Here is a 57671-nt window from a genome sequence, read left to right as displayed (position 1 = left end):
GCCTGGGCGATCAGGTCACGGCCCTGGAGGATCACGGGCAGACCGAGGGCCTGGATGGGCGTTGTCTCCCGGTAGCCGAGGGCCTCGAGGTTGGCCTGCATGGCGGCGGACAGGGGAAGACTGCTGAAGGGTAGGGTGCTCACGGAGGGGGCCTGGTGGGTCATCTGGGCGCGCAGTTTAGCAGGATGAAGAGTCATCACCGCCGGCCGTTGGCGACCGGCGGCGGGGTTTCAGTGGCCGCCGTCGTCCACCGGGCGGACGACGCGGCCACTGTCGGCGGGCAACTGCAGGAAGATCGCCGCCGCCATCAGGGTCAGCACGCCGACGCACAGGTAGGTGGCCTGGAAGGCTTCCAGCACGCTCTGGGCGTCGGGCTTGCCGAAGCCGCCGAGCAATGCGGCGGCCACGGCAACGCCGAGGCCCATGGACAGTTGCATCACCACCGAGAGCAGGCTGTTGCCGCTGCTGGCCTGCTGGTCGTCGAGGTCCAGCAGGGTCACGGTGTTCATGGCGGTGAACTGCATCGAGTTGACTGCACCGAGGGCAGCGAGCTGGGCCAGCAGCAGCGGGTAGGGCGTGCTGGCGTCTACCAGGGCCAGGCTGGCGATCAGGCCGCCAAGCAGGGCGGTGTTGCCCAGCAGCAGGCGGCGGTAGCCGAGGCGGTCCAGCAGTGGCTTGGCCAGGGGTTTGGCGAGCATGGCCGAGAGCGCCAGGGGGATCAGCGTCATGCCCGCCTGGGCCGGGCCGAAGCCCAGCGCCACCTGCAGCAGTAGCGGGGTGAGGAACGGCAGGGCGCCGCTGCCCAGGCGCGAGAACAGGTTGCCGAGGATGCCGGCGGCGAAGGTGCGGGTGCGGAACAGCGAGGGTGGGAACAGCGGCTGCTCGATCTGCATGGCGTGCAGCCAGTAGGCCGCCAGGCAGGCGATGCCGGCGAACAGCAGGAGCATCACCCGCACGTGGGGCAGGTGCAGTTCGCCCAGGCCTTCCAGGGCGATGGTGATCAGCACCATCGCCGTGCCGAACAGCAGGAAGCCGCGCAGGTCCAGGCGCACCGGGCCGCTGCTGCGCAGGTCCGGCAGAAAGCGCCCGGCGGCGTAGGCGCCGAGCAGGCCCACCGGCAGGTTGATGAGGAAGATCCAGTGCCAGGTGGCGTATTCCACCAGCCAGCCGCCAAGGGTCGGGCCGATCAGTGGGCCGAGCAGGCCGGGCAGGGTGACGAAGCTCATGATCCGCACCAGCTCGGTGCGGGGGTAGCTGCGCAGCACCATCAGCCGGCCCACGGGCATCATCAGGGCGCCGCCCAGGCCTTGCACCACCCGCGCCACCACCAGTTGGCCGAGGGTGTTGGAGAGGGCGCAGGACAACGAGCCGAGGGTGAACAGCAGCACCGCCCCGAGGAACACCCGACGGGTGCCGAAGCGGTCCGCCAGCCAGCCGGAGGCGGGGATCAGCAGGGCCACGGTGAGCATGTAGGCGATCACCACCGACTGCATGCGCAGCGGGTCTTCGGCGAGGTCGCGGGCCATGGTGGGCAGGGCGGTGTTGAGGATGGTGCCGTCCAGGGCCTGCATGAAGAAGGCGATGGCCACGAGCCAGGGCAGCAGGCGGGCGGTGCGGGAATCGAGCGGTGGTGAGGCGGGCATGGGAATCCTCGAGAGGATGACCCGGGGACTTTAGGCTGGCAGGAGGGCGCTGTCATCCGTTGCCCGCCACGGCTGCGCCGTGGCGGGCGTCGGGTCAGCTCGCCTTGCGCTGCGGCTCGGTGCGCACGGGGGCGTCACCGGCCACGTAGTACGCAGCGGTGCTGCGTGGCAGCGGTTGGCGGCCACGGATTTTGTCGGCGATCTTCTCGGCCATCATGATGGTGGTGGCGTTGAGGTTGCCGGTGATGATCTCCGGCATGATCGACGCGTCCACCACCCTCAGGCCTTCCATACCGTGTACGCGGCCCTGGCCATCCACCACCGCCATGTCGTCGGTGCCCATCTTGCAGGAGCAGGAGGGGTGGAACGCGGTTTCGGCGTGGTTGCGGATGAATTCGTCCAGCTCGGCATCGGTCTGCTTGTCCGCGCCCGGGCTCAGCTCGCGACCGCGATAGGGGTCGAGGGCCGGCTGGGCCATGATTTCGCGGGTGATGCGGATGCCGTCGCGGAACTCCTGCCAGTCCTGCTCGTGGGACATGTAGTTGAACAGGATGCTCGGGTGCTGGCGCGGGTCGCGGGACTTCACGTGGATACGGCCGCGGCTCGGCGAGCGCATGGAGCCCATGTGCGCCTGGAAGCCGTGCTCCTGCACGCCCTTGCTGCCGTTGTAGTTAATCGCCACCGGCAGGAAGTGGTACTGGATGTTGGGCCAGGCGAACTCGGGGCGGGTGCGGATGAAGCCACCGGCCTCGAACTGGTTGCTGGCGCCCAGGCCCTTGCCGAGGAACAGCCACTCGGCACCGATGGCCGGCTGGTTCCACCACTTGGTGGCCGGGTAGATGGAGACCGGCTCCTTGCAGGCGTACTGCAGGTACAGCTCGAGGTGGTCCTGCAGGTTGGCGCCGACGCCGGGCAGGTCGTGGACAACCGGGATGTCGAGGCTGCGCAGCAGGTCGCTGGGGCCGACGCCGGAGCGTTGCAGCAGTTGCGGCGAGGCGATGGCACCGCTGCAGACGATCACTTCACGGCGGGCGTGGGCGGTGATGCGCTGGTCGCTGTCGCCCTTGAGGTAGTCAACGCCGATGGCGCGCTTGCCGCTGAACAGCACGCGGTCGGTCAGGGCGTGGGTGACGATGGTCAGGTTCGGGCGGTTGCGCGCCTGGTCCAGGTAGCCACGGCCGGTGGCGGCACGGCGACCTTTCGGGGTGACGGTGCGGTCCATGGGGCCGAAGCCTTCCTGCTGGTAGCCGTTGAGGTCATCGGTACGCGGGTAGCCGGCCTGTACGCCGGCCTCGACCATGGCGTGGAACAGCGGGTTGTTGCCGTTCTTCGGCGTGGTGACGCTCACCGGGCCGTCGCCGCCGTGGTAGTCGTTGGGGCCGATGTCGCGGGTCTCGGCCTTGCGGAAGTAGGGCAGGCAGTCGAGGTAGGTCCAGTCTTCCAGGCCCGGGGCCTTGGCCCAGGTGTCGAAATCCAGGGCGTTGCCGCGGATGTAGCACATGCCGTTGATCAGCGAGGAGCCACCCAGGCCCTTGCCGCGCCCGCATTCCATGCGGCGGTTGTTCATGTAGGGCTCGGGGTCGGTCTCGTAGGCCCAGTTGTAGCGGCGGCCCTGCAGCGGGTAGGCGAGGGCGGCGGGCATCTGGGTGCGGAAGTCGAAGCGGTAGTCGGGGCCACCGGCTTCCAGCAGCAGGACGCTGACGTCGGCGTCTTCGGTCAGGCGGGTAGCCAGTACGTTACCGGCCGAGCCGGCACCGACGATGATGTAGTCGAATTCCATGGGTCATCCTCCGGATGGGCTGCGGGCTGCAAGCGCCAGGCCGCACCGTGTGCGGCGCGCGGGCTTGCAGCCGAGTCGCTTGAGGCTTGCGGGGGCTGGGCTCAGAACACCGAGGCGTAGTCGCCGAGCTCCACCTGCACGGACTTGATGCGGGTGTAGTGGGCCAGGGTGGTGATGCCGTTCTCGCGGCCGACGCCGGATTGCTTGTAGCCACCCACCGGCATCTCGGCGGGGGATTCGCCCCAGGTGTTGATCCAGCAGATGCCGGCTTCCAGCTTGTGGATCACACGGTGGGCGCGGGCCAGGTCGCGGGTGACGACGCCGGCGGCCAGGCCGTAGTCGGTGTCGTTGGCGCGGCGGATCACTTCGTCTTCGGTTTCGTAGGTGAGGATGCTCATCACCGGGCCGAAGATTTCCTCGCGGACGATGGTCATGTCGTCGGTGCAGTCGGCGAACACGGTGGCGGCCACATAGGCGCCCTTGGCGAACTCGCCTTCGGTCACACGCTCACCGCCGATCACCAGGCGTGCGCCTTCCTTGCGGCCGGCCTCGATGTAGCCGAGCACGCTTTCCATGTGGGCGAAGCTGGTCAGCGGGCCGAAGTTGGTGCTGGCCTGCTCCGGGTTGCCCAGGCGGATGCGCTTGACGCGCTCGACCACCTTGGCTTCGAAGGCTGCAGCCAGGGATTTGGGCACGAACACGCGGGTGCCGTTGGTGCAGACCTGGCCGGAGCTGAAGAAGTTGGCCATGACGGCGATGTCGGCGGCGCGGTCAAGGTCGGCGTCGTCGAAGATGATCAGCGGCGACTTGCCGCCCAGTTCCATGGTCACTTCCTTCAGCGAGGAGCTGGAGGCGCTGGCCATGACCTTCTTGCCGGTGGAGGTGCCGCCGGTGAAGGAAATCTTCTCGATCAGCGGGTGCTCGGTCAGCCACTGGCCGACTTCACGGCCGCTGCCGGTGAGGACGTTGAACACGCCATCCGGCACCCCGGCTTCGGTGTAGATCTCGGCCAGCTTGAGGGCGGTCAGCGGGGTGACTTCGCTGGGCTTGAAGATCATGGCGTTGCCGGCGGCCAGGGCCGGGGCGGATTTCCACATGGCGATCTGGATCGGGTAGTTCCAGGCGCCGATGCCGGCGACCACGCCGAGCGGCTCGCGGCGGGTGTAGACGAAGCTGGTTTCGCGCAGGGGGATCTGCTCGCCTTCCAGGGCGGGGATCAGGCCGGCGTAGTACTCGATCACGTCGGCGCCGGTGACGATGTCCACTGCCTGGGTCTCGGCCAGTGGCTTGCCGGTGTCGAGGGTTTCCAGCGCGGCCAGCTCATCGTTGCGCTCGCGCAGGATGTCCACGGCACGGCGCAGGATGCGCGAACGCTGCATGGCGGTCATGGCGGCCCAGACCTTCTGGCCCTCGACGGCACTGGCGACGGCGCGCTCGACGTCGTCCTTGCTGGCGCGCTGGACGTTGGCCAGGACTTCGCCATTGGCGGGGTTGATGGTTTCGAAGGTGGCGCCGCTGGTGGCTTCGACGTAGCGACCGCCGATGTAGAGCTTCTGTTCTTCGAATCGGGCCATGGGGATCGTCCTCTCAGGTCTCGTTACGCAAGGCGGGGTGCCTTTGTGCACCCCTTTCTCGTGATTCCAGGACGGCAAAGGGCCGCCCGATCAGGGTGAAAACGAGCCTACTTTATTTTTATTGAACGTTCAAACAACAAAGAATAAGCTGCGCGGCATGGACCGATGTGCGGCAGTTCGCCGCACCCTGTCCAGGCCGCAATGCAGAGGCTTCGCCGGGGTTCATGAGCGGGTCGGGCAGGGCGGCGCGGGTCTGTGGTTGCGCCGACAGGCGCGTGCCTTAACTGCCTTGGAGCTCTGCTGTCCATGAGTACCGCCTCTTCCCACCCCGGCCACGGTGTGCAGCCGCGGCTGAATCCCGTGGTGTTCTTCGGATCGACGGTGTCGATCCTGCTGCTCACCCTCGTGCTGATTCTCTTCCCCGAACAGGCCGGCCTGTGGCTCGGCAAGGCCCAGGCCTGGCTGTCCCGCAGCTTCGGCTGGTACTACATGCTGGCGATCGGTGCCTACCTGTTCTTCGTGCTCTACGTGGCCTTCTCCCGCTACGGCAACCTGCGCCTGGGGGCGGACGGCGAGCGTCCCGACTTCAGCTACGGCGCCTGGGCGGGGATGCTGTTCTCCTCGGGCATCGGCATCTCGCTGCTGTACTTCGCGGCGTCCGAACCGCTGGACCACCTCTACAACCCGCCGGAAGGCGAGGCGGGCACCCAGCACGCCGCGCGCCAGGCGTTGCAACTGACCTTCCTCCACTGGGGCGTGCACGGTTGGGCGATCTATGCGCTGGTGGGCCTGGCGGTCGGCTACTTCGCCTACCGCCACAACCAGCCGCTGGCGTTGCGCTCGGCACTCTACCCGCTGTTCGGCGAACGCCTGATGAAGGGTTCGGTGGGCAATGCGGTGGACTGCTTCGGCATCTTCGTCACCCTGCTGGGCCTGGTGACCAACCTGGGCATCGGCTCGCTGCAGGTTTCCTCCGGCCTGGAGTACCTGTTCGGCTACCCCCACAGCCAGACCGCGCTGCTGGCGGTGATCCTGGTGATGAGCCTGGTGGCGACCCTGGCCGCCGTGTCGGGCATCGAGAAGGGCATCCGCCGGCTGTCCAACCTGAACATCATCCTGTTCAGCGGCCTGCTGCTGTTCGTGCTGCTGGCGGGCAATACCCTGCACCTGCTCAACAGCCTGGTGCAGAACCTGGGCGACTACCTCAACGGCCTAGTGCTGAAGACCTTCGACCTCTATGTCTACACCGGCCAGAGCGGCAAGAGCGAAGCCTGGATGGGCCTGTGGACCCTGTTCTACTGGGCCTGGTGGATTTCCTGGGCGCCCTTCGTCGGCATGTTCATCGCCCGTATCTCCCGTGGGCGTACTGCCCGTGAGCTGGTGTGCGGCGTAATGCTGATCCCGCTGGGCTTCACCCTGGCCTGGCTGTCGGTGTTCGGCAACAGCGCGCTGGACCTGGTGATGCAGCAGAACGCCGTGGAGCTGGGCAAGGCCGCGCTGGAGCAGCCGTCCATGTCCATCTACCTGCTGCTGGAGCATTACCCGATGGCCAAGGTGGTGATCGGCCTGTCCATCTGCGTGGGCTTCGTGCTGTTCCTCACCCCGGCCGACTCCGGCTCGGTGATGCTGGCCAACCTGTCCCGCAAGGGTGGCGAGCTGGACGAGGACGCGCCGAACTGGCTGCGCATCTTCTGGTCCGTGGTGATCACCCTGGTGACCATCGGCCTGCTGTTCGCCGGCAACTTCACCGCCATGCAGACGGTGGTGGTGCTGGCGGGGCTGCCGTTCTCGGTGGTGCTGCTGCTGTACATGTTCGCCTTGCTCAAGGCGATGCGCGCCGACCTTGACGGCGAGTCGCTGGAACGCCGCTCGCCGGTATCGGTGCCCGGCCCGGTCTGATCGGCCTGCCATGCAAAACGCCCTGGGGGAAACCCCGGGGCGTTTTCGTTTCAGGCGGGTGGCGTGTCGATGGGGGACGGAGCACCACGGATCAGCGAGCGGCCTTGGCCAGTTGCTGGTCCAGGTAGTCGTAGGCGATGTGCAGGGACTGCCGGGTGTCGGCTTCGCCGGAGAGGGCACTGCGCAGCCACAGTCCGTCGATCAGTGCTGCCAGGCCGCGGGCGGCCGCGCGAGCGGTCTGGACGTCCAGCACCCTGCGCAGCTCGCAGCAGAGGTTGGAGTAGAGGCGGTGATCGTTGACCCGCTGCAGGCGGCGCAGGGAGGGGTGGTGCATGCTGGCGGCCCAGAAGGCCAGCCAGGTCTTCATGGCCGGGCCGTTGACCTGGCTGTCGTCGAAGTTGCCTTCGATGATGGCCCGCAGGTGGGCGCGTGGGCTGCCGTCCACCAGGGCGGCGCGGCGCTCGCGCACGGCGGTGCTGAGCGCCTGCATCAGGTGGCGCATGGTGGCCTCGAGCAGGCCGTTCTTGTCCTTGAAGTAGTGGCTGATGATGCCGTTGGAGACGCCGGCGAGGCGCGCGATGTAGGCGATGCTGGCGTCGGCCATGCCGACCTTGTCGACGGCCTCGAGGGTGGCATGGATCAGTTGCGAGCGGCGGATCGGCTGCATTCCGACCTTGGGCATCGGGGATTTCCACCATTTTGTGTGGGTATCGGGAAGGCGGAGTCTAGGGCGTAATTAATTGATTGATCAATCAGCGTTGTCGTCGCAGGCGGGTAGGGGCCGAGGTGCCCGGTGATGGGGCGGTTTTGCCCTGCAGGGCATCCAGGCGCTGGGGCACGGCCCATGAAAAAGCCCCCGACGGCAGGGCCGGCGGGGGCTTGGGCGAGCGTGGCGCGGCTTACTTCAGCCACTCCTCCACGCGCTGCGGGTTCTTGGCGATCCAGGCCTTGGCGGCGTCTTCCGGTTTGGCGCCTTCGCGGATGGCCAGCATCACGGCACCGACTTCCTCGCCGCTCCAGGAGAATTTCTTCAGGAAGGCGGTGGCATCGGCCGCCTTGGCTTCCAGGCCCGGGTTGGCCACGGTGTCGACGTGCTCGTCATCGCCGAAGACTTTCTTCGGGTCTTCCAGGAAACGCAGTTTCCACTTGGCGAACATCCAGTGGGGAATCCAGCCGGTCACCACGATGGGCTTCTGCGCCTTCTCGGCGCGGGTCAGGGCGGTGGCCATGGCCGGGCCGGAGCTGGGCATCAGCTTGATGTCCAGGTTGTATTGCTTGATCGCGTCTTCGGTGCGGCGCATCACGCCGGCACCGGCGTCGATCCCGGTGATCTTGCCGTCGAAATCGGCCTTGTAGGTGTTCAGGTCTTCGATGGATCTGGCCTGGACGTAGTCCGGCACGATCAGGCCGATCTTGGCCCCTTTGTAGTTGGAACCGAGGACGACCACCTTGTCCTTGAGCTTCTCGTAGTACTCGCCGTGTGTGGCCGGCAGCCAGGCCGAGAGGGTGGCGTCCAGGTCACCCCGGGCCACGCCCTGCCACATGATGGCGGGCTCGACCGGTTTGAGGTCGACGCTGTAGCCGAGCCGCTCCTTGAGGATCTCGCCGGCAACATGGGTGGCGGCGACGCTGTCGTCCCAGCCGTTGACATAGCCGATCTTCAGGGTGGGTTTGTCAGCGGCATGGGCCGTGCCGAGGCCAAGGGCCAGGGCGGCGATGCCGACGGATTGCAGACACAGGGACTTCAGCTTTCGCATACGTATTGCTCCATCAGGTGGGATTGGCAGCAGTGCTACGTTGGAGGCCTGAACCCGTTCTTGGGCGGGCTTGGCGAGTCCGCGCACCGTGGCCGGGCAGCCACGGTGGCGGAAAGGGAAGTCAGAGACCGAGGTGCTTCTTGACGGCGGCGGCGCCGTCCTGACCGTCGAAGGTGGTGACGCCGTCGAGCCACTTGTCGAGCGCGGCGGGGTTGGCTTTGAGCCAGGTGGTGGCGACCTTCATCGGGTCTTCCTTCTTCAGGATGTTCTCCATCAGCTGGCTTTCCATCTCGACGGTGAACTGCAGGTTGTTCAGCAGCTTGCCGACGTTGCTGCAGCGCGCCTCGTAGTCCGGCGGTACCACGGTGTAGACCTTGGCTGCGCCGTAGTCGGGGCCGAACACGTCATCGCCACCGGAGAGGTAGGTGATGTCGAACTGGGTGTTCATCGGGTGCGGGGCCCAGCCGAGGAAGACCACCGGCTCCTTCTTCTTGATGGCGCGTTGTACCTGCACCAGCATGCCCGCCTCGGAGGACTCGACCATGCGGAAGCCGCCCAGCTCGAACTGGTTGCTCTTGATCATCCTGTCGATCAGCAGGTTGCCGTCGTTGCCCGGCTCGATGCCGTAGATCTTGCCCCCCAGCTGGTCTTTGAACTTGGCGATGTCCTGGAAGCTCTTCAGGCCGGCCTCGGCCGCGTAGGTGGGTACGGCCAGGGTGTACTTGGCGCCTTCGAGGTTGGCGGTCGGCAGCACCTTCACGCCGTTGTCCTTGGTGAAAGGCTCGATCACCGCATCCATCGACGGGGCCCAGTAGCCCAGGAACGCATCGATCTGCTTGTTCTTCACGCCGGTGAAGGCGATCGGCACCGAGGCCATGATCTTGCGCGGGTTGTAGCCCAGGCCCTCGGTCAGCACCATGGCTACGCCGGTGGTGGCGGAGATGTCCGCCCAGCCGATTTCCGCGAAACGTACCTGTTTGCAGCTTTCCGGTTCGCCGGCCCAGGCGCCTTGCATCAGCGCACAGGTCAGCAGGCCGATGCCCGCCATCTTCTTCATGTTCTTCATCAGCAACTCCCCTGGTACTCGTTGATTGGCGTTTCTTAGGACGGCTTCACCTGGCGCTGCAGTCGTGCCCGAGCGCTGAGCCAGCCGAACAGGCTGGTGCGGCCCTGGGCGCGCGGGGTGCCGAAACTCTCGGTGATGCGGTCGAGGATGATCGCCAGCAGTACCACGGCCATGCCGCTCTCGAAGCCCAGGCCGATGTCCAGGCGCTGGATGCTGGCGAGAACGTCGTTGCCCAGGCCGCCGGCACCGACCATCGAGGCGATGATCACCATCGACAGCGCCATCATGATGGTCTGGTTGACCCCGGCCATGATCGACGGCATCGCGTTGGGAAGCTGCACCTTGTATAGCAGTTGCCAGCTGGTGCAGCCGAAGGATTGGCCTGCTTCGACGATTTCCTTGTTCACCTGGCGGATGCCGAGGCTGGTCAGGCGCACTGCCGGGGGCATGGCGAAGATCACCGTGGCGATGATCCCCGGCACGCGGCCGAGGCCGAAGAGCATGGCGGCGGGAATCAGGTAGACGAACGCCGGCATGGTCTGCATGAAGTCGAGGATCGGCCGGATGATGATGGCCACGCGCTCGCTCTTGGCAGCCCAGATGCCCAGCGGGATGCCCAGCAGCAGGCTGATCAGGGTGGAGGAGAAGGTCAGGCCGAGGGTGACCACGGTCTGTTCCCAGAAGCCGGTGAGCACGATCAGCACCAGCGAGGCGGCGGTGAACAGCGCAAACTTCACACCGATGCGCCAGAGTCCGAGGCCGACGAACACGGCGATCAGCAGCCAGGCCGGGGGCCACATCAGGAAGCGCTCGATCAGCTCGGAGAAGCCGCTGACCACCGCGCCCAGGTTCTCGAAGGCGCCGCCGTAGTTTTCCAGCAGGTGCTGGACGACGTCGTTGACCCAACTGCCCAGATCCAGTTTCTCGCTCATCTCACACCCCCTGCAGCCGGCTCAGCAGGCGACCCTTGCTGATCGCCCCGGCATAGTGGCCCGCCTGGTCGATGACCGGGATGGGGCCTTCGTTGTCTACCAGGCGCTCGATCACCTGCTCCAGTGGCAGGTCCTCGGGCACCGGCACGATCTGCTTGAGCAGGTCCGGTTCGAGGCTGCGGGAGCGACCGTCCTCCACCAGCAGGGCGATCTTCTCCAGGCTGATGGAGCCGCGGAAGCGGTTGTCCTCGTCGACGATGAAGGCGTAGTGCTTGTCCATCGCCTGCAGTTCGCGGCACACCTGCAACGCATCGGGTGCCTTGCCGTTGTGCACGTAGAGCGGGACGCTGTCGGCCTTGAGCTGGCCGGCGGTGAGGTAGCGGCTGGTGTCGACGGTGTCGAAGAAATTGCGCACGTAGTCGTTGGCGGGCTTCTCGATCAGTTCCTGCGGGGTGCCGACCTGGATCAGCTTGCCGCCTTCCATGATGCCGATGCGCGAACCGATGCGCATGGCTTCCTCGATGTCGTGGGAGACGAAGATGATGGTGCGGCGGTGGGTCTTCTGCAGCTCCAGCAGCACGTCCTGCATCTCGCGGCGCTTGAGCGGGTCGAGGGCCGAGAAGGCCTCGTCCATGATGATCATCGACGGGTCCACCGCCAGGGCGCGGGCGAGGCCCACGCGCTGCTGCATGCCGCCGGAGAGTTCGTGGGGGTACTTGTGGGCGAAGGGCGCCAGGCCCACCTGCTCCAGCACTTCCATGGCGCGACGCTCGCGCTCCTTCTTGCTCTTGCCGGCCACTTCCAGGCCGAAGGCGGCGTTGTCCAGCACGGTGCGCGAGGGCATCAGGGCGAAGGACTGGAACACCATGCTCATGTCGCGGCGACGCAGGTCGATCAATTGCGCCTTGGGTAGCTTGGCCACGTTCTGGCCGTCGATGAAGACGTCGCCCGCGGTCGGTTCGATCAGACGGTTGATGAGGCGGATCAGGGTGGACTTGCCGGAGCCCGACAGGCCCATGAGGACGAAGATCTCGCCCTCTTCGACGCTGAACGAGACGTCGCTGACGCCGATCACCGCGCCACGTTCAGCGAGAATCCGTTCCTTGCTCCAGCCTTGCTTGAGCAGGTCGATGGCTTCTTGTGGCTGCTGGCCGAAAACCTTGTAGAGGTTCTGGACCACGATTTTTCCAGACTGCATGGGATCATTCCCCTTCGGTAGGCATCCTTGTCGGACACACGGGCTCGCGGGCTCCCATCCAGGGCGCGGCGCCAGGTGCTGTCGACTGTTCTTGCCTGTGTGGGTTTACTGGTTCCAGGGCCTGGCAGGGAGGCTGTGCGACGTCTAGCCGACGACCGGGTGCCCACGGACTCAGACAGCCACCCTCACCCCGCAGGGCATGGACGCCTGATCGATTCCTCGAGTTCCTGTCCTTCGTTGCGCTGAGTTGCAAACCGCTTTCCACACCCTCTGGCAGTGCTACGTGACCCGATCCCTGGGTCATTCCACACCTCGACCGGAGGTGCGCGTACATCCGAAATTTCTTGTAGGGCCGCATCCCGTCAGGAGGGCGTGGCCGCTTTGTGTTCTTCGGTCCGGGGCGGAGGGCCCCGGTCTGCCGCACCTCCCTGGGAGCGTGGCAGCGACGAAATCGGCTGTCTCAACGATATAGCCTCGGCATACCGGCAATTGTCGGTTTACGACCCTGACGTGTTGGGCGACGACATCCGCCAATGGCGAAAAACCTTAACAGAAAGTTTTTGCCCCGCGCGACCGCTGGAACCCGCGCGGTGCCTGGCCTGCAGCCCTTGTGTGGGCTGCAGGCCAGGGCCGCCGGGGGCTGCGGTGGAATGGAAGGCGCGCCGACAATCAGGGTTCGGCGGCCAGGTGGAGGGTGGGGTCTGCCGGTTTTCCGTCGCGGGTGGTGACGCCTTCGAGCCAGCGCGCCAGGTCGGCGGGGTTCTCCTTCAGCCAGGCCTTGGCCTCGCGGCGACGGTTGGTGCTCTGGTTGAGCACCGCGCCCATCAGGTGGTTCTCCATGGCCAGGGAGAAGCGCAGGTTCTTCAGCAGGCGCCCGAGGTTCGGGCACTCCCTGGCCAGCCCCGCGCGGGTGTTGGTGTAGACGGTGGCACCGCCGAAGTTGGGGCCGAAGTAAGCGTCGCCGCCGGCCAGGTACTGCATCTCGAAGGCGTTGTTCATCGGGTGCGGCTCCCAGCCGAGGAACACCACCCACTGCTTGAGGTGCTCGGCGCGCTTCACCTGGGCCAGCATGCTGCTCTCGCTGGATTCCACCAGTTGGAAGTCACCGATGCCGAAGGCGTTCTCGCTGATCATGCGGCCGATCAGCTTGTTGCCGTCGTTGCCCGGCTCGATGCCGTAGATCTTGCCGCCCAGCTCCTTGCGAAAGCGCGCCAGGTCGGAAAAGTCCTTCAATCCGCCGTCCCACGCCGCCTTGTTCACCGCCAGGGTGTACTTGGCACCTTCCAGGTTGGCACCCAGGGTGTCGACGCTGCCTTTCTCGCGGTAGGGGGCGATGTCGTTCTCCATGCTCGGCATCCAGTTGCCGAGGAACACATCGATCTTCCTGTCCGCCATGGCCTTGTAGGTGTCGGGCACGGACAGGCGCTTGACCTGGGTGTTGTAGCCCAGCTCGGTGAGCACGTAGCGGGTCACGGCGGTGGTGACGGTGATGTCGGTCCAGCCGACATCGGCGAAGCGAACGGTGGAGCAGGACTCCGGATCGGCGGCCTGGGCCAGCAGCGGAAAGCACAGCGCTGCGGCCAGGCCCCAGGTTTTTCTAGGGCTCATGGTCTTATCCACAGGGTGTTTCGGATGGGAAACCCGCGTGGCGAACGATGCGCTGCTGGCCGCTGCGGGGGCCTGGATCATGGCGCCGCAGACGCGCCGCTTTCTACGAAGCAGGTCGCAAGCAGGACGTCGCTGTCGTTTTTCGCTCGACCGACCGGTCGGCCCGGCGGCGCATTCGGACACGAGCAAGTCGGTGTGGGACGTTCGCCGCTCACGGAAATGCCGATGATGTGCGCGATGCAACCCAGTCAGCGGAGAGTCCCGTGGCCATCAGCGTGTTCGACCTGTTCAAGATCGGTATCGGCCCTTCCAGTTCCCACACCGTCGGGCCCATGCGCGCGGCCGCGCTGTTCGTCGGCGCCCTGCGCGAGCGCCACCTGCTGGAGCGTGTGCGCCGCCTGGAGGTGAACCTCTACGGCTCGCTGTCCGCCACCGGCGTCGGGCACGGCACCGACCGCGCGGTGATCATGGGGCTGATGGGGGAATGGCCCGACCAGATCGACCCGCAGCTCATCGCCCCGCGCATCGCTACGCTGATGGAACGCAACGAACTGCTGCTGGACGGTCGCCTGCCGGTGCCTTTCGTCTGGTCGCGGGACATGCGCCTGCTGGACGAGAACCTGCCCTACCACCCCAATGCCATGACCCTGGTGGCCCTCGACGAACACAGCGAGCTGCACCGTGACACCTATTACTCCGTCGGGGGTGGCTTCGTGGTGGACGCCGAGCAGGCCGCCTCCGGCCGCCTCGACCAGGACACCACCGCGCTGCCCTATGACTTCTCCAGCGGCGCCGAACTGCTGCAGCTCTGTCAGCGCCACGGCCTGCGCGTGTCCGAGCTGATGATGGCCAACGAGCGCGCCTGGCGCGGCGACGAGGCGATCCGCAGCGGACTGCTGCGCCTCTGGGCGGCCATGCGTGAGTGCGTGGAGAACGGCCTGCGCCACGAGGGCGTGCTGCCCGGCGGCCTCAACGTGCGCCGCCGGGCCGCGCGCCTGCACCGCAGCCTGCTGGACCTGGGCAAGCCCAATGTCATCGGCTCCACCATGAGCGCCATGGAGTGGGTCAACCTTTACGCCCTGGCGGTGAACGAAGAGAACGCCGCCGGTGGGCGCATGGTCACCGCGCCCACCAACGGTGCCGCCGGCATCGTCCCCGCCGTGCTGCACTACTACATGCGCTTCAACCCCGAGGCCTCCGATGACGACGTGGTGGCGTACTTCCTGGGTGCCGCCGCCGTCGGCATCCTCTGCAAGAAGAACGCCTCCATCTCCGGTGCCGAAGTGGGTTGCCAGGGCGAGGTCGGCTCCGCCTGTGCCATGGCCGCCGCCGGCCTGGCCGAAGTGCTCGGGGCCACGCCGGGGCAGTTGGAGAACGCTGCCGAAATCGCCCTGGAGCACAACCTCGGCCTCACCTGCGACCCGGTCGGCGGCCTGGTGCAGGTGCCCTGCATCGAACGCAACGCCATCGCCGCGGTGAAGGCCATCAACGCCGCGCAGATGGCCCTGCGTGGCGATGGCGAGCACTTCATCTCCCTCGACCGGGTGATCCGCACCATGCGCGACACCGGCGCCGACATGCACGACAAGTACAAGGAAACCTCCCGCGGCGGCCTGGCCGTCAGCGCCATCGAGTGCTGATTCGCCCGCGCCCCGGTCCCGGGCGTGCCGCTACCTTTTGGTGCGTCGCGCCCGAGAGGTGTTGTACGGGTTTCTGACTGATTGGTCATATTTTGCGTCGTTTGTCTGTTACGGCTCACATTCCCGGATGTAGCGGGGGTGACAGCAACCCTCCCATGCAGTGCTACCGAACACCCCAGGCACCAGGAACCACGCGGCCTGGCGGTCGCTATCAGAATGTTTCTGTCGCTCTCGCCTAGCCCCGCTGGCATGGGGTTTGGATGGGGCTGGGCGTTTTTATTGAATGGCCGAACAATTTAGGCATGACCTTTGCGTTCAATCGGCTGCAGTCATCTGGGTCAGTCGCGTACCAGAACCAATAAAAAGAGAACCTCGCAATGAAGGTTCAGAGCGTGTTTTAGCGTGAGGGTTTCGCAGATGTCACAGTCCACCACCGGCTCCCAGCCACAGAACCGCGTCCCCCAAACCATCGGCTTCCTGCTGCTGGACAACTTCACCCTGATCTCCCTGGCCTCGGCGGTTGAGCCGCTGCGCATGGCCAACCAGCTTTCCGGCAAGGAGCTGTACCGCTGGTACACCCTCAGCCAGGACGGCAAGCCGGTCAGCGCCAGCGACGGCCTGCAGATCACCCCCGACGCCAGCCTGGAGAACGCCCCGGCGCTGGATGCGGTGATCGTCTGTGGCGGGGTGGACATCCAGCACAGCGTGACCCGTGAACACCTGCACTGGCTGCAGGTGCAGTCCCGCCAGGGCCGCCAATTGGGCGCCGTGTGCACCGGTAGCTGGGCGCTGGCCAAGGCCGGGCTGCTGGACGGGTTCGACTGCAGCGTGCACTGGGAATGCCTGGCGGCCATGCAGGAAGCCTTCCCCCGTGCCGCCGTGACCACCCGCCTGTTCTCCATCGACCGCAACCGCAACACCTCATCCGGCGGCACCGCGCCGATGGACATGATGCTGCACCTCATCGGTCGCGAGCACGGCCGCGAGCTGGCGGCGGCGATCTCCGAGATGTTCATCTACGAGCGCATCCGCAACGAGCAGGACCACCAGCGCGTGCCCCTCAAGCACATGCTCGGCACCAACCAGCCGAAGCTGCAGGAAATCGTCGCACTGATGGAGGCCAACCTCGAAGAGCCCATCGACCTGGACGAACTGGCCTGCTACGTCGACGTCTCTCGTCGCCAGCTCGAGCGCCTGTTCCAGAAGTACCTGCACTGCTCGCCGTCGCGCTACTACCTCAAGCTGCGTCTGATCCGTGCGCGTCAGCTGCTGAAGCAGACCGCCATGTCCATCATCGAAGTGGCCTCGGTGTGCGGCTTCGTCTCCACCCCGCACTTCTCCAAGTGCTACCGCGAGTACTTCGGCATCCCGCCGCGTGACGAGCGCGCCGGCCAGAACGCCAACGTCGTCGCCCTGGTTCCGCTGCCGGAAGACCTGCGCCGCCCCTCCACCGCCGGCGTCGCCCTCAGCCGCGCGCAGAGCGAATCCACCTTCGCCAGCGTTCGCCTGTAACCCACCCGGGGCCGCCCAGCGGCCCCGTTCCCCAAAACGTCTCCGTAGTCCTCGTAGCCCGGGCTTCAGCCCGGGAATTTCTCCGGCGAGCACCTGCCCTCAGGAGCGAGCTCTGCTCGCGAAGGCTCTTCCCCTGCGCACCCTGCTCACTCCCGGACTGAAGTCCGGGCTACGTGGGTTTGCCTGGGGTTTGGGTGCCGGACCTTTCGCGGTTGAAACCGCTCCCACGGGCTGGTGCCGGCTTGTGGGCGCGGTGGGATTCGATGCGGTTCGCCGAGCTCACCGCATCCTACGGTCACATGCGATGGGGTGGCAGAGACGTAGGGTGGACCGCGCTTCATCGGTCCACCATGGGGGTGCCGGCGAACGCCATTGGTGGATGGAAAAAGCGCCATCCCCCCTACGGCCTGAAACCCGCCCGTAGGAGCGAGCTCTGCTCGCGAAGGCTCCTCACCGGGGCACCCTGTCCAGCCCCGGACTGAAGTCCGGGCTACGTGGGTTTGCCTGGGGTTTGGGTGCCGGACCTTTCGCGGTTGAAACCGCTCCCACGGGCTGGCGCCGGCTTGTGGGCGCGGTGGGATTTGACGCGGTTCGCCAAGCTCACCGCATCCTACGGTCGCATGCGATGGAGGTGGCGGAGGCGGACGTAGGATGGGCTGAGCTGTGCGAAGCCCATCGATGCCAGGCGGACGATGCCGATGCCCCATCACTCCGTAGCCCCGTGCCGGCGGGCGACGGTTTTGCTTGGGCATGAAAAAGGGCGCCAGCGGCGCCCTTCGTCGTTACGGGGCAATCAGCGCGGCACCAGGGCCGGGAGCAGTGTGCGGGAGATGGCTTCGCGCACCTGGGGCAGCAGGGTGGCGTTGCCGCCCAGCAGTTCCTCCACCAGCCGCCGCAGGGCAGTGGCGCGTTCCGGGCTGAGGCCGCTGACGGCGTGTTCGCACGCCTGTTCGGCGCTCACCCCCGGCGGAATGCTGAGGCCCAGTGCAACCAGCCGGTCGCGGAAGTCATCCTGGTCGATCAGATCGGCATGCATCATGTCGGTATCTCCTCCTGGTGCTGCGTCAGCGCAGCACGCCCTCTTCCTGCAGCAGTTTGAAGATAGCCTCGGCACCCGCTTCTGGCGAAAGATCCTTGAGGACCTGGCCGCCGCCACCGGAGGCCTTGGCCGTCGCCGCCTTCATGCGCTCGGCACCGGTCTTGGCCTTGATCACCTTGAGGCGCTTGGGGCGCGGGCGGGCGGGTTGCAGCTGGCTGTCGGCGAACAGCTCGTCTTCTACCACGTCCACGTCTTCGGCACTTAGCTGTCCGCGACGCGCCGGGCCGTAGGCGCTCTGCCGTGCGGTCGGGGCGGCGTTGTCGACGCTGGCGAGGAACGGCAGGCGCACCTTCAGCCGGCGCCGCTGGCCACGGGGCAGGGCTTGCAGCACCTGGGCGACGCCGTTGTCCACCTGCTCCACTTCGGCCAGGCCCACCACCAGCGGCCAGCCGAGGCGTTCGGCCAGCAGGTAGGGGAGCATGCCCGAGCCTTCGCCGGTTTCCGCCTGGCTGCCGGTGAGCACCAGTTGCGCGCCGCTGTGCTGGATGAAGTCGCCGAGGGTCGGCAGGGCGTCGTCACGCGGGCCCTGCTCCAGCACCACCAGCTCCGTCAGGCCCATGCCCAGGTAGCTGCGCAGGGCGTCTTCCCGGGGGTCGCCAGCGTGCACCACCCGCAACTGCGGGCCGGCCAGGCGCAGGCCCAGTTCCACCGCGCGGGCGTCCTGGTCGGCGCGGCGCGGACGGCCGGAGGTCGGGTGGGCGCCGACCGAGACGAGGCTGACGATCTTCAGTGCGTCATGCGGCATCGCGTGCCCCTCCCTGACGGTATTGCCGTACCCGCTCGATGAGCGCGGCGAGGATGGCGCCGGAGTCGCCGATCACCGAGAGATCGGCGCGTTTGATCATGTCGCAGCCCGGGTCCATGTTCACCGCCACCACCTTGTCGCAGGCGCCGATGCCCTGCAGGTGCTGGATGGCCCCGGAGATGCCCACCGCCAGGTAGACCCGCGCGGTGACCCAGGTGCCGGTGGCGCCGACCTGGCGGTTGCGCGGCATGTGGCCGTCGTCCACCGCCACGCGGGAGGCGCCTTCGGTGGCCCCCAGCTCGCGGGCAGCCTGGTGGAACAGGTCCCAGTCCTTCACGCCGTTGCCGCCGGAGAGGATGAACTCCGCTTCGGCCATGGGGATCTGCGCCGGGTCCACGGCCACCGGGCCGAGGTCTTCGAGGCGCGGCAGGCTGTGGGCGATGGCGTGGGTGAGTTCCAGGGCGCGGGCCTCGTGGCGGGTCTCGCTGACCGGCTCGGCGCATTCGGCGGCAGCCAGCACCAGGCGCGGCAGGCGCCGCACCAGGTCTTCACGGCCGGCACCGGCCCGGCCCGTGGCCTGCTGGTCGGCCACCTGCCAGACGCGGGTGGCGGGGCGCTCGCCGAGCTTGGCGGCCAGGCGCCGGCCCAGCTCGCCGCCACCGGTGCGGCTGTCGGGCAGCAGCCAGTGGCGCGGCGCCAACTGGCTTTCCACGGCGCTCAGGGCCAGCACCCGCGCTTCCGGCGAGTAGCCGTCGAAGGCTTCACCGGGGATGCGCAGCAGGCGGTCGACGCCAGCGGTGTCGAAGGCGTTTTCCTTGTCCTCGCCGAACACCACGGCCACCACGGCGCCGTCACTGCCGGCCAGCTTGCGGGCCAGGCCGAGCAGGTCCTTGTCGTGGCTGGATAGGCGGCCGCCGACCATGTCGGGCACCACGCAGACGTGGAAGGCCGGTTGTTCGATGACCAACAGCGGCAGTTGCACCACCTCGGGCGCGCTGCTGCGCTTGCCGGCGGTGCCCTGCTGGGCGCCGCTGCGGTCGATGCGCTTGACGCCGTTGGGGCCGATGAAGCCGGCGGCGGCCACATGGGGGTTCTTGCGCAGCACGCCGTTGGGGCCCATCCAGCTGGCCTGGCCCTGGGTCTGCAGCAGGCCGTGCAGCGGGTGCAGGCGGTTGCGGGCGATCCACTCGGCGCGTGGGTCGCGGCGGATGATGTCGCTCATGCTCGGGTCTCCAGGCGGGGGAGGCGGTCGATGGCCATCACGCCACCTCCATGGACGCTTTGGCGGCGGCCGGTTTCTTCACCTCGGCCGGGGCCTCGATGAGCACGTCGGCCACCAGTTCGGCGATGTCCTTGATCTCCGGGCGCGGGGCGACCACGCCTTCGAGCATCGCGGTGCACTGCGGGCAACCGACGGCCACCAGTTCGGCGCCGGTTTCCTTTATGTCCACCATGCGCATGTCGGGAATCCGCTGCTTGCCGGGGATGTCGGTGATCGGCGCGCCGCCGCCGCCGCCGCAGCAGCGGGAGCGGAAGCCGGAGCGTTGCATTTCCTTCACCTCGATGCCGATGGCCTTGAGCACGGCACGCGGCGCTTCGTACTCGCCGTTGTAGCGGCCGAGGTAGCAGGGGTCGTGGTAGGTCACGCTGCCGGCCTTGCTCTGGCCGAGGTTCAGCGCGCCGGCACGCACCAGCTCGTCGATGAAGGTGCTGTGGTGCAGGACGTCGTAATGACCGCCGAGGGCGCCGTACTCGTTCTTCAGCACGTGGAAGCTGTGGGGGTCGCAGCTGACGATGCGCTTGAAGCGGTACTTGGCCAGGGTGGCGATGTTGCGCCTGGCGAGGGTCTGGAAGGTGGCCTCGTCACCCAGGCGCCGGGCCACGTCGCCGCTGTCGCGCTCTTCCAGGCCGAGCACGGCGAAGTCAACGTTGGCGGCCTTGAGCACTTTCACGAAGGCGCGCAGGGTGCGCTGGTTGCGCATGTCGAAGGCACCGTCGCCGACCCAGAACAGCACGTCCGCCTGCTGCCTGTCGCTCATCAGCGGCAGGTTCAGGTCGGCCGCCCAGTTGAGCCGCCCGCCGGGGGCGAAGCCGCCGGGGTTGTCGGTGGCGATGAGGTTTTCCAGCACCTCGGCACCCTTGTTCGGGGTGGCGCCCTTCTCCAGGGTCAGGTGGCGGCGCATGTCGACGATGGCGTCGACGTGCTCGATCATCATCGGGCACTCCTCGACGCAGGCGCGGCAGGTGGTGCAGGACCACAGCGTATCGGCATCCACCAGGGCCTTGCCTTCCAGGGACACGATGGGCTGGTGCGGGCCGCCGCTGTGCTCACCCAGGGCCTTGCCAGGGTATGGGCTGCCGGCGAAGGAGGCGTCGTTGCCGCCGGCCAGGCCGATGACCATGTCCTGGATCAGCTTCTTCGGGTTCAGCGGCTGGCCGGCGGCGAAGGCCGGGCACATGGCTTCGCACTTTCCGCACTGCACGCAGGCGTCGAAACCGAGCAACTGGTTCCAGGTGAAGTCGGTGGGTTTCTCCACGCCCAGCGGGGCGCTCGGGTCGGTCAGGTCCAGGGCCTTGAGACCGGTGGAGCGGCCGCCACCGAAGCGTTCGGCGCGGCGGTGCCAGGCCAGGTGCAGGGCCCCGGCGAAGGCGTGCTTCATCGGCCCGCCCCAGGTCATGCCGAAGAACAGCTCGGACACGCCCCAGGCCACGCCCACGGCGAGGATGGCCGCGAGGAACCAGCCGCCGAAGCCGGCCGGGAGGATGCCGGCCACCGGCAGGGTGGCGATGAAGAAGCTCGCGGCGAACATCAGCAGGCTTTTCGGCAGGCGCATCCATGGGCCCTTGGACAGCCGCGCCGGCGGGTTGCGCCGGCGCCTGGCGACGAACAGGGCGCCGACGAACATCAGCGCCGTGGCCGCCAGCAGGGCGAAGCCGAGGATGCGGCTGTGCAGGCCGAAGCCATGCACCAGGATCGCCAGCAGCGCCGCCAGGACGAAGCCACCGGCGGTGGCGACGTGGGTCCTGGACATGTATTTGTCGCGCTCGACCACATGGTGCAGGTCCACCAGGTAGCGGCGCGGCATCTTCATCAGCCCGACGAGCCAGTCGACCTGCGACGGGCGGCCCCGGCGCCACATGAGGAAGCGCTTCGCGGCGCCGAGCACGGCCAGGCCGAGGGCGGTGAAGAGCAGGAGGGGAAGAATCGTGTTCAGCATTGCTGGTCTCCCTACGGGACCGGGTGAACGCGGGGAGGATGCGCGGGAGGGGATTCGCGTCGCTCACCCCATCCCGCGTCTACCTGGCGGCGTCAGAAGTCCTTGCACAGGCGCAGGGCGTCGTAGATCGCCGCGTGCACGTTGCGTGGGGCGCCGCAGTCGCCGATGCGGAACAGCAGGTAGCCGTCACCGGGCTCGCTGAGGCAGGGTTGCGGCTGGATGGCGAACAGGGCGTCGACGTCGATCTGGCCCTTGTTGCGTGAGCCTTGCTTGAGTGCGTAGTACAGCGTCTCGTCCGGGCGCACGCCGTTCTCGATGACGATCTGGTCCACCACGCGCTCTTCGCGGGCGCCGGTGTACTCGTTCTCCAGCACGGCCACCACCTTGTCGCCCTCGCGGTAGACCTTCTCCAGCACCAGGTCGCCGGTCATGATCACTTCCTTCGGGTACAGGCTGCGGTAGTAGGTCGGGAAGGTTGTGCCACCCATGGCGACGCCGGGCTTGATGTCGTCGGTGACGATCTCCACCTGGGCGCCCTTCTCGGACAGGTAGTCCGCCGCGGACATGCCGCCGAACTCGCAGATGGTGTCGTAGACCAGCACGTTCTTGCCGGGCTCCACCTTGCCTTCGAGGATGTCCCAGGCGCTCACCACCAGCCCTTCGGCGGCACCCCAGTGCTCGTTCTGCTCGATGAACGGATGGCCGCCGTTGGCCAGCACCACGATGTCGGGCTTGAGGTCGAGGAGGGTGGCCGGATCGGCGGCGGTGCCCAGGCGCAGGTCGACGCCGAGGCGGGCGATCTCCAGCTGGTACCAGCGGGTGATGCCGGCGATCTGGTCGCGCTGCGGGGCCTTGGCGGCGAGGGTGATCTGGCCGCCGAGCTGGTCCTTCTTCTCGAACAGGGTCACGTCGTGGCCGCGCTCGGCCGCCACGCGGGCCGCTTCCATGCCGGCGGGGCCGCCGCCGACGATGACCACCTTGCGCTTCTTGCCGGTGGTCTTCTCGATGATGTGCGGAACACCCATGTACTCGCGGGTGGTGGCGGCGTTCTGGATGCACAGCACGTCCAGGCCCTGGTACTGGCGGTCGATGCAGTAGTTGGCGCCGACGCACTGCTTGATCTGGTCCACCTGGCCCATCTTGATCTTGGCGATCAGGTGCGGGTCGGCGATGTGGGCGCGGGTCATGCCGACCATGTCCACGTAGCCGCCTTCGAGGATGCGGGTGGCCTGGTTCGGGTCCTTGATGTTCTGCGCGTGCAGCACCGGGACGTTGACCACTTCCTTGATGCCGGCCGCCAGGTGCAGGAAGGGCTCCGGCGGGAAGCTCATGTTGGGGATGACGTTGGCCAGGGTGTTGTGGGTGTCGGCGCCGGAGCCGACCACGCCGATGAAGTCGAGCATCCCGGAGTCGCTGTAGTACTTGGCGATCTGCTTCATGTCCTCGTGGGACAGGCCGTCGGGGTGGAACTCGTCACCGGAGATGCGCATGCCGACGCAGAAATCCGGGCCGACTTCTTCGCGCACGGCCTTGAGCACTTCCAGGCCGAACTTCATGCGGCCTTCGAAGGTGCCGCCCCATTCATCGGTGCGCTTGTTGACACGCGGGCTCCAGAACTGGTCGATCATGTGCTGGTGCACGGCGGACAGCTCGACGCCATCCAGTCCGCCGGCCTTGGCGCGGCGCGCGGCCTGGGCGAAGTCACCGATGACGCGCCAGATCTCTTCCACCTCGATGGTCTTGCAGGTGGCGCGGTGCACGGGTTCGCGGATGCCCGACGGGGACATCAGGGTCGGCCAGTTGTAGCCGTCCCAGCGCGAGCGCCGGCCCATGTGGGTTATCTGGATCATGATCTTGGCGCCGTGCTTGTGCATGGCGTCGGCGAGGTTCTGGAAGTGCGGGATGATGCGGTCGGTGGACAGGTTCACCGAACTCCACCACTGCTGCGGGCTGTCGGTGGACACCACCGACGAGCCGCCGCAAATGGCCAGGCCGATGCCGCCTTTGGCCTTCTCCTCGTAGTACTTCACGTAGCGCTCGGTGGTCATGCCGCCGTCGGTGGCGATCACCTCGGCGTGAGCGGTGGAAAGCACGCGGTTGCGGATGGTCAGCTTGCCGATCTGGATCGGCTGGAACATTGCTTCGAAGGCCATGGTGCGTGCTCCGGCTTACAGGGGTTTGACGATGAACAGGCCGTCGTCGTGGCCTTCTTCCGAGCCGCTGTAGACCTGCTCGGCGACGGTACGAAGGCTGCTGCCACGGGCGGCGAGGATCTGGTCCATGGCGCCGGCGAACCAGCCGGTGAACATGTAGTCCACCTTGCGGCCGACCTTGCCGTAGACGTAGACGAAGGCGGAGTGCTTGAGCTTGACGCTGGCGGTGCCCTTGTCGAGGTCGATGTCCTGGATCTGGAACAGGCCCCAGCCGCGCTGGGACAGGCGCTTCATGTAGTGCTCGAACACCGCCACGCCTTCCAGGCCGTGACATTCGGCCTCCTTCTCGCACCAGTGCCAGGCGGACTTGTAGCCGGCCTTGTAGAGGATCTCGGCGTAGCGCGCAGGACCCAGTTCGGCCTCGATGCCCATGTGGTTGTTGACGAAGAAGTGGCGCGGCACATAGAGCATCGGCAGGGCGTCGGTGGTCCAGACGCCGGTCTCGCTGTCGACTTCGATGGGCAGTTCAGGGGCGTGTTTGGCCATGTGGATAACTCCGAATTCAGGTCAGGTATCGGGCGGATGGCGCTTCAGTCATCCGCCGCAGAGATGAGCCACCGCGCGGTGGGCTGGTGGATGAAAAGAGCGTCATCCACCCTACGTTCGTGTTCGGTTCGGTCCGGCGTCATTCGCCCCAGACGTCGCGCAGGACGTTGACCCAGTTCTCGCCCATGATCTTGCGCACCACCCGTTCGCTGTGGCCGCGCCCCAGCAGGGTCTCGGTGAGGTTGGGGAACTCGCCCACGGTGCGGATGCCCAGGGGGTTCACGATCTTGCCGAAGTTGGTCAGGCGGCGGGCGTAGCCCTTGTCGTGGGTCAGGTACTCGAAGAAGTCCTGGCCGTGGCCCTGGGTGAAGTCGGTGCCGATGCCGATGGCGTCCTCGCCGACGATGTTCATCACGTACTCGATGGCTTCGGCGTAGTCGTCGATGGTGGAATCGATGCCCTTGGCCAGGAACGGCGCGAACATGGTCACGCCGACGAAACCGCCGTGGTCGGCAATGAACTTCAGCTCTTCATCGGACTTGTTGCGCGGGTGTTGCTTCAGGCCGGAAGGCAGACAGTGGGAGTAGCAGACGGGCTTCTTCGATTCGAGGATGACCTCTTCGGAGGTCTTGGAACCGACGTGGGAGAGGTCGCACATGATGCCGACGCGGTTCATTTCGGCGACTATCTCGCGACCGAAGCCGGAGAGGCCGCCGTCGCGCTCGTAGCAGCCGGTGCCCACGAGGTTCTGGGTGTTGTAGCACAGCTGCACGATGCCCACGCCGAGCTGCTTGAACACCTCCACGTAGCCGATCTGGTCCTCGAACGCATGGGCGTTCTGGAAGCCGTAGAGGATGCCGGTCTTGCCCTGTTCCTTGGCCTTGCGGATGTCGGCGGTGGTGCGCACCGGGATGACCAGGTCGCTGTTCTCGCGGATCAGGTTGTTGCTGGCGACGATGTTGTTCACCGTGGCCTGGAAGCCTTCCCAGACGGAGACGGTGCAGTTGGCAGCGGTCAGGCCGCCCTTGCGCATGTCTTCGAAGAGTTCGCGGTTCCACTTGGCGATGATCAGGCCATCGATGACGATGCTGTCGGCGTGCAGTTCGGCTGGGCTCATCAGGCTGTCCCCTTTGATTCTTGGTGCGCCGAATCTTCTGCCGGCGCTTTGAAGGGAGCATATCCCCGGGGCTTTGGGCGCTATCGTGCAAAAGCGACCGGGGTATTGCCGAAAGCGTCAAGCCGGTCGCGGATAGGCATGCAGGGCTCGGCGGCGCGGCGGCTCGTGGCGGGCCGCGCGTCCGGCAACCACCGATGGGGCCGCCGGGCATCTATATAAGAAGGTGGCGGCACACCACCCGGCGTCGGTTTCAGCATGCACAGGGTCGCTGAGGTGCAATTTCCCAGGCGCAGGGATGGCAAGCTCGCGTAATGCCCCGGACCCGTGCGCGCAGACGCGCGGTCCCGGCAACAGGGTGGCAACCGGCCCGCGTACCGTGGCGGTCGGCGCTGCCGCAGCCGAAACCTCCAGGCCCAGGCGCCCAGCGCCCGGCCTGCGGAGCCGAGGAACGCTGTATGCCTGATGAGACGCTTCACCTGCCTCTGATTCAGCGCGTGCTGGCGCGGGAGAAGGACACCCCCGGTGCCCTGCTGCCGATCCTGCACGCCATCCAGCAGGGCGCCGGCTACATTCCCGCCCTTGCCATCCCCGAGATCGCCCGCGCCCTCAACCTCAGCCAGGCCGAGGTCCATGGGGTGATCAGCTTCTACCACGACTTCCGCACCGCCCCGTCGGCGCGCCACACCGTGCGCCTGTGCCGCGCCGAGTCCTGCCAGAGCCGGGGCGCCGAAGCCCTGGCGGCGCAACTGCGTGAGCAACTGCAACTGGACGACCACGGCACCCTCGCCGATGGCCGCGTCAGCCTGCGCCCGGTCTATTGCCTGGGCGCCTGCGCCTGCTCCCCGGCGGTCGAGGTGGACGGCAAGGTCCACGCCCGGCTGACCCCTGAACGCCTGCACGCGCTGGTGCAGGGTTGCCTGGAGGACGGCTCATGCTGAGGCTGTGCATCCCCTGTGATTCCGTCGCCCGCGCGGTGGGCGCCGATGCCGTGGCCGACGCCCTGGTGGCCGAGGCCGCGCGCCGGCAACTGCCGCTGGAGGTGCACCGCACCAGTTCCCGTGGCCTCTACTGGCTGGAGCCGCTGGTGGAACTGGAGGGGGCCGAGGGCCGCCTGGGCTTCGGCCCGGTGAGCGAAACCGACGTGCCCGGCCTGCTCGACGCCCTCGCCGGTGACGGCCAGCATCCCCTGGCCCTGGGTGCGGTGGAAGAACTGCCCTACCTGAAGAGCCAGCAGCGGCTGCTTTTCGCCCGCGCCGGCATCACCCGGCCATTGTCCCTGGACGACTACCGTGCCCACGGCGGCTTCGAGGGCCTGGCCCGTGCCGTGGCGCTGAGTGGTGACGAGATCGTCACTGCCGTGCTGGATTCCGGCCTGCGTGGGCGCGGTGGTGCTGCCTTCCCCGCTGGCATCAAGTGGCGCACGGTGCGTGGCGCCGTCGCCGAGCAGAAGTACGTGGTGTGCAACGCCGACGAGGGCGACTCCGGCACCTTCGCCGACCGCATGCTGATGGAGGGCGACCCCTTCCTGCTGATCGAGGGCATGGCCATTGCTGGCCTCGCCGTCGGTGCCAGCCAGGGCTACATCTACGTGCGCTCCGAGTACCCCCAGGCGGTGGAGGCCCTGCGCTGCGCCATCGTGCTGGCCCGTGATGCCGGCTACCTCGGCGCCGACGTAGCCGGCAGCGGCCGGCCCTTCGAGCTGGAGGTGCGGGTCGGTGCCGGAGCCTACATCTGCGGCGAGGAAACCGCGCTGCTGGATTCCCTGGAAGGCAAGCGCGGCGTGGTCCGCGCCAAGCCGCCGCTGCCGGCGCTGCAGGGCCTGTTCGGCCAGCCGACGCTGGTGCACAACGTGCTGACCCTGACCTCGGTGCCGCTCATCCTGGCCCGGGGCGCGGCGTTCTACCGTGACTTCGGCATGGGCCGCTCCCTGGGCACCATGCCCTTCCAGCTGGCCGGCAACGTCCGTCATGGCGGCCTGGTGGAGCGGGCCTTCGGCCTGACCCTGCGGGAGCTGATCGAGACCTACGGCGGCGGCTGCGCCAGTGGCCGGCCGGTGAAGGCCGCCCAGGTGGGCGGCCCCCTGGGGGCCTGGGTGCCACCCACGCAGTTCGACACCCCGCTGGACTACGAGGCCTTCGCCGCCATGGGCGCCATGCTCGGCCACGGTGGTGTGGTGGTGGCCGACGACAGCCTGGACATGGCGCAGATGGCGCGCTTCGCCCTGCAGTTCTGCGCCGAGGAGTCCTGCGGCAAGTGCACGCCCTGCCGCATCGGCTCGACCCGGGGCGTGGAAGTGGTGGACCGGCTGATCGCCGCCACCGACATCACTGCCCGCGAGGAGCAGGCCCTGCTGCTGCAGGACCTCTGCGACACCCTGACCTACGGCTCGCTCTGTGCCCTCGGCGGGATGACCGCCTTCCCGGTCACCAGCGCCCTCAGGCACTTCCCCGCCGACTTCGGGCTGCCGCCCACGGAGGCTGAGCAATGATCCAGATCTTCGACCCCGCCAAGGACACCGACCTGGGCACCCCCGCCCGCCAGAGCGAGGTGCAGGTCAGCCTGAGCATCGACGGCCGCACGATCAGCGTGCCTGCCGGCACCTCGGTGATGCGTGCCGCCGCGCTGCTCGGCACCACCATTCCCAAGCTCTGCGCCACCGACAGCCTGGAAGCCTTCGGCTCCTGCCGCATGTGCCTGGTGGAAATCGACGGCATGCGCGGCTACCCCGCCTCCTGCACCACGCCGGTGACCGAAGGCATGGTGGTGCGCACCCAGACGCCCAAGCTCGCCAGCCTGCGGCGCAACGTCATGGAGCTGTACATCTCCGACCACCCGCTGGACTGCCTCACCTGCTCCGCCAACGGCAACTGCGAGCTGCAGACCGTGGCCGGCCAGGTGGGCCTGCGCGAGGTGCGCTACGGCTATGACGGGGCCAATCACCTGAGCGATGCGAAGGACACCTCCAACCCCTATTTCGACTACGACCCGAGCAAGTGCATCGTCTGCAACCGCTGCGTGCGGGCCTGCGAGGAGGTGCAGGGCACCTTCGCCCTGACGATCGACGGGCGCGGCTTCGATTCGCGCGTGGCGGCGGCCGGCGGGGAGAACTTCCTCGACTCCGAATGCGTCTCCTGCGGGGCCTGCGTGCAGGCCTGCCCCACCGCCACGCTGATGGAGAAGAGCGTGGTGGAGATGGGCCAGCCGGAGCGCAGCGTCATCACCACCTGCGCCTATTGCGGCGTGGGCTGCTCCTTCCGTGCGGAGATGAAGGGCAATGAGCTGGTGCGTATGGTCCCGGACAAGAACGGCCAGGCCAACCACGGCCACTCCTGCGTCAAGGGCCGCTTCGCCTGGGGCTACGCCACCCACCCGGACCGCATCACCAAGCCGATGATCCGCAAGCGCATCACCGACCCGTGGCAGGAAGTGAGTTGGGAGGAGGCGGTGAACTACGCCGCCGGCGAGTTCCGCCGCCTGCAGTTGCAGTACGGGCGCGACGCCATCGGTGGTATCACCTCCAGCCGCTGCACCAACGAGGAGACCTACCTGGTGCAGAAGCTGGTGCGCGCCGGTTTCGGCAACAACAACGTGGACACCTGCGCCCGCGTCTGCCACTCGCCCACCGGCTACGGGCTGAAGCAGACCCTGGGCGAGTCCGCCGGCACCCAGAGCTTCGACTCGGTGATGCAGGCCGACGTCATCCTGGTGATCGGTGCCAACCCCACCGACGCCCACCCGGTGTTCGGCTCCCAGCTCAAGCGCCGCTTGCGCGAGGGCGCGCGGCTGATCGTCATCGACCCGCGCCGCATCGATCTGGTGGACTCGCCCCATGCCCGCGCCGAGCTGCACCTGGCGCTGCGTCCGGGCACCAACGTGGCCATGCTCAATGCCCTGGCCCACGTGATCGTCACCGAGGGGCTGGTGCAGCAGGACTTCGTCGACGCCCGCTGCGAGCCGGCCGACTTCGCCCGCTGGAGCGCGTTCGTCAGCCGTCCCGAACATGCCCCCGAGGCCCTGGGCCCGGTCTGCGGCGTGGCCCCGGAGGCCATCCGCGCGGCGGCCCGGCTCTACGCCACCGGCGGCAACGCGGCCATCTACTACGGGCTGGGCGTGACCGAGCACAGCCAGGGCAGCACGGCGGTGATGGGCATCGCCAACCTCGCCATGGCCACCGGCAACGTCGGCCGCGAGGGTGTCGGGGTGAACCCGCTGCGCGGGCAGAACAACGTGCAGGGTTCCTGCGACATGGGCTCCTTCCCCCATGAGCTGCCGGGCTACCGCCACGTCTCCAACGAGGCGGTGCGGGCACAGTTCGAGCAGGCCTGGGGGGTGACCCTGCAGCCCGATCCGGGGCTGCGCATCCCCAACATGTTCGAGGCCGCCCTGGGCGGCAGCTTCAAGGGGCTGTACTGCCAGGGCGAGGACATCGCCCAGAGCGACCCCAACACCCAGCACGTGACCGCTGCGTTGTCTGCCATGGAGTGCGTGGTGGTGCAGGACATCTTCCTCAACGAAACCGCCAAGTTCGCCCACGTGTTCCTGCCCGGCAGCTCCTTCCTGGAGAAGGACGGCACCTTCACCAACGCCGAGCGCCGCATCTCTCGCGTGCGCAAGGTGATGGAGCCGCTGGGCGGCAAGGCCGACTGGGAGGCCACCGTGGCCCTGGCCAATGCCCTGGGCTACCGCATGGACTACCGGCACCCGTCGGAAATCATGGACGAGATCGCCCGCCTCACGCCGACCTTCAGCCGCGTCAGCTACGCCGAGCTGGAGCGTCACGGCAGCCTGCAATGGCCGTGCAACGACGCCGCGCCGGACGGCACGCCGACCATGCACATCGACGCCTTCGTGCGTGGCAAGGGGCGCTTCATGCTGACCGGCTACGTGCCCACCGAGGAGAAGGTGAACAACCGCTACCCGCTGTTGCTCACCACCGGGCGCATCCTCAGCCAGTACAACGTCGGCGCGCAGACCCGGCGTACCGACAACGTGGCCTGGCACGAGGAGGACCGCCTGGAGATCCACCCCAGCGACGCCGAGAGCCGTGGCATCGCCGAGGGCGACTGGGTGGGCGTGGGCAGCCGTGCGGGGCAGACCGTGCTGCGTGCCCGGGTGACCGAGCGGGTGGCGCCGGGGGTGGTGTACACCACCTTCCACTTCCCCGAGTCGGGCGCCAACGTGATCACCACCGACAACTCCGACTGGGCCACCAACTGCCCGGAATACAAGGTGACGGCGGTGGAAGTGACGAAGGTGTTCCAGCCTTCCGAATGGCAGAAACGCTATCAGGCGTTCAGTGACGAACAGCGGCGTTTGCTCAAGGAACGCCGCAGGACGGAGAGAGTCGAGGCACGCCGATGAGCACAGACAACCTGATCAAGATGGCCAACCAGATCGCCCAGTTCTTCAGCAGCGAGCCGGACCCGGAGGCAGCGGTGAAGGGCGTCCAGCAGCACCTGCAGAACTTCTGGACCCCGGCCATGCGCATCGAGCTCATGGCCTGGCAGGTGGAGCGCCAGGGCGAGAACCTCCACCCCCTGGTGCAGGCCGCCCTGGCCGAGCAGGGGCGGGCGGTCTAGCGTCTTGCTCCACGCCATCGGGCGTTCCGGTGGATCGGTGGAGCGCGATCCACCCTACGCGGTGCCGCATGCACAACCCGTAGGATGCGGTGAGCTCGGCGAACCGCATCGCATCCGAGCCGTGCCTGGCCATGATGGGCTTCGCACAGCCCAGCCCATCCTACGAGGCTGCCCAACGCCGGGCGTTGCCGTGTCGCTCGACGGTGGATTGGTGGGGCGCGGTCCACCCGCAGTGCTGCATGCACAACCCGTAGGATGCGGTGAGCTCGGCGAACCGCATCGATCCCGAATCGTGCCTGGCGATGATGGGCTTCGCACAGCTCAGCCCATCCTACGAGGCTGGCCAGCGTCGGGCGTTCCCGTGGCGTCCGATGGTGGATCGGTGGAGCGCGATCCACCCCGCGCGGGGGCGCGTGCACAACCCGTAGGATGCGGTGAGCTCGGCGAACCGCATCGATCCCGAACCGTGCCTGGCCATGATGGGCTTCGCACAGCTCAGCCCATCCTACGTGGCTGCCCAAAGCTAGCTGGGCGTTCCCGTGGTGCCCGGCGGTGGGGTGCGATCCACCCCGCGCGGGGGCGCGTGCATAACCCGTAGGATGCGGTGAGCTCGGCGAACCGCATCGCATCCGAGCCGTGCCTGGCCATGATGGGCTTCGCACGGCTCAGTCCATCCTGCGTGTGGCTGTGTCGCTTTATCGCTGCAGCGGGTCCGGGTGTTCGTGCCGGTCGTGGCTCGGGGTGGTGTCGAAGCGCTGGCGGTAGCAGCGGGAGAAGTAGCTGGAGGACTCGAAGCCGCAGGCCAGGGCCACGTCCAGCACGCTCATGTCGGTCTGGCGCAGCAGTTGCCGGGCCTTTTCCAGGCGCAGGCCCAGGTAGAAACGGGTCGGCGTGTCCTTCAGATGCAGGCGGAACAGTCGTTCCAACTGGCGCGGTGTGACGCCTATGCGCTCGGCCAGGGTAGAGGTCGACAGCGGCGTTTCGCTGTGGCGCTCCATTTCGCCGATCACCTGCACCAACTTGCGGTTGTGCACGTTGAAGCGGCTGGCGATCTGCATGCGCTGGTGGTCCTGCTGGGAGCGGATGCGGCCGAGCACGAACTGTTCCGACACCTTCAGCGCCAGCGCTTCGCCGTGCTGGCGGGCGATCAGCGTGAGCATCAGGTCGAGGCTGGCGGTGCCGCCGGCGCTGGTGATGCGGCGCCCGTCGATCTCGAACAGCTCCTGGGTGACGGTCAGTGATGGGTAGCGTTCGCGGAAGGCGTCGATGGCCTCCCAGTGCAGGGTCAGGCGCTGGCGCTCGAACAGCTCGGCCTCGGCCAGCACGAAGCTGCCGGTGTCGATGCCGCCCAGGCGCACGCCATCGGCCTCGGCGCGGTTGAGCCAGTGGGACAGGCGCGGGCTGAAGGTGGCCAGCGGCTCGAAGCCGGCCACCACCAGCAGGCAGTCCCCGGTGGCCGGTGCCTCCAGGCCACCCTCCACGTTGAGCGACATGCCGTTGCTGCCGGCCACCGGGCCGCCGTCGGCACTGAGCAGGCGCCAGCGGTACAGCTCGCCGCAGAAGCGGTTGGCCACCCGCAGCGGCTCCACCGCCGACATCAGGCCCATCATCGAGAAGCCGGGCAGCAGCAGAAAGCTGAAGGTCTGGGTCATGGGCAGGTTCCACGAGGCGATGAGCACTTAAAAGCCAGCTAAGCAGCGGGTGCAAGGGGGGAGGTCGTTTCTGTCCTGGAGGTGGTCGTTCTGGTTCGAATCGGTGGGGCGGGCGCTGCGTAAGTTGTGTCCATCGGGTTGACGTGGCGCCCGAGCACGGATGGAGTCGTCGGGTGGGTCGAACGTGCCTGGAGCCGTCGCCCCCGGCCTCCTTAACAACAAGTAGAAAACCGCATGGCCGCAAGGGGAGCATCGATGAAACGTCTTACCGCATTCGCTGGTTGCTGTTTGTTCGCCCTGTCCCACACCGCTGCATTCGCCGCCGACGACGCCAGTTGCCAGAAGATCCGCATGGGCGTGGTGGGCTGGACCGATGTGGTCGCCACCTCCGCCGTCGCCAGTGAGCTGCTGGGCAGCCTGGGCTACCAGACCCGCCAGACCCAGGCGTCGCAGCAGATCATCTTCGCGGGTATCCAGAAGAAGCAGGTGGACGTGTTCCTCGGCTACTGGAAGCCGATCATGGACGACAACATCAAGCCCTTCCTCGACAGTGGCGCGGTGAAGGTGGCGGCCCAGCCGTCCCTGGGCGATGCCGTGGCGGTGCTGGCGGTACCCAGCTACACCGCCGAGCAGGGGCTGCGTACTTTCGCCGACATCGCCCGCTTCAAGGACCAGCTCGGCGGCAAGATCTACGGCATCGAGTCCGGTTCCGGCGCCAACCTGGCGATCCAGAAGATGATCGATGGCAACCAGTTCGGCCTGGGCGGCTTCAAGCTGGTGGAGTCCAGCGAGGCGGCGATGCTGACGGCGGTGAAGCGTGCGGTGAAGAACCACAAGCCGGTGGTGTTCTTCGGCTGGAAGCCGCACCCGATGAACATTCAGATGCCGCTGACCTACCTGACCGGCAGCGAGGACGTGTTCGGTCCCAATGACGGTGCCGCCACCGTCTCCACCGTGACCGCGCCGGACTTCGCCCAGCGTTGCCCCAATGCCAACCGGCTGGTCACCAGCCTGCGCTTCACCAGCGACCAGGAGGCGCAGCTGATGCAGCCGATCATGGAGCGCCAGGAGCCGGGCAAGGTCGCCCGCGAGTGGCTCAAGGCCAACCCGGCGGTGGTCAAGGGCTGGCTGGAGGGCGTGACCACCTTCGATGGCCGCAGCAGCGACCAGGCCGTCGCCTCCCTGAAGTAATGCCGTTCAACCCCGGTGCGCGGGTTCGCCCGCGCACGGTTTCCGATCGCCTCGCAGAAGGATGAACCCACCGTGAACCATGAAGTCATCGTCACCTGCGCCGTCACCGGCGCCGGCGATACCGTCGGCAAGCACCCGGCCATTCCCGTTACCCCGAAGGAGATCGCCGCCGCCGCCATCGAGGCCGCCAAGGCCGGCGCCACCGTCGCCCACTGCCATGTGCGCGACCCGCGTACCGGCAAGCCGAGCCGCGATGTGGCGCTGTACCGCGAGGTGGTGGAGCGCATCCGCGAGAGCGACACCGACGTGATCATCAACCTCACCGCCGGCATGGGCGGGGACCTGGAGATCGGCAAGGGCGAGCAGCCGCTGGAGTTCGGCGCCGGCACCGACCTGGTGGGGCCGCTGGAGCGCCTGGCCCATGTGGAGGCACTGCTGCCGGAGATCTGCACCCTGGACTGCGGGACGCTGAACTTCGGCGATGGCGACTTCATCTACGTGTCCACCCCGGCCCAGTTGCGGGCGGGCGCCAGGCGCATCACCGAGCTGGGGGTGAAGGCCGAGCTGGAAATCTTCGACACCGGCCACCTGTGGTTCGCCAAGCAGATGCTCAAGGAAGGGCTGCTGGAGGACCCGCTGATCCAGATCTGCCTGGGGATTCCGTGGGGGGCGCCGGCGGACACCACGACCATGAAGGCCATGGCCGACAACCTGCCGCCCGGCCTGATCTGGGCTGGCTTCGGCATCGGCCGTATGCAGATGCCGATGGTGGCCCAGGCGATGCTGCTGGGCGGCAACGTGCGGGTCGGCCTGGAGGACAACATCTGGCTGGACCGGGGCGTGCACGCCAGCAATGGCCAACTGGTGGAGCGGGCCATCGAGATCATCGAACGCCTGGGTGGCCGTGCGCTGAGCCCGGCCGAGGGCCGCGAGAAGATGAAGCTCAAGCGTCGCGGCTGAGCAGCCCTCTCACATACATGCCATAGCCCGGGCTTCAGCCCGGGGACGCACCGTCAATCGACACAGGATCAGGAGCCACCATGGCCTTCACCACTCACATCAGAACCTTCGCCGCCCTTGGCAGCGGCGTGATCGGCAGCGGCTGGGTCGCCCGCGCCCTGGCCCACGGGCTGGACGTCGTCGTCTGGGACCCGGCGCCGGGTGCCGAGGCCGCGCTGCGGGCGCGCATCGCTAATGCCTGGCCGGCCCTGGAGAAGCAGGGGCTGGCGCCGGGTGCGTCCCAGGCGCGCCTGCGCTTCGTCGACACCGTCGAAGAGTGCGTGCGGGACGCCGATTTCATCCAGGAGAGCGCCCCCGAGAGCCTGGAGCTGAAGCTGGCACTGCATGCGCAAATCAGCGCGGCGGCGCGCCCGGACGTGATCATCGGTTCCAGCACCTCGGGGCTGCTGCCCAGCGAGTTCTACGCTGACGCGCAGCACCCGGAGCGCTGTGTGGTGGGGCACCCGTTCAACCCGGTCTACCTGCTGCCACTGGTGGAGGTGGTGGGCGGGGAGAAGGCGGCGCCGGAGGCGGTGCAGGCGGCCATCGAGGTCTATACCGCTTTGGGCATGCGCCCGCTGCATGTGCGCAAGGAGGTGCCTGGCTTCATCGCCGACCGCCTGCTGGAGGCGCTGTGGCGTGAGGCGCTGCACCTGGTGAATGACGGCGTGGCCAGCACCGGGGAGATCGACGATGCGATCCGCTTCGGTGCGGGGTTGCGCTGGTCCTTCATGGGGACCTTCCTCACCTACACCCTGGCCGGTGGCAATGCGGGGATGCGCCACTTCATGGCGCAGTTCGGGCCGGCCCTGCAGTTGCCCTGGACCTACCTGCCGGCGCCGGAGCTGACCGAGACGCTGATCGACCGGGTGGTGGAGGGCACGGCTGTGCAGCAGGGCGAGCGCAGCATCGCCGAGCTGGAACGCTACCGGGATGACTGCCTGCTGGCGGTGCTGGCGGCGATCAAGGACACCAAGGCCCGCCATGGCTTCGCCTTCGCGGAGTAGCCGGCATGGTCTTTCGATGGAGTGGAGCCCGGACATGAGCAGCCCCCTGGTGACCTACCGCACACGCATTCCCGCCGAGTGGGTGGACTACAACGGCCACCTGCGCGATGCGTTCTACCTGTTGGTGTTCAGCTACGCCACCGATGCGCTGATGGAGGTGATCGGCCTCGACGAGGGCGGGCGCGCCGAGACAGGCCACACGCTGTACACGCTGGAGTGCCACCTGAACTTCCTGGCGGAAGTGAAGCGGGATGAAGCGGTGGAGGTGCACACCCAGGTGCTGGGCGTGGATGCCAAGCGTCTGCACATCCACCACAGCCTCCACCGGCCAGGCGAGCCGGTGATGCTCGCAGCCAGCGAGCAGATGCTGATGAACGTGGACGCAGCCACGGCGCGCTCCTGCGCGTATGCGCCCAGGGTGGCGGAACGGGTGGGGGCGTTGTTCGAGGGGCACCGGGCGTGTCCGCTGCCGGCGTATGTGGGGCGGGTGATCGGTTTGCCGCCGCCTCGTTGAAGGCGGCGCCCCGGCGTATGTGCCGGGGCTCGGCGCGGGATCAGGTCGGCAAGGCGTAGCGGCGGGCGAAGTCGATGAGGTCCACCAGGTTGCGGGTCTTCAGCTTGTCCATGAGGCGGGACTTGTAGGTGCTGACCGTCTTGTGGCTGATGAACAGTTGTTCGGCGATTTCCTTGTTGTTTTTGCCGTTGGCCAGGTTCTGTAGCACGGCCAGCTCACGGTCGGAGAGGCTGTCCAGCAACTGGCTGTCGTTCGGGCTGCCGCCTTCCTGGGCGCCGGCAGGCAGGTGCACGGTGCTGGGGAACAGGCTGTAGCCGGAGAGCACCGAGCGGGTGGCGGAGATCAGGCTCACGGCCTGCTCCTGCTTGGAGAGGTAACCGGTGGCACCGGCCTGCAGGCAGCGATTGGCATACAGCGCGGCCGGCAGCGAGGTGAGCACCAGCAGCTTGAGGTTCACGTCCATCGCGCTGAGGCGCCCCAGCACCTCCAGGCCATCGAGCTTGGGAATGGCGATGTCGAGAATGACCAGGTCAGGGCGCAGGGAGCGCGCCATGCTGAGGCCTTCCACGCCGTTTTCGGTTTCTCCGACGATTTCATAACCTTCGCGCTCCAGCAGTACGCGGGTCGCGAAGCGAATCATGGGCTGGTTGTCGATCAGCAGAATCTTGCTCATCTGGTTGGTTCTCCTGCTCAAGTTTCCCTATTCAATAGGAAGGCGCACGGAAGCTTTCAGGAACTTGCCGTTTAGGTGTGTTAAAGGGTCGTTTGTTGGCCTTCCTGACCGTGAGCGATGGGGATTTCAGGACCCCTGCGCGATTTCGGTCAAGTTGGCATCAGGTGATTCTTCTAAGAATGTTGCCCGTTGTCTTTCGGACTATTCCGAATACTTCGTATTTCTGCCCGGCTAACTTGTACGACCTATTTCATCGGTCTGATGAAGTAGCTTAAAAAGTTTGGCTAAGCACGTGGAGCGCGGATTATATTTGCCGTGCGCGGCAGGATTGGTCTTTTGGGAAGTTTCCTACATATCGTGTAGGTTCTGCCTTTATACAAGGCGCCTAAGGGTCGCCTGTCTGCTCTTGAACTAAGGTTTCCCCGACACCTCTTTTCCCAGCAGGTGGGTTTGTGTCCCGTATTTTCGCTCTCCGCACGCTGCTCCTGTGCCTGTTTTTGCTGTGCCCGTCATTCGGCGGCGCCGTTCTGGCCGATGAGGGGCACGCCCTTTCGCTGTCCAGCCAGGTGGTGGTGGATCAGCAGGATTTGGAAATTTCCGAATCCGACTGGCACTGGTTGCGCCAGCGGCGGGAGTTGGTCATGGGCGTGCTGGCAAAGGGGGCGCCGCCGCTGGAGATCGTTCAGGCACATGGCGTCTACCAGGGCATGACGCCCGACGCGGCAACGCTGCTGGGGCAGATGCTCGGTCTGCAGATCCGTCTGCGTGCCTACCCCGACCGGCAAGCTCTGGTGACGGCGCTGCAGGCCGGGGACATCGACTTCTTCGGGGCCGATGGGCACAGCGAGCCCGTGCCGGGCCAGGTCCGCAGTCTGGCCTACGGTTTCAGCCGGCTGGCGTTGTTCCGCCGCGGCAATGACCACCGTGAGCTGCCTGACGATCTCAAGGGTATGAAGCTGGCCTACACGCCGGAGCATGGCGATGCCGTGGCGTTGTTCCCTGCGGCCCGGGCACTGCCGGTCGATACGGTGGAGCAGGGCGTCGCCGATGCGGCCTTCGGTCAGGCGGACCTGTTGCTGGCCGATGTGGTGCCGGTCTATTACCTGCTGAACCGTGCCTTCTATGGCACGGTGCGCTTCGAGCGTTATGTGGACTGGCCGGGCGGCGAGCTGGCTTTCGTGGTGCGCCAGTCCGATCCGCAACTGCTGCGTGGGATTGACGGGGCGCTGCGTGCGATCGGTCGGTCGCGCCTGGACGAGATCGCCCAGCGCTGGGTGGGTAACGGTGTGATGCCGGCCGCCGAGCGCATGGTGCTCACTTCCGAGGAGGCGCGCTGGGTGCAGCGTCATCCGGTGGTGCGTGTTGCCGTGGACGACGATCTGGCGCCTTTGGCGTTCTTCGACGGCAACGGGCAGTTCCGGGGCATCGTCGCCGATCTGCTGGACCTGGTGCGGCTGCGCACCGGGTTGCGCTTCGAGGCCGTCAGCCGCACTGGCGGCTATGCCGGGCAGATCAAAGCCTTGGCGGAAGGTGAGGCCGATATCGGAATCCTCACCAAAGGGCCTGAGCGAGAGAGCGTGCTGCGTTTCACGCGGCCGATCACCAGCAGCCCGTTCGTACTGGTTACTCGTGCCCAGGCTGATGGGCTCGGCGAGCCGGTTGGGGACCTGTCCGGGCGGGTGCTCGCCCTGGGGCGCGGCCATGTGGCGCGGGAGGCGATGCGCCGTGCCTTCCCGAAGGCAGAGCTGGTGGAGCCCGGTTCGACCCTGGATGCCTTGCACAGTGTCGACACTGGCCGCGCCGATGCAGCCCTGGTGGGGCTGCCGGTGGCCCGTTACTACCTGGTGATGATGTTCCAGAACCGCCTGGCCATCGCACAGGTGGCACCGGTGGGGCCGGCCACGTCCAATCTCGCGGTGCGTCGAGGCGACACGGAACTGCAGGCCATCCTCGACCGCGCACTGGCGGAGCTGTCGCCCGACGAGTTGGCTGCCACCGCCGACCGCTGGCGCGGGACGCCGGGCATGAGCCCGCAGACCTGGCGCGAGTACGGTGTGCTCATCCAGCGCATCGTCATCGGGGCGGCGGTGCTGCTGCTACTGGTGTTGGCCTGGGTGCTGCACCTGCGGCGCCAGGTGCGTCGGCGCCAACTCGCCGAGCGCCAGTTGCAGGATGAGCTGCGCTTCATCGAGACGCTGATCGACAGCATGCCGCCGCCGGTCTACGTGCGTGACACCGAGGGGCGCCTGCTGTCGTGCAACCGCAGCTACCTGCAGACCTTGGGGCTGGAGCGCGAAGAGGTTATCGGCCTGACGGTGACCGAGCTGTCGGTGGACTTCCCGGATGCTGCCGAATTCCACCAGCGGCAATTGAAGGCGGTGGCCGAAGGGCAATTGCAGCGCTCGGTGCATGAGCTGTCTCTGGGCGGGCGCACCCTGTGGATCGAGCACTGGATACAGCCCTTCCAGGACTCCGCCGGGGTCACCCGTGGGGTGATCTGCGGGTGGCTGGACTTCACCGAGCACCACAACCTGGTGCTGGAGCTGGAGGCGGCGAAAAACATGGCCGATGCGGCCAGCCGCGCCAAGACCACTTTCCTCGCCACCATGAGCCACGAGATCCGCACGCCGATGAACGCGGTGATCGGCATCCTCGAGCTGGCGCTCAAGCGCGCGGCGGATCGCCCCATTGACCCGTCCAGCATCGAGGTGGCCTACAACTCGGCGAAGGGGCTGCTGGAGCTGATCGGCGACATTCTCGACATTGCTCGCATCGAGTCCGGCCGGCTCAGCCTGTCGCCACGTCGGGCCAACCTGCGGGAGCTGGTGGAGTCGGTGGCGCGGGTGTTCGACGGCTTGGCGCGGCAGAAGGGGCTGGTGTTGAACCTGGATATCGACGCGGGCATCCAGGGCGATGTGCTGGTGGACGGCATGCGTTTCAAGCAGGTGCTGTCCAACCTGGTCAGCAATGCCATCAAGTTCACCCGCGAGGGCAGCGTCAGCGTGCGCATCCATGGTGAGGACGGCGAGTCCGATCAGTTGCACGTCTACCTCAGCGTGGCGGACACCGGCATCGGTATCGACCCGGCGGACCAGGCTCGCCTGTTCCAGCCCTTCGAGCAGGTGCAACGCAGCTCCGGCTCGATGGAAGGGGCAGGGCTGGGGCTGGTCATCTGCCGCTCGCTCTGCGAAATGATGGGGGGCCGCCTGGCCTTGGACAGCGCGCCCGGGCGCGGCACCCGGGTGGATGTGGAGCTGCGCCTGCTGCGGCTTGACCCGATTCCGTTGATGGAGATCGCCCGCCAGGAGGAGGCCCAGGCCCGGCGTCGGCTAAAGGTGCTGGTGGTGGACGACCACCCGGTGAACCGGCAGATCCTCGCCCAGCAACTCGCCTACCTGGGGCATGAGGTGGTGGAGGCGGTGGATGGGGTGGACGCACTGGCACGCTGGCGCGAGCAGCCCTTCGATGTCGTCGCCACCGACTGCCATATGCCGCGCATGAGCGGCGCAGACCTGGCCCGTGCCATTCGCGAGGACGAGCGCCAGCAAGGGCGTGTGCCGGTCCTCATCCTCGGGCTGACCGCCGACGCTCAGCAGGAAGAGGTGGAGCGCGGCCTCCAGGCCGGTATGGACGATTGCCTGGTCAAGCCCATTGGGCTGGATTTGCTGGAGGAAAAGCTCGGCGGTGCGCCCGGCCCCGCACCCTCGCGGGTCGAAGGAGCGGAGGGGGAGGCCGAGGTGCTGTTCGACCTGAGTCCCCTGGCGCCGCTGACCGGCGGGGACCCCGGCCTGGCGGTGAGCCTGCTGCGGGAGTTGCTGAATACCAATCGGCGCGACCTTGCCGCGCTTGAGGAACAGGTACGTCTGCATGACGCTTCGGCCCTGTTCGAGTTGGCCCACCGGCTCAAGGGCGCTGCGCGGGTGATCAAGGCCACTCGGGTGATCGAGGCGTGTGAGTACCTGTCGCGGGCCAGCGTCGTGGAGCGGCCGCGTTCCGATGCCCTGGAGGCCGGTGTGGAGGCCGTACGGCGAGCCCTGGAAGCCCTGGAGCGTGGCCTGCTCCAGCAGATGCCGGAGCTTCAATGAAGCGTGGGGCGCTCCTTCATCAGGCGATCGAAGTCCGGGCGGGCCAGCGGGCGGGAGAACAGGAAGCCCTGGCCTTCGGTGCAGCCCAGGGACAGCAGGCGCTCGCGCTGCTGGCGGGTTTCGATGCCTTCGACGATCAGGCTGATGTTCATGGCTTTGGCCAGCGCTACGGCACTGCTGATCACCGCGCCGCTGCGGGGCTGGCTGGTGAGCTTGCGGGCAAAGCTGGCATCCAGCTTCACCTGGGTGAACGGCAGATCGCAGAGCCGGTCGAGGGAGGAATAGCCGGTGCCGAAGTCGTCCATCGACAGGCCACAGCCCATCATGCGCAGGCGTACGAGGTTTTCCAGGCAGGTGGTCGGGGCGCTGAACAGGCCGGTTTCAGTGACCTCGAAGATGACGCCCTCGGCGGACAGGCCGGCCTCATCCAGGTGCGTGCGGACACGCTCGGGAAGGTCGTTGTCGCTCAACTGTGCAGGCTGGAGGTTGAAGGCGATGTTGAGCATGCGGCCCTGGCTGGCGAGGATGCGCTGGAACTCCAGGCCCTGCCGGAAGATCTGCCAGAACATGCGGTTGATCAGGCCATGGGCTTCCATCATCTGCAGGAACTGGGCGGGCATCAGTACGCCGTGCTGCGGATGGCGCCAGCGGGCCAGGGCCTCGGCGCCGACCATCTTGCCGCTGCGCAGGTCGACCTTGGGTTGGAACCAGGCTTCGAACTGGCCCAGCTCCAGGCCTTCCAGCAGTTCGTCGCGGGATGGCAGTTCCATGACCTCAGGCTCACCGAGGCCGCGGGTCTGGTTGGCTTCGTAGCGCGCCAGCAGTTGCGCGGCCCGTTCGATGTCGAAGGGTTTGCCCAGATCACCCAGGCATTCGAGCCCGAGGGTGCGGATCATCGACTGGGTGGCCTGGCGCAGGGGCGCTTCCACGGCGCTGCTGAGAATCACCGAGCGCACGGCACCGGAGTGGCTGGCATGGCGGAGGAAGGCCAGGCCGTCCATCCCGGCCATGCGCAGGTCGCACAGCACGACGTCGACGCCGCCGCAACTCTGCAGCTCGTTCAGGGCGCTGGCGCCATCGCCGGCCTGGTGGATGCGCTGGATACCCAGCTTCTGCAAGGCGGTCACGGCGATCAGGCGCTGGAAGGGCTCATCTTCCAGAACCAGAATGCTGATGTTCTTCATGGAAAGGGCTCGGTTGGTAAAAAGTCCGGCCACGTTACGCAGCTGCTCTGCAAGCTGCTAGGCGAAGCGTCGGTGGCGTCTGTAGGAAAATTCATCTGCGGTACGACTGCTTCACAGTTTGCCGGGAATACACATGAGCCGTGGTTCAACCAGAGGTCACACATATGAGAACAGCCCTGATCGTCGATGATCACCCCGTGATCCGGATGGCGGTGCGCATGCTGCTGGAGCGCAATGGGCTCGAGGTGGTGGGGGAGGCCGATAACGGCGTGGATGCCGTGCAACTGGTGCGTCAGCATGAACCGGACGTGGTGATCCTCGACATCGGCATCCCCCGCCTGGACGGGCTCAACGTCATCAGTCGCATTCGCTCACTGGGGCTCGACAGCCATGTGCTGGTGCTCACTTCGCTGCCCGCAGAGGGGTTCTGTCAACGCTGCCTGCAGGCGGGTGCACGTGGCTTCGTGAGCAAGGAGGAGGACCTGCAGAACCTGGTGATCGCCATCAACTCCATCAGTGCCGGCTTCACCTTCTTCCCCGCCGATGTGCTGCCAATGGGGCAGGGGGCGCCGGCCAGCGAGCGGGAGTTGGTGGGGCGCCTGTCCAACCAGGAGTTGATGGTCCTTCAGTACCTGGCCTCCGGCCTTGGCAACAAGGAGATCGCTGAGCGGATGCTGCTCAGCAACAAGACCGTCAGCACCTACAAGAGTCGTATTCAGCAGAAGCTCAACCTCGCCTCCCTTCTCGAACTCATCGAGTTCGCCCGCCGCAACGACCTGAGCGCCCGGCAGCAGTAGCGTCTCCAGCCAAACTGCACGCGCCCCAGGCCTCCATCTGTCAGTGCGCAAGTGCGTGGTCGAGCGTGCCGTCGTTTCTGCTTGGCACCAGCCCGGCGATCAGCCCCCAAGCGGGACCCGGGCGCTCCTCGTGCTTGCCACGCGGGCTTTCAGCCTGTCATGGCGCCTGCCCTATCTGTGCCGATGTGTCCTACGTGAAGGTGGGTGGACGGCTTACGATTTCCGGGATTTGTACGATTTTTTAGATGCTCATCGCTCTATAGACTGCATCGCCTTAGCTTGATGTGATGCTGTTCTCCTTCTGGCCTTTTTCCGAAGTTTCATGTCGATATCACGAGTTTTTCAGCCATTGATAGACCGCTGATTCTTTGTCGGAGTGGCTCAGCCGCTATCAAGGAAGAACGCCCATTTCATCAGAAGCGCCTCGGACGCCTGGATTCTGATCGTATTGGTCATTCGAGAGACCAGGTAGGAAGGGGGTGGGCTGCATGGACGCAGCGAGAGGCACGTCAGGCCAGGGACAGTCTGTCGCGTTGACGCCATGGTGCAGGTGGGGATGCTGGGTTCTGTTTTAGAGGTGAACTCTGCTTCGTTGACGGAGTTGCCCTATTTCCTCGCAACTGCTGAAAAGTAGCTGGCTCGCGAAGACGAGACTAAACGGGCCTGCGAGGCTCGGTAACGCGTTTGGCGTTGAACCGCCAAACGGTTACTAACTAAAAAATACTAAATAACTTCTGCTGTTGCCTGTGCTGGGATTAAAACGGCAGTTGCCTTGCTGCGTCTGGATTTTGACTCTTTAAAAAGGTGGCGAACATGTGGTGCAGTTCAGAAATGTTTAGAAGGCAACTGTGTGATCAGTTTGGCTTTGGTGGTTTTGGTAGTCCAGTGGAGTGTTTCATATGAATTCGCTGCATTTGATTCTGGGTGTTTTGTTGGTTTGGCTTCCCACTCATGCTGTTCTTGCCGCTGTTGTTAACGTCAAAGATGGCGAACATATGGTGGCGAATGACCGTGTGGTGAATGCGGATTCGGATAATGCTGTTCAGGTCAGTGGGAAGGGAACTTCTTTTACCAGCGAAGAAGGTTTGAAGGTCACCGCTAGCGGGACGTGGGGGGATGCTCTACGGGTGCAGAATGGGGGTCGCGCCGATCTGGTAGGTGCTGAATTGACAGCCAACGCAGGCCGACACGATCTGGTAAACGTCAGTTCAGGTGGGACTGTCTCTGCAAGCGACTCTTTATTTGAGTGCCAGGATTGTGCGGGTGATGGCGTTGCGGTTGAGGGGAGCGGGTCAAGTTTTACCGGTAACAATATCAGGATCGAGATCGGGGGGGATGCTTACTCGGGTGGGCTTCGTGCGTCAAGCGGGGGGAGTATTCGTCTGGTTGATAGCAGCATCAAAGTAGACTCCACTCGAGGTGGTCACGGTCGAAGTGCAGTATCTGTCTCGGGGCGAGGCAGTCGTTTCTTTGGTGAGCGGATTGATATTGATACAAATGGCTCTTACGGTTTCGAAGTGAATGGCGGTACCGCTTCTGAGTTGTATGACTCCACTGTCAAGGCTAGCCAGTCAGCAATCATCGTCCATACGCCAGGCCAGCGCACGGATGTGCATTTGAAGAATGTTGAAGCTGAGGGCGGTTATTACGGCATCAATGCAAACGGTGGTGACTATCATCTTGTGGTTGAAGGTGGGCGCTATACCGCTACCGGGGTAAATGGCACCGCGCTGTGGAGTACTTCTGACACTGCAAGGCTGGATATTGCTGATGCGGAATTCTACTCCTTGGGCTCGGGTGATGGAGTGATCCAGCAGAACAAGACGGGTGTCATCAATATTTTGAATAGCCGCATTGTAACCAGTGGGGCGGGCGGCCATGGTTTGTACGCTGAGGCATTGATCAATGCTGATGGAATGACCATTGAGGCGTCTGGCAAATCAGCCCATGGTGCCTCCGCTGCTCGTGGCGGTGTGTTGAATCTATGGAACAGTCAGGTGACTACCCGGGGAGACGGGGGGATGGGGCTGATAAGTTTCAAAGGGTCAACTGTAAATGCCGACCGGGTGTCTGTGACTACACAGGGTGAAGGTAGTCACGGGCTTGTTAGTAGAGGTGGCAATATGAATATCTCTGCATCCAGTATCGTGGCTGAAGGTGACAGCTCATCCGGTTTGAGAATGGAGGGGGGGACCGCCAAGTTTGATCTGAATAACACCTTTTTAGAGTCAAAGCAGTCGTTTGGTGTGCAGTCCATTGGTGCCAATGCGACGTTGTCTCTTTCCGATGGTTCCTATTTGCAAGCCGGCAATGGCGTTGCCATCTCTGCACGAGCGGGTGTTTTCAATCAGCAGACTCTGAGTAGCGCGTTGGATGTAAAGCTCGATAAGAGCCAGGTGTGGGGGGATGTTGAGGCAGATGATCTGAGCACTCTGGATCTGGTGCTTGGTAATGACTCCCTGCTATCCGGTGCAGCTCGCAATGTGCGGCACCTGACTATGGATGAGCGTAGCGTTTGGCAATTAACCGGGAACTCTGATTTGGGTCAGTTCGACCACCAAGGGACTGTGTTGTTTGCGCCTGAGGGTGATTTCAAGACCCTTCATGTCAAATCGGATCTGACAGGTTCTGGCCGTTTCATCATGAATACGGACCTGTCGACCTTGTCGGGCGACCTTGTGCAGGTGGATGGGCAAGTTCACGGCAACCATACTCTGGTCGTTGCTGATAGTGGCCGTAGCCCTGTTAATTCTGGTGGCACTCTGACTCTTGTAGAGACAAACGGCGGAGACGGGCAGTTCAATCTGTATGGTGATCACGTCGATGCGGGGGCTTATCGCTACACCCTGGCTAAGGCGGGAGATAACTGGCAGTTGGAACAAACTGGTTCTAGTGGGGCGGGAAACGATCTGTCCACCGGAAGTAATGCGGTGCTGGGGAGCCAGAGTGCATTGGGTTTGCTGTGGAATGCTCAGAATAATGCGCTAATCACAAGGCTTGGCGAGCTGCGCCTGGGTGATGATCGGGGTGGTCTTTGGAGTCGTGGTGTGAGTAAGAACTATAGTTCCAACCCATCGAGAAGCCGTGGATTCAAGCAGAAAGTGAGTGGGTTCGAGGTAGGCGCCGATAAAGCTGTAGAAGTGGCAAGTGGTCGTCTTTATTTGGGTGGGCTGGTGGGGGTCGTGGAATCAGCACAAGACTTCCAGGGCGAAGCAAAAGGCAACATCAACAGCAAGTTGCTCGGTGCCTATGGCACTTATCTGGATGATCGAGGATATTATGTGGACGCCGTTGCTCGCTACTCATGGATGGATAACAGCCTTCGCTTTAGCGACAATGTAGGCAAGTCGATCAAGGGCGACTATAAGAATCAGGGGGTTGGTATTGGTCTTGAAGTTGGCAAAAGGATCGAAGCTGCCCGTGAGTACTTTGTCGAGCCTCAGGTTGAGTTGACTTATACCCGAACCAAAGGTGCTGAATATGCATTAAGTAACGGGCTTGAGGTCAAACAGTCCGCCAGTGATTCTTTGGAGGGGCGTATCGGCTTGCTCGCCGGTCGGCGCTTGGAGTGGACTGCGCAGAGATCTGTGCAGCCCTATGTTAAAGCCTCTTTTGTTAACGAGCTTCACCGCAGCGGCTCAACTCGTTTTAATGAAGATCGTCTAACCATGAACAGTGGGGCTTCGCGTGTTGAGCTAGGACTTGGAGCTTCCCTGCAAGCAACAGAAAATAGCAAGTTAAGTGTTGATGCTGACTATGCTAAAGGTAGTCGTATGGAGATGCCTTGGACTCTGACACTTGGTTATCGCTTTCTCTGGTAGGCATTGGAGAAGTTCGAATGGCGCGATAGGCCACATTTATCTGACGACCGATCAGGTTTGAAAACTAAATAGTTGGCGAAAAATCTCATCAGGAGCCCGGCCCTTGGTCGGGTTTCTGCTTTTTGCGGTACGCAAGTGCTGAAACATGTTTGGCTCGAGAGGAATAGCGGTCTTTCGGCGTACGCGCCATTTCATATAAGCCCCCTTAGGAGTAGATGCACAGAATCTTCGGGGCTCAGATGGAAATTCCTACAGACCCTGTGGGGGGGGGACTCCATTCGCGGCTCGAAACCCTCGATATCATTGCGCTCGCCACGCTGAAGTGCGACGTGGTTCTCGTTGCGAGAACCGTAAGTGCTCAGTTCTGGTTCCGACTCTTGAGGTCACCCCCCCTTTGATTCGGCGCGTGGAACCAGGCGCCATTCAGGAGAGCAAAATGAAAAAGTTCCTCACCGCTGGCGCGGCCCTGGTCGGTTTCGGCCTGAGCAACCTGGCACTGGCCTATGACGGCACCATTACCATCAAGGGTGAAGTGTCCAGCAAGACCTGCACCATCGAGAGCGCCGCGCTCAACCAGACTGTCGAACTGGCTCCGGTTTCCCAGAGCTCCCTGGCGCCGGGGCAAAATGCCGGCTTCAAGCCGTTCCAGATCGCCGTGTCGGGCTGCACCGTGGGTGCCAAGGTCAAGGCCAACTTCGAAATTGCCCCGAACGTGGACCCCACCACCGGCACCCTGAAGAACGAACTCAGCGGCGTTGATGCGTCCAACGTCGCCATCCAGTTGTTCAACAAGGACCAGAAGGCCATCAACTTGGCTACCGGCGCCAATAACAGCGAAGAAATCATTGGCGCTGGTCAGAACGCCACCCTTGGCTTCTTCGCCGCGTACCTCGCCCCCGTAGGCGAAGACGTGAAGCCTGGTCTGGTGAACACCAAAGTCACCTACACCATGAGCTACGAGTAACACCCCTGACTCGCCCGGAATGTTTCCGGGCGAGTTGCCTCTACGGTAATTCCTATGTCCCTGCGCTCTTCATGCATACGATGGCTGCTGGCTGTCGGCACCTTGTTGTTCGTCTCCGTTGCCCACGCCGGCATCGTGGTCAATGGCACCCGGTTCATTTATCCCGCGAAGCAGCAGGAGATTGGCGTCCGGGTCAGCAATGACGGCGACCAACCTTCGCTTGTGCAGGTGTGGATCGACCGTGGCGATCCCGAGATTCGCCCCGAGAATGCCGAGGCACCTTTCGTCATGACGCCGCCCCTGTTCCGTGTCGATCCCGGCAAGGGTCAGAGCGTTCGGGTTGCCTTCACCGGCGAGTCGCTGCCCAAGGATCGCGAGAGCGTCTTCTGGCTGAACCTGCTGGACGTACCGCCCATGCCTGGCGAAGACGGCAACTACATGCAGTTCGCCATCCGCACCCGGGTCAAGCTCTTCTACCGTCCTGAGGGGTTGCCTGGGCGGCCTGATCGGGCCGTCGAGCAGGTGGCCTGGAGCCTGGCCAGCGTGGCTGGCAAGCCTGTGCTCCGTGCCACCAACCGCAGCGCCTACAACGTCTCTTTCGGCGACATCGTCTTGCGTACCGGTGGACGTGACTACAAGGCCGGCAGCGGCATGGTGGGGCCCTTCGGTGCCCATGACTTCCCGGTAGCTGGACTTTCCGGCGTACCGGCATCGGGCCGTGTCGTCCTGCAGTGGATCAACGACTACGGCGCCAGCGTCACTCAGGAGAGCAGCCTGGACAATTAGGTCCGGGCATTGTCGCCTTTCACTACTACACGAATCCAAAGGAGCATCGCGCTGGTCGATGCGAGGTGTACCCATGACTTCGCTTTCCGCTACCGACGCCAGTAGCCTCACAAGGGCCATACTCCCGCGCGGCCCGCGATTGCATCGGGTTGCGCGTCCGCATCTGCTCGCCGTTGCCATGGCCACGACGGGTGCCACCTTAGGCTTGGCCGATGCCGACGAACTCCCCAATGGCCCGCGCCTGGCTGCCTTCAACCCCGACTTCCTGCTCAATGGCGCGGGTCAGGGAGAGGCTGTCGACCTTTCACGCTTCAGCCGAGGCACCGTCCTGCCGGCCGGCACCTACCGGTTGGACGTTCATCTGAACGAGCGATGGATCGGTCGCCAGGAAATTCGCGTGCTGGAGGACAAGGACGCCCCCAACGGTGTAAAGATGTGTCTCACTCCCGCGCAACTGGGCACGATTGGCCTCGATCTGGACAAGCTGCCGGATCCGGCTGCCGCGCGGGCGAAGCTGGAGAGCGAGGAGTGCCTGGACCTCGCGCAACTGGTGCCTTCTTCCAGTCTCAATATCGACCTGTCCGAGCTCAGCGCCTACCTCAGCATTCCCCAGGCCTACCTCGGCCGGCAGGTGCGCGGTGAAGTGGACCCACGCGACTGGGATCGTGGCGTTACCGCCGGCTTCATCGGCTACAACGCCAACCTGTATCGGAACCACGCCGACGGCGGGGATACCCAGCAGCTCAGCATCGGACTCAACAACGGCATCAACCTGGGTGACTGGCGACTGCGCACCAACGGCAATTACAGCCGCTCAAGCTCTTCAGGTGCGCCTTCGCGCAGCCATTACAGCAACAGCAGCACTTATGTGCAGCGGGATCTGACGGGTATCCGTTCGCAGTTGACCGTGGGTGACTACTACACCCCGAGCGAGCTGTTCGACAGCGTGCCGTTCCGGGGCGTGCAGGTCAGCTCGGACGATCGCATGCTGCCGGACGCCCTGCGTGGGTTCGCGCCCGTCATCCGTGGCGTTGCAGAAACCAACGCCAAGGTCACCGTCCGACAGGGTTCCTCTATCCTCCACGAAACAACGGTTTCCCCCGGGCCTTTCGCCATCGAGGACCTCTACGATTCCGGCTACTCCGGCGACCTGGAGGTCACCGTCACCGAAGCGGATGGCCGCCAGCGCTCGTTTCTCATCCCCTATGCTTCTGTGGCGCAACTGCTTCGCCCTGGCATGTCGCGATTCAGTGTCACGGCCGGTGAGTACCGCAGCGAGTCGGCCGAGCGTGTCCCGCGCTTTGTACAGGGCACCTACCAGCGCGGTATCTCCAACGACTGGAGCGCTTATACCGGCAGCATCATTGCCGAGAAGTACATGGCCGTTCAGGGGGGTATCGCCCTGAGCACCGGACTGGGCGCCCTGGCGTTGGACGTGACCCAGTCGCAGATCAAGGAGTCGCCCGTTTCCACCGAGGACCAGGCACCCAAAGGGGGGCGCAGCTACCGGATGACCTATTCGAAGCTGGTGGACGCGACCCAGACCAACTTCACCATGGCTGCCTACCGCTTCTCCAGTCGCGGCTACCTGAGCTTCAGTGACTACGCCCAGGCTTATGGCAACCCCGAGGGCGGGCTCTTCCGCCAGCGCAGTCGTTTCCAGGTGAGTGCTACCCAGCCCCTGCCCGGAGAGATGGGTAGCCTCTACCTGAGCGGCACGTCGCAAAAATACTGGGACGCCTCGCGCAAGGGCGACATGACCTTCCAGGGCGGATACTCCAACAGCTACCGCTGGGGCTCCATGAGTCTGTCGGTGGGGCGTACCCGTATGGGCGATGGCCACGAGAATCAGTACATGTTGAGCGTCAACATCCCGATTGGCGATGTGGGGCGCTCGGCCAGTCTCAGTACATCGGTCAACTACGCCAAAGGCCGCAGCAGCACCCAGGCCAGCCTCAGTGGCTCCCTCGGCGAGCAGGCCCAGACCAGCTACAGCCTTTATGGCTCCACCAGCCGAGACCAGGGTGAGCGCTTCAACAACACTGGCGGCAGCGTCAGCTACCGTGCTTCCGCCGTTGCCCTCAACGCAGGGCTGAGCAAGGGCACTGGCTACCGCCAGGAGAACATCGGAGCGATGGGGTCCATCGTCCTCCACCCGGGGGGAGTGAACTTCACCCAGACCCAGGGCGAGACCCTTGCCGTGATCGAGGCCCAGGGGGCGCAGGGCGCCTACGTGTCTAACGATGCCGGGGCGCGTATCGCCAGCAATGGTTATGCCGTGGTCGGCGGGCTGTCGCCCTATCGGCAGAACCAGATCGTGATCGACCCGGCTGGTCTGTTCCGCAACGTCGAACTGCAGCTCACCGAGCAGTCGGTGGTACCCCGTCATGGCGCAGTGGTCATGCTCAACTACCCCACCATCAGTGGTGTTCCGGTGCTGTTCAAGATCGTGCGAGACAACGGCGAGAACCCGCCGCTGGGTTCCGAAGTGCTCGATGCCGATGGCAAGAGCGTGGCGATGGTAGGGCAGGCAGGCCGTGCCTTCCTGCGCGGGATCGACCCTTCAGGGTCGTTGGTGGTGCGTTGGGGGAGTGACCCGGACAAGCGCTGCGTCTTCGAGTACCGCTTGCCGGAGGAGGACCCGGACAGCGTTCACTATGCACAACAGGAAGTTCGCTGCATCACCCGGACCGGACGTTCCGAGGTTGCCATCGCCGATTGATACTGCAGCAGTTGAAGCCTTTTCCTCATCGGGGCCGGTCTACACCGGCCCCGTTTTTTTGCCTGCCTGAAACCGATCAGTTGAAGGTAACGGTAATGATCCCGGCCTTGCGCCCGGAGCGGGTTGCGATCGGCGTAACTGCCACGCTATGGGTGTTTGCCACACCTGCACAGGCCTGGTCGTGAAACGGATCGGCCGGCGCACGCGGACTGATGCCGTTGGCACGCCCCACATGATCCTGCCAGACGTTAGTAGGAACGCTGCACATATCCTTTACGATCCTGCCTACAAAAGTGATTTGACCGCGGACCGGGTCACTGGAATTGGCCTGGGCAACGCCCATGACGAGAGAGAGGGCGACAGCGGAGAGACTCAGTATTTTTTTCATGTTTAGGACTCCTCACAGACATGCCCTGAGTAAAAATCAGCTAGCTCCTACAATCCAGTTTTTTGCTGTCCTCTTTTTCTGTAGGCGACCTCGGGTGCGACGCCCTTGCGTCACAGTTCCATTTGCGACTGCCGATATTTTGTGATCATGTTCATTTCGTGGTTCTTGTCAGAAATTTCCTATATGGATCTTTCGTCCTATAAAGGCCACAATCGGGCCATCACCCCGCCGCAGGCACACTGCAAAAACACCTCTGCTCCATCCGCCTCGGGTTCACGGCCAAGCCCCACGTTCAGCACCGAATGCCTTCATTTGCCTTTTCTGCCCCTGCACAGGTGGTGGAGTGGTTTTCTGCGGGCATGAAAAAGGCCCATCGCGCTGGCGCGATGGGCCATATAAAAAAGCCCCCGTCAGGGCCGACGACCTGACGGGGGCGAGGGGTGTCCCTGACGGGACCTCAGTGTGTTGCCTTCAGCGCCGAGAGCGTTTGCAGGCCAGCGCCGCGTAGAGCATGAGCAGGATGAGGAATCCCAGGCTCAGGGACATGCCGCTTACTCGGCACCGACCTGGCGCAACCTGGTCGCCGGTATGTCACCCAGGTTGTTGAGCATCCGCTCGCTGTACCAGTCGAGGAAGTTGATCACGCCGAACTCGTAGGTCTTCGAGTAGGGGCCAGGCTGGTAGGCGGAGGAGTTGATGCCGCGCTGGTTCTCCTCGGCCAGGCGACGGTCCTGGTCGTTGGTGGCGTCCCACACCTCGCGCAGGCGTGCCACGTCGTAGTCCACGCCTTCCACCGCATCCTTGTGCACCAGCCATTTGGTGGTGACCAGGGTCTCCTGCGGGCCGATGGGCCACACGGTAAACACGATCATGTGGTCGCCCATGCAGTGGTTCCAGGAGTGCGGCAGATGGAGGATGCGCATGGAACCCAGGTCCGGGTTCTGGATGCGCCCCATCAGTTTCTTGCTGCCCGGCTTGCCGTCCATGGTCATGGACACGGTGCCCTCGAGCAGCGGCATACGCACGATGCGGTTGCGCAGGCCGAAACTGGCGTGGGCATAGGGGATTTTCTCCGCGTCCCAGGCCCGGGTGCAGGCGGCCACCTGGTCCTTGAAGGCCTGGCTGGCGCGCGGGTCGGTCACGTCGTCCCACTCCAGCAGGGTGTTGAGCAGCTCCGGGTGCGAACCGCTGCAGTGGTAGCACTCGCGGTTGTTCTCCATCACCAGCTTCCAGTTGGCGGCTTCACGCAGGGTGGTCTGCACGGCCACCTTGGTGTTCTCCATGTCATAGGGCTCCATGTAATGGGCCAGCGTGGAGAGGAAGTCGTCGATGGCCGGCGGGTTCTCCGCCAGGCTGATGAAGATGTAGCCACCGGCGGTCTTCACGTTCACCGGCTTCAGGCCGTACTGCTTCATGTCGAAGTCGGCGCCCATTTCGGTGCCGGCGAACAGCAGGCGGCCGTCCAGTTCGTAGGTCCACTGGTGATAGGGGCAGACCAGCTTGGCCACCTTGCCCTTGTCGCTGACGCACAGGCGCGAGCCGCGGTGGCGGCAGACGTTGTGGAAGGCATGGACCTGGCCTTCGGCACCGCGCAGGACGATCACCGGGTTGTTGCCCACCTGCAGGGTCAGGTAGTTGCCCTTGGCCGGGATTTCGCAGGTCATGCCGGCGATCAGCCACTCCTTGTGGAAGATCTCCTGCATGTCGAGCTGGAACAGGCGCTCGTCGTTGTAGAACGGCTGGGGCAGCGAGAAGGTGTGGTCGCGCTCCTTGAGCATGGCAGCGGTGGCCTTGCGTGCGGGCTCGAGCGGGTCGACCAGGCTCAGGGGGGAAGTGACGTCCATCGGTAACTCCTCAAAAGGCTGGTCGCACCGGCGACCGCCGCAATGGGTGGCTGACTCGGTTGTCACGCAAGGCGGCGTGACGTGCCCCTCTGTTCTCCCTGGCCGACTGCAGGCCCTGCTGCGGATACGAGGGTGGTTTTTCGAAAAGCCTCGTGTTCTGGCTGGGGCCGAGTGTGCTGTCGCCATGGGGTACGACCTTGTCCATGGGCGACACGGCCGCGTCCGTTTCCGACGCCCGAGCCCTTGTGGTTGCTGGCAGGTCGCGATGAGCATGCGAATGTCGCTGGCAGGTAAGTGGTGGGGATTTGCGTTCAGCAGAATCCGATCAGAGGCGCCGATCCACGGTGCGCGGAGACACGTATGAGCAACAGCTTCCTGAACCCGGTGAACACCCAGACCTGGACCAACGGCCGCCACCTGGTGCGCTGCGTGAAGACCGTCCAGGAAACCTGGGACGTCCGCACCTTCTGCTTCATGGCCGACCAGCCGATCCTGTTCTTCTTCAAGCCCGGCCAGTTCGTCACCCTGGAGCTGGAAATCGACGGGCAGCCGATCATGCGTTCGTACACCATCTCCAGCACGCCCTCGGTGCCCTACAGCTTCTCCATTACCATCAAGCGCGTGCCGGGCGGCAAGGTCTCCAACTGGCTGCACGACAACCTCAAGGAAGGTGACGTCCTCCCCGCGCATGGCCCGGTGGGGCTGTTCAACGCCATCGACCATCCCGCCGACAGGGTGCTCTACCTCTCCGGCGGCGTCGGCATCACCCCGGTGATGTCCATGGCCCGCTGGTTCTTCGATACCAACGCCAACGTCGACATGGTCTTCGTCCACAGCGCCCGCACGCCGAAGGACATCATCTACCACCGCGAACTGCGCCACATGGCCTCTCGGGTCGCCAACTTCAAGCTGCACCTGGTGGTCGAGCGCTACGACGCCGGCGAAACCTGGTCCGGCTACCGTGGCTACCTCAATGAAGCAATGCTGCACCTGATCGCCCCTGACTTCATGGAGCGGGAGATCTTCTGCTGCGGCCCCACCCCCTACATGAGCGCGGTGAAGCGCCTGCTGCAGGCCAAGGGCTTCGACATGGCGCGCTATCACGAGGAAGCCTTCGGTCCGACGCCCCCCGAGGTGCGCGAAGAGGTCAGGGAACTGGCCGCCGAGGCTGCCGAAGCCGTGCCCGTACCGGCCGCCGACCAGCATCTGGTGGAGTTCAGCGGCACCGGCAAGAGCATCCGGGTCGCCCCGGGCGAGACCGTGCACTCCGCCGCCGCCAAGCTCGGCCTGCACATTCCCAAAGCCTGCGGCATGGGCATCTGCGGCACCTGCAAGGTGATGAAGACCGCCGGCGAGGTGGAGATGGAGCACAACGGCGGCATCACCGACGAAGACGTCGCCGAGGGCTACATCCTCTCCTGCTGCAGCGTGCCCAAGGGCGACGTCTGCATCGACTACTGATTCCCCAGGTATCGGCCTGTACGGAAAACGACCAGGGCCTGCAAAGCCACGCCGGGCGGGGCGCAGCGGGTTTCGCTAACAGCTTGTCCACAGGCTGGTCCACGGCATCTGTGGATCGGCCTCGTACCCTCGGGCCGCGCACGACAAGGCTTCCAGCAGCTTGAGGTTCCACGGGAACGCACTGTTCAGGAATTGATCAGTGCGCTGAAAGCCTTGCCAGTCATGGGCTTCAGCCATCTATCCACAGGTCGGTCACAGTCTCCTGCACAGTGGGTGTGCATAGTCACCCCACCGGCTCCACGATTCTGCTCGCAGGTTGGCCTCCAGCCCAGGCTGCGCAGGCGCCGTGGCGTCCGAACAGGGGTGAACAGGTTGTCCACAGGCTTGCCCACCGTTATCGGGGAAAACCTCGATCCGACGCCCCGTGGAACATCCAGAACCCGGCTGGAGCATCCAGTCATTTCGAGGTCTTCAGGCCTGGCTGAAAAATGAACAATCGGCTGTATGCCACGTATGGCAAGGGATGTGGCGATCTATCCACAGGCAGTCGACAGGCCGGTGCACAGCAGCTGTGCATGAATGCGCGGCAAGTGACTGAAACAGAACGAAAAACAGGCGGGAGGCCAGGGTCTTTGCAGCGCCTGGCCTGGCGGCAGGGCTCCACGGCTTGTCCACAGGTTGATGCACCGTAATCGGGGACAAGTCGCGGAGCGGGGCTTCAGCCCAGGGTCATGGCGGCGCGGATGTCGGCGGCCAGCTCGCGTACACGGGCTTCCTCGGTGTCCCAGGAGCACATGAAGCGAGCGCCGCCGGCACCGATGAAGGTGTAGAAGCGCCAGTTGCGCGCCCGCAGGTACTCCAGCGCCGCTTCGGACATCTGCAGGAACACCCCGTTGGCTTCCACCGGGAACATCAGGCTCACCCCCGGCACGTCCGCCACCAGCTCTGCCAGCAACTGCGCGCAGCCGTTGGCGTGCTGTGCGTAGCGCATCCAGGCGTCGTCCTGCAGCAGGCCCACCCAGGGCGCCGAGAGGAAGCGCATCTTCGAGGCCAGTTGCCCGGCCTGCTTGCAGCGGTAGTCGAAGTCCTCGGCCAGGTCATGGTTGAAGAACAGGATCGCCTCGCCCACCGCCATACCGTTCTTGGTGCCACCGAAGCACAGCACGTCGACGCCGGCTTTCCAGGTCAGCTCCGCCGGGGTGCAGCCGAGGAAGGCGCAGGCGTTGGAGAACCGCGCGCCGTCCATATGCAGGCGCAGGCCCAGTTCCTTGCACACCGAGCTGATGGCGCGGACCTCTTCCGGGCGATAGACGGTGCCCACTTCGGTGGACTGGGTCAGCGTCACCACGCGGGGTTTCGGGTAGTGGATGTCCTGGCGCTTGAGGGCGATCTCGCGCACCGCATCCGGGGTCAGCTTGCCTTGCTCGGTGCGGGCCAGCAGCAGTTTGGAGCCGTTGGAGAAGAACTCCGGCGCGCCGCATTCGTCGGTCTCGACGTGGGCCGTCTCCGAGCAGATCACGCTGTGGTAGCTCTGGCACATCGAGGCCAGTGCCAGTGAGTTGGCCGCCGTGCCGTTGAAGGCGAAGAACACCTCGCAATCGGCCTCGAACAGGCGGCGGAAGTGATCGGCGGCGCGCGCCGTCCAGCTGTCCTCGCCGTAGGCGCGCTCATGGCCCTGATTGGCCTCGGCCATGGCGGCCCACACCTCCGGGCAGATGCCGGAGTAGTTGTCGCTGGCGAATTGCTGGGTCTTGTCGGTCATCGATGGGTCCTTTCCGTGGGCCACCCTGTGCGTAGGCGGCCAATGGGATGTAAGTTAACGCCAGCTTTGATGCACGGAAACGTGCTCAGGCGACATCTGTTTCCACCCAGGCGCTGTCCGGGCGCCTTCAGGAACTCCGGGCGGGCTTTGCGGCTCACAACAGAACCGCACCTGCCACGGGGCCGGACCCTGCCATCACCTGAGGAGTGTCACCGATGCGCTACACCCACCTGCTTGCCGTTGCCGCCACCCTTTCCGTCAGCCTGTCGGCCGCCGCCGCCCAGTGGGGCCCGGGCGAGCGCGAGCGTTTCGTCCAGGACTGCGCCGCCGGCGCCCAGGCCCAGGTGGCCGGGGACAAGCTGCAGAAATACTGCGGTTGTGCTGCCGACAAGGTCGGTGCCGAGTTCAGCCAGACCGAGCTGGACGAACTGAAGAACCAGACCACCCCGCTGCCCAAGCCCACCCACGAGCGCCTGATCAAGGTCACCAGCCAGTGCCTGGCGCACCTCAACTGACGATATCCCCCGGGCCTGGCCGCTGGCCGGGCCCTCTCCCCGCGTTCTGTATCCGCCATCCCGCGTAAAAACGACAGGTCGCCATACGGACGCTGCGTCTACGAGCGTCCGCTGTGCCGGCGTACTGTGAGCCGGCACGCTAGCCCGTGCCCTGGCGGCTTGCCCAGCACGCCAGCGCCCACAGACAGTCCTGCCCATTGCGCTGCGCTGTGGGCAGGTGGGGGATTGGACAACATTGCC

General features: G+C 65.4%; 42 protein-coding genes (1 of these 42 running past the window's edge). 19 read left to right on the top strand and 23 right to left on the bottom strand.

The features are described from left to right. The 4 genes from dbpA to betB form a co-directional block, all read right to left on the bottom strand. Nucleotides 1-164: the 5' portion of an ATP-dependent RNA helicase DbpA gene (dbpA, locus tag A9G05_RS00690; protein ID WP_371850543.1), read on the bottom strand. 1237 nt of this gene lie to the left of the window's left edge; only the first 164 of its 1401 coding nucleotides appear in the window; the start codon lies at nucleotides 162-164; its stop codon lies beyond the left edge, outside the window. A gap of 66 nt (nucleotides 165-230) precedes the next feature. Continuing rightward, complete coding sequence (gene mdtD / locus A9G05_RS00685; protein ID WP_069559144.1) at nucleotides 231-1643, bottom strand: multidrug transporter subunit MdtD; 1413 nt, start codon at nucleotides 1641-1643, stop codon at nucleotides 231-233. A gap of 94 nt (nucleotides 1644-1737) precedes the next feature. After that, nucleotides 1738-3423 (bottom strand): choline dehydrogenase, encoded by a 1686-nt coding sequence (gene betA / locus A9G05_RS00680; protein ID WP_069559143.1) that lies wholly within the window; start codon nucleotides 3421-3423, stop codon nucleotides 1738-1740. 101 nt (nucleotides 3424-3524) lie between these two features. Next, nucleotides 3525-4997: a betaine-aldehyde dehydrogenase gene (gene betB / locus A9G05_RS00675; RefSeq protein WP_044409245.1), complete on the bottom strand. Its 1473-nt coding sequence runs from the start codon at nucleotides 4995-4997 to the stop codon at nucleotides 3525-3527. A gap of 363 nt (nucleotides 4998-5360) precedes the next feature. Here betB and A9G05_RS00670 point away from each other — a divergent pair, with 363 nt between their 5' ends. Further along, entirely contained in the window at nucleotides 5361-6896 is a 1536-nt protein-coding gene (locus tag A9G05_RS00670) for a BCCT family transporter (RefSeq protein WP_069559239.1), read from the top strand. A gap of 91 nt (nucleotides 6897-6987) precedes the next feature. Here A9G05_RS00670 and betI read toward each other — a convergent pair whose 3' ends face one another. From betI to A9G05_RS00640, 6 genes are all read right to left on the bottom strand, one after another. After that, on the bottom strand, nucleotides 6988-7578 hold the full coding sequence (betI, locus tag A9G05_RS00665) for a transcriptional regulator BetI (protein WP_069559142.1): 591 nt from the start codon (nucleotides 7576-7578) through the stop codon (nucleotides 6988-6990). A 217-nt stretch (nucleotides 7579-7795) separates the two neighbouring features. Continuing rightward, nucleotides 7796-8653 carry a glycine betaine ABC transporter substrate-binding protein gene (locus A9G05_RS00660; RefSeq protein ID WP_069559141.1) on the bottom strand — a complete coding sequence of 286 codons (858 nt, stop codon included), beginning with the start codon at nucleotides 8651-8653 and terminating at the stop codon, nucleotides 7796-7798. Nucleotides 8654-8774: 121 nt separating this feature from the next. Continuing rightward, nucleotides 8775-9719 (bottom strand): choline ABC transporter substrate-binding protein, encoded by a 945-nt coding sequence (locus A9G05_RS00655; RefSeq protein ID WP_069559140.1) that lies wholly within the window; start codon nucleotides 9717-9719, stop codon nucleotides 8775-8777. Between the two features lie 35 nt (nucleotides 9720-9754). Then, the gene (locus tag A9G05_RS00650) at nucleotides 9755-10651 is read right to left on the bottom strand and encodes a proline/glycine betaine ABC transporter permease (RefSeq protein WP_069559139.1); all 897 of its coding nucleotides are present in this window, start codon (nucleotides 10649-10651) and stop codon (nucleotides 9755-9757) included. A gap of 1 nt (nucleotide 10652) precedes the next feature. Next, nucleotides 10653-11849, bottom strand: a complete 1197-nt coding sequence (locus A9G05_RS00645; protein WP_069559138.1) for a glycine betaine/L-proline ABC transporter ATP-binding protein — start codon at nucleotides 11847-11849, stop codon at nucleotides 10653-10655. Nucleotides 11850-12518: 669 nt separating this feature from the next. Next, the gene (locus A9G05_RS00640; protein ID WP_069559137.1) at nucleotides 12519-13457 is read right to left on the bottom strand and encodes a choline ABC transporter substrate-binding protein; all 939 of its coding nucleotides are present in this window, start codon (nucleotides 13455-13457) and stop codon (nucleotides 12519-12521) included. Nucleotides 13458-13720: 263 nt separating this feature from the next. Here A9G05_RS00640 and A9G05_RS00635 point away from each other — a divergent pair, with 263 nt between their 5' ends. Beyond that, complete coding sequence (locus tag A9G05_RS00635) at nucleotides 13721-15097, top strand: L-serine ammonia-lyase (RefSeq protein WP_069559136.1); 1377 nt, start codon at nucleotides 13721-13723, stop codon at nucleotides 15095-15097. Nucleotides 15098-15514: 417 nt separating this feature from the next. Next, nucleotides 15515-16609 (top strand): GlxA family transcriptional regulator, encoded by a 1095-nt coding sequence (locus A9G05_RS00630; protein ID WP_069559135.1) that lies wholly within the window; start codon nucleotides 15515-15517, stop codon nucleotides 16607-16609. Nucleotides 16610-17402: 793 nt separating this feature from the next. On the opposite strand, the gene A9G05_RS00625 is transcribed toward A9G05_RS00630, so the two are convergent. The 7 genes from A9G05_RS00625 to A9G05_RS00595 all read right to left on the bottom strand — a co-directional run bounded on the left by A9G05_RS00625 (nucleotide 17403) and on the right by A9G05_RS00595 (nucleotide 25487). Next, nucleotides 17403-17648 carry a hypothetical protein gene (locus tag A9G05_RS00625; protein WP_044409219.1) on the bottom strand — a complete coding sequence of 82 codons (246 nt, stop codon included), beginning with the start codon at nucleotides 17646-17648 and terminating at the stop codon, nucleotides 17403-17405. A gap of 25 nt (nucleotides 17649-17673) precedes the next feature. Then, nucleotides 17674-18453 carry an electron transfer flavoprotein subunit beta gene (locus A9G05_RS00620; RefSeq protein ID WP_069559134.1) on the bottom strand — a complete coding sequence of 260 codons (780 nt, stop codon included), beginning with the start codon at nucleotides 18451-18453 and terminating at the stop codon, nucleotides 17674-17676. Next, the gene (locus tag A9G05_RS00615; protein WP_069559133.1) at nucleotides 18443-19675 is read right to left on the bottom strand and encodes an electron transfer flavoprotein subunit alpha/FixB family protein; all 1233 of its coding nucleotides are present in this window, start codon (nucleotides 19673-19675) and stop codon (nucleotides 18443-18445) included. Before A9G05_RS00615 ends, A9G05_RS00620 begins: the two co-directional genes overlap by 11 nt. A gap of 37 nt (nucleotides 19676-19712) precedes the next feature. Continuing rightward, nucleotides 19713-21671, bottom strand: a complete 1959-nt coding sequence (gene dgcB / locus A9G05_RS00610; protein ID WP_069559132.1) for a dimethylglycine demethylation protein DgcB — start codon at nucleotides 21669-21671, stop codon at nucleotides 19713-19715. 92 nt (nucleotides 21672-21763) lie between these two features. After that, complete coding sequence (gene dgcA / locus A9G05_RS00605) at nucleotides 21764-23824, bottom strand: dimethylglycine demethylation protein DgcA (protein ID WP_069559131.1); 2061 nt, start codon at nucleotides 23822-23824, stop codon at nucleotides 21764-21766. A 15-nt stretch (nucleotides 23825-23839) separates the two neighbouring features. After that, nucleotides 23840-24370: a DUF5943 domain-containing protein gene (locus A9G05_RS00600; RefSeq protein WP_069559130.1), complete on the bottom strand. Its 531-nt coding sequence runs from the start codon at nucleotides 24368-24370 to the stop codon at nucleotides 23840-23842. 139 nt (nucleotides 24371-24509) lie between these two features. Continuing rightward, nucleotides 24510-25487 (bottom strand): dipeptidase, encoded by a 978-nt coding sequence (locus A9G05_RS00595; RefSeq protein WP_069559129.1) that lies wholly within the window; start codon nucleotides 25485-25487, stop codon nucleotides 24510-24512. Between the two features lie 455 nt (nucleotides 25488-25942). On the opposite strand from A9G05_RS00595, the gene A9G05_RS00590 reads away from it, so the two are divergent. From A9G05_RS00590 to A9G05_RS00575, 4 genes are read left to right on the top strand one after another with little or no spacing between them, the layout of a single operon-like run. Further along, on the top strand, nucleotides 25943-26425 hold the full coding sequence (locus tag A9G05_RS00590) for a formate dehydrogenase subunit gamma (protein WP_069559128.1): 483 nt from the start codon (nucleotides 25943-25945) through the stop codon (nucleotides 26423-26425). After that, nucleotides 26419-27975, top strand: coding sequence for an NADH-ubiquinone oxidoreductase-F iron-sulfur binding region domain-containing protein (locus A9G05_RS00585; RefSeq protein ID WP_069559127.1), 1557 nt, complete (start codon nucleotides 26419-26421; stop codon nucleotides 27973-27975). Before A9G05_RS00590 ends, A9G05_RS00585 begins: the two co-directional genes overlap by 7 nt. Further along, a complete protein-coding gene (gene fdhF, locus A9G05_RS00580; protein ID WP_069559126.1) occupies nucleotides 27972-30848 on the top strand; it encodes a formate dehydrogenase subunit alpha in 2877 nt (958 codons plus the stop codon). The genes A9G05_RS00585 and fdhF overlap by 4 nt, the downstream gene beginning before the upstream one ends. After that, on the top strand, nucleotides 30845-31066 hold the full coding sequence (locus A9G05_RS00575; RefSeq protein ID WP_044409197.1) for a formate dehydrogenase subunit delta: 222 nt from the start codon (nucleotides 30845-30847) through the stop codon (nucleotides 31064-31066). Before fdhF ends, A9G05_RS00575 begins: the two co-directional genes overlap by 4 nt. Nucleotides 31067-31761: 695 nt before the next feature. Here A9G05_RS00575 and A9G05_RS00570 read toward each other — a convergent pair. Further along, nucleotides 31762-32718: a GlxA family transcriptional regulator gene (locus A9G05_RS00570; protein ID WP_069559125.1), complete on the bottom strand. Its 957-nt coding sequence runs from the start codon at nucleotides 32716-32718 to the stop codon at nucleotides 31762-31764. Nucleotides 32719-32973: 255 nt separating this feature from the next. Between A9G05_RS00570 and choX the strand changes: the two genes are divergently transcribed. From choX to A9G05_RS00550, 4 genes are all read left to right on the top strand, one after another. Then, nucleotides 32974-33909 carry a choline ABC transporter substrate-binding protein gene (gene choX / locus A9G05_RS00565; RefSeq protein ID WP_069559124.1) on the top strand — a complete coding sequence of 312 codons (936 nt, stop codon included), beginning with the start codon at nucleotides 32974-32976 and terminating at the stop codon, nucleotides 33907-33909. 72 nt (nucleotides 33910-33981) lie between these two features. Continuing rightward, entirely contained in the window at nucleotides 33982-34869 is an 888-nt protein-coding gene (locus tag A9G05_RS00560) for a 3-keto-5-aminohexanoate cleavage protein (protein WP_069559123.1), read from the top strand. Between the two features lie 80 nt (nucleotides 34870-34949). Next, complete coding sequence (locus tag A9G05_RS00555) at nucleotides 34950-35915, top strand: L-carnitine dehydrogenase (RefSeq protein WP_069559122.1); 966 nt, start codon at nucleotides 34950-34952, stop codon at nucleotides 35913-35915. A 34-nt stretch (nucleotides 35916-35949) separates the two neighbouring features. Then, nucleotides 35950-36429, top strand: coding sequence for a thioesterase family protein (locus A9G05_RS00550; protein WP_069559121.1), 480 nt, complete (start codon nucleotides 35950-35952; stop codon nucleotides 36427-36429). Nucleotides 36430-36469: 40 nt separating this feature from the next. Here the strand turns inward: A9G05_RS00550 and A9G05_RS00545 are convergent, their stop codons facing one another. After that, nucleotides 36470-37102: a response regulator transcription factor gene (locus A9G05_RS00545; RefSeq protein WP_069559120.1), complete on the bottom strand. Its 633-nt coding sequence runs from the start codon at nucleotides 37100-37102 to the stop codon at nucleotides 36470-36472. Nucleotides 37103-37554: 452 nt separating this feature from the next. Between A9G05_RS00545 and A9G05_RS00540 the strand changes: the two genes are divergently transcribed. Further along, complete coding sequence (locus A9G05_RS00540; RefSeq protein WP_256548205.1) at nucleotides 37555-41187, top strand: transporter substrate-binding domain-containing protein; 3633 nt, start codon at nucleotides 37555-37557, stop codon at nucleotides 41185-41187. Here the strand turns inward: A9G05_RS00540 and A9G05_RS00535 are convergent. After that, nucleotides 41181-42371: an EAL domain-containing protein gene (locus A9G05_RS00535; protein ID WP_069559119.1), complete on the bottom strand. Its 1191-nt coding sequence runs from the start codon at nucleotides 42369-42371 to the stop codon at nucleotides 41181-41183. The two genes, A9G05_RS00540 and A9G05_RS00535, sit on opposite strands and share 7 nt — an antisense overlap. A gap of 164 nt (nucleotides 42372-42535) precedes the next feature. On the opposite strand from A9G05_RS00535, the gene A9G05_RS00530 reads away from it, so the two are divergent. From A9G05_RS00530 to A9G05_RS00505, 5 genes are all read left to right on the top strand, one after another. Continuing rightward, on the top strand, nucleotides 42536-43168 hold the full coding sequence (locus tag A9G05_RS00530; RefSeq protein ID WP_069559118.1) for a response regulator transcription factor: 633 nt from the start codon (nucleotides 42536-42538) through the stop codon (nucleotides 43166-43168). 899 nt (nucleotides 43169-44067) lie between these two features. After that, entirely contained in the window at nucleotides 44068-46989 is a 2922-nt protein-coding gene (locus A9G05_RS26325) for an autotransporter outer membrane beta-barrel domain-containing protein (RefSeq protein WP_083265553.1), read from the top strand. A gap of 436 nt (nucleotides 46990-47425) precedes the next feature. Further along, nucleotides 47426-47953 carry a fimbrial protein gene (locus tag A9G05_RS00515; RefSeq protein ID WP_069559115.1) on the top strand — a complete coding sequence of 176 codons (528 nt, stop codon included), beginning with the start codon at nucleotides 47426-47428 and terminating at the stop codon, nucleotides 47951-47953. A 54-nt stretch (nucleotides 47954-48007) separates the two neighbouring features. Next, a complete protein-coding gene (locus tag A9G05_RS00510) occupies nucleotides 48008-48739 on the top strand; it encodes a molecular chaperone (RefSeq protein WP_069559114.1) in 732 nt (243 codons plus the stop codon). A 205-nt stretch (nucleotides 48740-48944) separates the two neighbouring features. Beyond that, entirely contained in the window at nucleotides 48945-51461 is a 2517-nt protein-coding gene (locus A9G05_RS00505) for a fimbria/pilus outer membrane usher protein (protein ID WP_240920351.1), read from the top strand. A gap of 76 nt (nucleotides 51462-51537) precedes the next feature. On the opposite strand, the gene A9G05_RS00500 is transcribed toward A9G05_RS00505, so the two are convergent. Then, nucleotides 51538-51849: a hypothetical protein gene (locus A9G05_RS00500; protein WP_069559113.1), complete on the bottom strand. Its 312-nt coding sequence runs from the start codon at nucleotides 51847-51849 to the stop codon at nucleotides 51538-51540. 551 nt (nucleotides 51850-52400) lie between these two features. Then, entirely contained in the window at nucleotides 52401-53693 is a 1293-nt protein-coding gene (gbcA, locus tag A9G05_RS00495; RefSeq protein WP_069559112.1) for a glycine-betaine demethylase subunit GbcA, read from the bottom strand. 360 nt (nucleotides 53694-54053) lie between these two features. On the opposite strand from gbcA, the gene gbcB reads away from it, so the two are divergent. Next, the gene (gene gbcB, locus A9G05_RS00490) at nucleotides 54054-55154 is read left to right on the top strand and encodes a glycine-betaine demethylase subunit GbcB (RefSeq protein WP_069559111.1); all 1101 of its coding nucleotides are present in this window, start codon (nucleotides 54054-54056) and stop codon (nucleotides 55152-55154) included. A 718-nt stretch (nucleotides 55155-55872) separates the two neighbouring features. Here the strand turns inward: gbcB and A9G05_RS00485 are convergent. Next, entirely contained in the window at nucleotides 55873-56916 is a 1044-nt protein-coding gene (locus A9G05_RS00485; protein ID WP_069559110.1) for a low specificity L-threonine aldolase, read from the bottom strand. Nucleotides 56917-57131: 215 nt separating this feature from the next. On the opposite strand from A9G05_RS00485, the gene A9G05_RS00480 reads away from it, so the two are divergent. Beyond that, on the top strand, nucleotides 57132-57431 hold the full coding sequence (locus A9G05_RS00480; protein WP_069559109.1) for a hypothetical protein: 300 nt from the start codon (nucleotides 57132-57134) through the stop codon (nucleotides 57429-57431). Nucleotides 57432-57671: the final 240 nt, after the last annotated feature.

The organism is Pseudomonas sp. ENNP23, from assembly GCF_001728945.1.
GTDB classification, from domain to species: Bacteria; Pseudomonadota; Gammaproteobacteria; order Pseudomonadales; family Pseudomonadaceae; genus Metapseudomonas; species Metapseudomonas otitidis.
The sequence above is the reverse complement of the archived record's forward strand: the minus strand, read 5'-3'. Positions and strand labels throughout refer to the sequence as shown.

Excerpts from the sequence above, each read along its gene's own strand:
- mdtD (WP_069559144.1), bottom strand. The coding sequence starts at position 1,643 with ATGCCCGCCTCACCACCGCTCGATTCCCGCACCGCCCGCCTGCTGCCC.
- betA (WP_069559143.1), bottom strand. The coding sequence starts at position 3,423 with ATGGAATTCGACTACATCATCGTCGGTGCCGGCTCGGCCGGTAACGTA.
- betB (WP_044409245.1), bottom strand. The coding sequence starts at position 4,997 with ATGGCCCGATTCGAAGAACAGAAGCTCTACATCGGCGGTCGCTACGTC.
- betI (WP_069559142.1), bottom strand. The coding sequence starts at position 7,578 with ATGCCCAAGGTCGGAATGCAGCCGATCCGCCGCTCGCAACTGATCCAT.
- A9G05_RS00660 (WP_069559141.1), bottom strand. The coding sequence starts at position 8,653 with ATGCGAAAGCTGAAGTCCCTGTGTCTGCAATCCGTCGGCATCGCCGCC.
- A9G05_RS00655 (WP_069559140.1), bottom strand. The coding sequence starts at position 9,719 with ATGAAGAACATGAAGAAGATGGCGGGCATCGGCCTGCTGACCTGTGCG.
- A9G05_RS00650 (WP_069559139.1), bottom strand. The coding sequence starts at position 10,651 with ATGAGCGAGAAACTGGATCTGGGCAGTTGGGTCAACGACGTCGTCCAG.
- A9G05_RS00645 (WP_069559138.1), bottom strand. The coding sequence starts at position 11,849 with ATGCAGTCTGGAAAAATCGTGGTCCAGAACCTCTACAAGGTTTTCGGC.
- A9G05_RS00640 (WP_069559137.1), bottom strand. The coding sequence starts at position 13,457 with ATGAGCCCTAGAAAAACCTGGGGCCTGGCCGCAGCGCTGTGCTTTCCG.
- A9G05_RS00630 (WP_069559135.1), top strand. The coding sequence starts at position 15,515 with ATGTCACAGTCCACCACCGGCTCCCAGCCACAGAACCGCGTCCCCCAA.
- A9G05_RS00625 (WP_044409219.1), bottom strand. The coding sequence starts at position 17,648 with ATGATGCATGCCGATCTGATCGACCAGGATGACTTCCGCGACCGGCTG.
- A9G05_RS00620 (WP_069559134.1), bottom strand. The coding sequence starts at position 18,453 with ATGCCGCATGACGCACTGAAGATCGTCAGCCTCGTCTCGGTCGGCGCC.
- A9G05_RS00615 (WP_069559133.1), bottom strand. The coding sequence starts at position 19,675 with ATGAGCGACATCATCCGCCGCGACCCACGCGCCGAGTGGATCGCCCGC.
- dgcB (WP_069559132.1), bottom strand. The coding sequence starts at position 21,671 with ATGCTGAACACGATTCTTCCCCTCCTGCTCTTCACCGCCCTCGGCCTG.
- dgcA (WP_069559131.1), bottom strand. The coding sequence starts at position 23,824 with ATGGCCTTCGAAGCAATGTTCCAGCCGATCCAGATCGGCAAGCTGACC.
- A9G05_RS00600 (WP_069559130.1), bottom strand. The coding sequence starts at position 24,370 with ATGGCCAAACACGCCCCTGAACTGCCCATCGAAGTCGACAGCGAGACC.
- A9G05_RS00595 (WP_069559129.1), bottom strand. The coding sequence starts at position 25,487 with ATGAGCCCAGCCGAACTGCACGCCGACAGCATCGTCATCGATGGCCTG.
- A9G05_RS00590 (WP_069559128.1), top strand. The coding sequence starts at position 25,943 with ATGCCTGATGAGACGCTTCACCTGCCTCTGATTCAGCGCGTGCTGGCG.
- A9G05_RS00585 (WP_069559127.1), top strand. The coding sequence starts at position 26,419 with ATGCTGAGGCTGTGCATCCCCTGTGATTCCGTCGCCCGCGCGGTGGGC.
- fdhF (WP_069559126.1), top strand. The coding sequence starts at position 27,972 with ATGATCCAGATCTTCGACCCCGCCAAGGACACCGACCTGGGCACCCCC.
- A9G05_RS00575 (WP_044409197.1), top strand. The coding sequence starts at position 30,845 with ATGAGCACAGACAACCTGATCAAGATGGCCAACCAGATCGCCCAGTTC.
- A9G05_RS00570 (WP_069559125.1), bottom strand. The coding sequence starts at position 32,718 with ATGACCCAGACCTTCAGCTTTCTGCTGCTGCCCGGCTTCTCGATGATG.
- choX (WP_069559124.1), top strand. The coding sequence starts at position 32,974 with ATGAAACGTCTTACCGCATTCGCTGGTTGCTGTTTGTTCGCCCTGTCC.
- A9G05_RS00555 (WP_069559122.1), top strand. The coding sequence starts at position 34,950 with ATGGCCTTCACCACTCACATCAGAACCTTCGCCGCCCTTGGCAGCGGC.
- A9G05_RS00550 (WP_069559121.1), top strand. The coding sequence starts at position 35,950 with ATGAGCAGCCCCCTGGTGACCTACCGCACACGCATTCCCGCCGAGTGG.
- A9G05_RS00545 (WP_069559120.1), bottom strand. The coding sequence starts at position 37,102 with ATGAGCAAGATTCTGCTGATCGACAACCAGCCCATGATTCGCTTCGCG.
- A9G05_RS00535 (WP_069559119.1), bottom strand. The coding sequence starts at position 42,371 with ATGAAGAACATCAGCATTCTGGTTCTGGAAGATGAGCCCTTCCAGCGC.
- A9G05_RS00530 (WP_069559118.1), top strand. The coding sequence starts at position 42,536 with ATGAGAACAGCCCTGATCGTCGATGATCACCCCGTGATCCGGATGGCG.
- A9G05_RS26325 (WP_083265553.1), top strand. The coding sequence starts at position 44,068 with ATGAATTCGCTGCATTTGATTCTGGGTGTTTTGTTGGTTTGGCTTCCC.
- A9G05_RS00515 (WP_069559115.1), top strand. The coding sequence starts at position 47,426 with ATGAAAAAGTTCCTCACCGCTGGCGCGGCCCTGGTCGGTTTCGGCCTG.
- A9G05_RS00510 (WP_069559114.1), top strand. The coding sequence starts at position 48,008 with ATGTCCCTGCGCTCTTCATGCATACGATGGCTGCTGGCTGTCGGCACC.
- A9G05_RS00500 (WP_069559113.1), bottom strand. The coding sequence starts at position 51,849 with ATGAAAAAAATACTGAGTCTCTCCGCTGTCGCCCTCTCTCTCGTCATG.
- gbcA (WP_069559112.1), bottom strand. The coding sequence starts at position 53,693 with ATGGACGTCACTTCCCCCCTGAGCCTGGTCGACCCGCTCGAGCCCGCA.
- gbcB (WP_069559111.1), top strand. The coding sequence starts at position 54,054 with ATGAGCAACAGCTTCCTGAACCCGGTGAACACCCAGACCTGGACCAAC.
- A9G05_RS00485 (WP_069559110.1), bottom strand. The coding sequence starts at position 56,916 with ATGACCGACAAGACCCAGCAATTCGCCAGCGACAACTACTCCGGCATC.
- A9G05_RS00480 (WP_069559109.1), top strand. The coding sequence starts at position 57,132 with ATGCGCTACACCCACCTGCTTGCCGTTGCCGCCACCCTTTCCGTCAGC.